At 67.3% G+C, this 54,895-nt stretch carries 57 protein-coding genes and 2 tRNA genes (2 of these 59 running past the window's edge); 27 read left to right on the top strand and 32 right to left on the bottom strand.

All coding sequences use genetic code 11. From position 1 onward, the window contains the following. Both recQ and CHB74_RS10350 read left to right on the top strand, forming a co-directional pair. Positions 1–1,640, top strand: the 3' portion of a protein-coding gene (gene recQ / locus CHB74_RS10355) for a DNA helicase RecQ (protein WP_089219556.1). It extends 127 nt beyond the left edge of the window; 1,640 of the gene's 1,767 nt are visible here — the last part of the coding sequence; its start codon lies beyond the left edge, outside the window; it ends in the stop codon at positions 1,638–1,640. Between the two features lie 31 nt (positions 1,641–1,671). After that, complete coding sequence (locus CHB74_RS10350) at positions 1,672–2,085, top strand: protein tyrosine phosphatase family protein (protein WP_089219555.1); 414 nt, start codon at positions 1,672–1,674, stop codon at positions 2,083–2,085. A 91-nt stretch (positions 2,086–2,176) separates the two neighbouring features. On the opposite strand, the gene CHB74_RS10345 is transcribed toward CHB74_RS10350, so the two are convergent. From CHB74_RS10345 to CHB74_RS10335, 3 genes are all read right to left on the bottom strand, one after another. Continuing rightward, a complete protein-coding gene (locus CHB74_RS10345; protein ID WP_089219554.1) occupies positions 2,177–3,550 on the bottom strand; it encodes an ammonium transporter in 1,374 nt (457 codons plus the stop codon). 17 nt (positions 3,551–3,567) lie between these two features. Beyond that, a complete protein-coding gene (locus tag CHB74_RS10340) occupies positions 3,568–3,906 on the bottom strand; it encodes a P-II family nitrogen regulator (RefSeq protein ID WP_089219553.1) in 339 nt (112 codons plus the stop codon). Between the two features lie 179 nt (positions 3,907–4,085). Next, positions 4,086–4,643 (bottom strand): TlpA family protein disulfide reductase, encoded by a 558-nt coding sequence (locus CHB74_RS10335; RefSeq protein WP_342746586.1) that lies wholly within the window; start codon positions 4,641–4,643, stop codon positions 4,086–4,088. 16 nt (positions 4,644–4,659) lie between these two features. On the opposite strand from CHB74_RS10335, the gene argH reads away from it, so the two are divergent. The 5 genes from argH to CHB74_RS10310 are packed head-to-tail and all read left to right on the top strand — an operon-like array spanning position 4,660 to position 9,226. Then, complete coding sequence (gene argH, locus CHB74_RS10330) at positions 4,660–6,036, top strand: argininosuccinate lyase (protein WP_089219551.1); 1,377 nt, start codon at positions 4,660–4,662, stop codon at positions 6,034–6,036. Next, complete coding sequence (locus tag CHB74_RS10325) at positions 6,033–6,281, top strand: hypothetical protein (RefSeq protein ID WP_089219550.1); 249 nt, start codon at positions 6,033–6,035, stop codon at positions 6,279–6,281. The genes argH and CHB74_RS10325 overlap by 4 nt, the downstream gene beginning before the upstream one ends. Positions 6,282–6,287: 6 nt before the next feature. Next, positions 6,288–7,562 carry a diaminopimelate decarboxylase gene (lysA, locus tag CHB74_RS10320; RefSeq protein ID WP_089219549.1) on the top strand — a complete coding sequence of 425 codons (1,275 nt, stop codon included), beginning with the start codon at positions 6,288–6,290 and terminating at the stop codon, positions 7,560–7,562. A 19-nt stretch (positions 7,563–7,581) separates the two neighbouring features. Beyond that, positions 7,582–8,448, top strand: a complete 867-nt coding sequence (galU, locus tag CHB74_RS10315; protein WP_089219548.1) for a UTP--glucose-1-phosphate uridylyltransferase GalU — start codon at positions 7,582–7,584, stop codon at positions 8,446–8,448. A gap of 58 nt (positions 8,449–8,506) precedes the next feature. After that, positions 8,507–9,226 carry a precorrin-2 dehydrogenase/sirohydrochlorin ferrochelatase family protein gene (locus tag CHB74_RS10310; RefSeq protein WP_245842813.1) on the top strand — a complete coding sequence of 240 codons (720 nt, stop codon included), beginning with the start codon at positions 8,507–8,509 and terminating at the stop codon, positions 9,224–9,226. A 3-nt stretch (positions 9,227–9,229) separates the two neighbouring features. Here CHB74_RS10310 and mnmA read toward each other — a convergent pair whose 3' ends face one another. After that, on the bottom strand, positions 9,230–10,351 hold the full coding sequence (gene mnmA / locus CHB74_RS10305) for a tRNA 2-thiouridine(34) synthase MnmA (protein ID WP_089219606.1): 1,122 nt from the start codon (positions 10,349–10,351) through the stop codon (positions 9,230–9,232). 158 nt (positions 10,352–10,509) lie between these two features. Here mnmA and CHB74_RS10300 point away from each other — a divergent pair, with 158 nt between their 5' ends. The 3 genes from CHB74_RS10300 to CHB74_RS10290 all read left to right on the top strand — a co-directional run bounded on the left by CHB74_RS10300 (position 10,510) and on the right by CHB74_RS10290 (position 11,605). Next, the gene (locus tag CHB74_RS10300; protein WP_089219546.1) at positions 10,510–10,764 is read left to right on the top strand and encodes a hypothetical protein; all 255 of its coding nucleotides are present in this window, start codon (positions 10,510–10,512) and stop codon (positions 10,762–10,764) included. 116 nt (positions 10,765–10,880) lie between these two features. Beyond that, positions 10,881–11,180 carry a CtrA inhibitor SciP gene (sciP, locus tag CHB74_RS10295; RefSeq protein ID WP_089219545.1) on the top strand — a complete coding sequence of 100 codons (300 nt, stop codon included), beginning with the start codon at positions 10,881–10,883 and terminating at the stop codon, positions 11,178–11,180. Positions 11,181–11,347: 167 nt separating this feature from the next. Continuing rightward, positions 11,348–11,605: a GlsB/YeaQ/YmgE family stress response membrane protein gene (locus CHB74_RS10290; protein ID WP_089219544.1), complete on the top strand. Its 258-nt coding sequence runs from the start codon at positions 11,348–11,350 to the stop codon at positions 11,603–11,605. 68 nt (positions 11,606–11,673) lie between these two features. Here the strand turns inward: CHB74_RS10290 and CHB74_RS10285 are convergent, their stop codons facing one another. Both CHB74_RS10285 and CHB74_RS10280 read right to left on the bottom strand, forming a co-directional pair. Beyond that, the gene (locus tag CHB74_RS10285) at positions 11,674–12,396 is read right to left on the bottom strand and encodes an SIMPL domain-containing protein (RefSeq protein WP_245842812.1); all 723 of its coding nucleotides are present in this window, start codon (positions 12,394–12,396) and stop codon (positions 11,674–11,676) included. Between the two features lie 127 nt (positions 12,397–12,523). After that, on the bottom strand, positions 12,524–12,784 hold the full coding sequence (locus CHB74_RS10280) for a GlsB/YeaQ/YmgE family stress response membrane protein (protein WP_089219542.1): 261 nt from the start codon (positions 12,782–12,784) through the stop codon (positions 12,524–12,526). Positions 12,785–13,004: 220 nt separating this feature from the next. Between CHB74_RS10280 and CHB74_RS10275 the strand changes: the two genes are divergently transcribed. The 3 genes from CHB74_RS10275 to CHB74_RS10265 all read left to right on the top strand — a co-directional run bounded on the left by CHB74_RS10275 (position 13,005) and on the right by CHB74_RS10265 (position 18,621). Next, positions 13,005–14,183 (top strand): efflux RND transporter periplasmic adaptor subunit, encoded by a 1,179-nt coding sequence (locus CHB74_RS10275; RefSeq protein ID WP_089219541.1) that lies wholly within the window; start codon positions 13,005–13,007, stop codon positions 14,181–14,183. Between the two features lie 26 nt (positions 14,184–14,209). Continuing rightward, positions 14,210–17,281, top strand: a complete 3,072-nt coding sequence (locus CHB74_RS10270) for an efflux RND transporter permease subunit (protein ID WP_089219540.1) — start codon at positions 14,210–14,212, stop codon at positions 17,279–17,281. Positions 17,282–17,349: 68 nt separating this feature from the next. Beyond that, positions 17,350–18,621 carry a DUF445 domain-containing protein gene (locus tag CHB74_RS10265; protein WP_089219539.1) on the top strand — a complete coding sequence of 424 codons (1,272 nt, stop codon included), beginning with the start codon at positions 17,350–17,352 and terminating at the stop codon, positions 18,619–18,621. Positions 18,622–18,642: 21 nt separating this feature from the next. Here CHB74_RS10265 and CHB74_RS10260 read toward each other — a convergent pair. After that, positions 18,643–18,728: transfer RNA gene (locus tag CHB74_RS10260), tRNA-Tyr, on the bottom strand. Between the two features lie 190 nt (positions 18,729–18,918). On the opposite strand from CHB74_RS10260, the gene cobU reads away from it, so the two are divergent. Beyond that, positions 18,919–19,431: a bifunctional adenosylcobinamide kinase/adenosylcobinamide-phosphate guanylyltransferase gene (gene cobU, locus CHB74_RS10255; protein ID WP_179220799.1), complete on the top strand. Its 513-nt coding sequence runs from the start codon at positions 18,919–18,921 to the stop codon at positions 19,429–19,431. 122 nt (positions 19,432–19,553) lie between these two features. Beyond that, positions 19,554–19,640: transfer RNA gene (locus tag CHB74_RS10250), tRNA-Leu, on the top strand. A 91-nt stretch (positions 19,641–19,731) separates the two neighbouring features. Here CHB74_RS10250 and CHB74_RS10245 read toward each other — a convergent pair. The 8 genes from CHB74_RS10245 to CHB74_RS10210 form a co-directional block, all read right to left on the bottom strand. Then, positions 19,732–20,829 (bottom strand): HPP family protein, encoded by a 1,098-nt coding sequence (locus tag CHB74_RS10245; RefSeq protein ID WP_089219537.1) that lies wholly within the window; start codon positions 20,827–20,829, stop codon positions 19,732–19,734. Between the two features lie 62 nt (positions 20,830–20,891). After that, the gene (locus tag CHB74_RS10240) at positions 20,892–22,874 is read right to left on the bottom strand and encodes an acetyl-CoA carboxylase biotin carboxylase subunit (protein WP_089219536.1); all 1,983 of its coding nucleotides are present in this window, start codon (positions 22,872–22,874) and stop codon (positions 20,892–20,894) included. A 23-nt stretch (positions 22,875–22,897) separates the two neighbouring features. Further along, entirely contained in the window at positions 22,898–23,467 is a 570-nt protein-coding gene (locus CHB74_RS10235; protein ID WP_089219535.1) for a hypothetical protein, read from the bottom strand. After that, positions 23,464–24,459, bottom strand: coding sequence for a biotin synthase BioB (gene bioB, locus CHB74_RS10230; protein ID WP_089219534.1), 996 nt, complete (start codon positions 24,457–24,459; stop codon positions 23,464–23,466). Before bioB ends, CHB74_RS10235 begins: the two co-directional genes overlap by 4 nt. Before the next feature lie 97 nt (positions 24,460–24,556). Next, entirely contained in the window at positions 24,557–26,701 is a 2,145-nt protein-coding gene (gene scpA / locus CHB74_RS10225) for a methylmalonyl-CoA mutase (RefSeq protein ID WP_089219533.1), read from the bottom strand. A 1-nt stretch (position 26,702) separates the two neighbouring features. Next, positions 26,703–27,479, bottom strand: coding sequence for an enoyl-CoA hydratase-related protein (locus tag CHB74_RS10220; protein WP_089219532.1), 777 nt, complete (start codon positions 27,477–27,479; stop codon positions 26,703–26,705). Between the two features lie 32 nt (positions 27,480–27,511). Then, a complete protein-coding gene (mce, locus tag CHB74_RS10215) occupies positions 27,512–27,949 on the bottom strand; it encodes a methylmalonyl-CoA epimerase (RefSeq protein WP_089219605.1) in 438 nt (145 codons plus the stop codon). Between the two features lie 121 nt (positions 27,950–28,070). Then, entirely contained in the window at positions 28,071–29,603 is a 1,533-nt protein-coding gene (locus CHB74_RS10210; protein WP_089219531.1) for an acyl-CoA carboxylase subunit beta, read from the bottom strand. Between the two features lie 100 nt (positions 29,604–29,703). Here CHB74_RS10210 and CHB74_RS10205 point away from each other — a divergent pair, with 100 nt between their 5' ends. Together CHB74_RS10205 and CHB74_RS10200 are read left to right on the top strand one after the other, a co-directional pair. Continuing rightward, complete coding sequence (locus tag CHB74_RS10205; RefSeq protein WP_245842811.1) at positions 29,704–31,128, top strand: helix-turn-helix domain-containing protein; 1,425 nt, start codon at positions 29,704–29,706, stop codon at positions 31,126–31,128. An 83-nt stretch (positions 31,129–31,211) separates the two neighbouring features. Beyond that, positions 31,212–31,934 carry a hypothetical protein gene (locus CHB74_RS10200; RefSeq protein WP_089219530.1) on the top strand — a complete coding sequence of 241 codons (723 nt, stop codon included), beginning with the start codon at positions 31,212–31,214 and terminating at the stop codon, positions 31,932–31,934. Between the two features lie 21 nt (positions 31,935–31,955). Here CHB74_RS10200 and CHB74_RS10195 read toward each other — a convergent pair whose 3' ends face one another. Further along, positions 31,956–32,360, bottom strand: a complete 405-nt coding sequence (locus tag CHB74_RS10195) for a DUF2147 domain-containing protein (RefSeq protein ID WP_089219529.1) — start codon at positions 32,358–32,360, stop codon at positions 31,956–31,958. A gap of 73 nt (positions 32,361–32,433) precedes the next feature. Between CHB74_RS10195 and CHB74_RS10190 the strand changes: the two genes are divergently transcribed. Then, positions 32,434–33,459 (top strand): AI-2E family transporter, encoded by a 1,026-nt coding sequence (locus CHB74_RS10190; protein WP_089219528.1) that lies wholly within the window; start codon positions 32,434–32,436, stop codon positions 33,457–33,459. 98 nt (positions 33,460–33,557) lie between these two features. On the opposite strand, the gene CHB74_RS10185 is transcribed toward CHB74_RS10190, so the two are convergent. The 12 genes from CHB74_RS10185 to CHB74_RS10130 all read right to left on the bottom strand — a co-directional run bounded on the left by CHB74_RS10185 (position 33,558) and on the right by CHB74_RS10130 (position 43,090). Next, positions 33,558–34,232, bottom strand: coding sequence for a GntR family transcriptional regulator (locus CHB74_RS10185; RefSeq protein ID WP_089219527.1), 675 nt, complete (start codon positions 34,230–34,232; stop codon positions 33,558–33,560). After that, positions 34,216–35,190 (bottom strand): glucokinase, encoded by a 975-nt coding sequence (locus CHB74_RS10180; RefSeq protein ID WP_089219526.1) that lies wholly within the window; start codon positions 35,188–35,190, stop codon positions 34,216–34,218. The genes CHB74_RS10185 and CHB74_RS10180 overlap by 17 nt, the downstream gene beginning before the upstream one ends. Positions 35,191–35,201: 11 nt before the next feature. Beyond that, positions 35,202–35,624, bottom strand: coding sequence for a 6,7-dimethyl-8-ribityllumazine synthase (ribH, locus tag CHB74_RS10175; RefSeq protein WP_089219525.1), 423 nt, complete (start codon positions 35,622–35,624; stop codon positions 35,202–35,204). Between the two features lie 5 nt (positions 35,625–35,629). Continuing rightward, positions 35,630–36,778 (bottom strand): 3,4-dihydroxy-2-butanone-4-phosphate synthase, encoded by a 1,149-nt coding sequence (ribB, locus tag CHB74_RS10170; protein WP_089219524.1) that lies wholly within the window; start codon positions 36,776–36,778, stop codon positions 35,630–35,632. After that, positions 36,768–37,376, bottom strand: a complete 609-nt coding sequence (locus CHB74_RS10165; protein WP_089219523.1) for a riboflavin synthase — start codon at positions 37,374–37,376, stop codon at positions 36,768–36,770. The genes ribB and CHB74_RS10165 overlap by 11 nt, the downstream gene beginning before the upstream one ends. Positions 37,377–37,385: 9 nt before the next feature. Further along, the gene (ribD, locus tag CHB74_RS10160; RefSeq protein WP_342746584.1) at positions 37,386–38,363 is read right to left on the bottom strand and encodes a bifunctional diaminohydroxyphosphoribosylaminopyrimidine deaminase/5-amino-6-(5-phosphoribosylamino)uracil reductase RibD; all 978 of its coding nucleotides are present in this window, start codon (positions 38,361–38,363) and stop codon (positions 37,386–37,388) included. Between the two features lie 4 nt (positions 38,364–38,367). After that, the gene (locus CHB74_RS10155; protein WP_089219522.1) at positions 38,368–38,691 is read right to left on the bottom strand and encodes a hypothetical protein; all 324 of its coding nucleotides are present in this window, start codon (positions 38,689–38,691) and stop codon (positions 38,368–38,370) included. A 152-nt stretch (positions 38,692–38,843) separates the two neighbouring features. After that, a complete protein-coding gene (locus CHB74_RS10150) occupies positions 38,844–39,485 on the bottom strand; it encodes an energy transducer TonB (protein ID WP_089219521.1) in 642 nt (213 codons plus the stop codon). Positions 39,486–39,594: 109 nt separating this feature from the next. Continuing rightward, positions 39,595–40,464: an alpha/beta fold hydrolase gene (locus CHB74_RS10145; RefSeq protein WP_089219520.1), complete on the bottom strand. Its 870-nt coding sequence runs from the start codon at positions 40,462–40,464 to the stop codon at positions 39,595–39,597. After that, complete coding sequence (gene pgmG / locus CHB74_RS10140) at positions 40,461–41,843, bottom strand: phosphoglucomutase/phosphomannomutase PgmG (RefSeq protein ID WP_089219519.1); 1,383 nt, start codon at positions 41,841–41,843, stop codon at positions 40,461–40,463. Before pgmG ends, CHB74_RS10145 begins: the two co-directional genes overlap by 4 nt. Positions 41,844–41,873: 30 nt before the next feature. After that, entirely contained in the window at positions 41,874–42,296 is a 423-nt protein-coding gene (locus tag CHB74_RS10135) for a J domain-containing protein (protein ID WP_089219518.1), read from the bottom strand. Then, complete coding sequence (locus CHB74_RS10130; protein WP_089219517.1) at positions 42,296–43,090, bottom strand: division plane positioning ATPase MipZ; 795 nt, start codon at positions 43,088–43,090, stop codon at positions 42,296–42,298. Before CHB74_RS10130 ends, CHB74_RS10135 begins: the two co-directional genes overlap by 1 nt. Positions 43,091–43,185: 95 nt before the next feature. Between CHB74_RS10130 and panC the strand changes: the two genes are divergently transcribed. The 3 genes from panC to CHB74_RS22000 all read left to right on the top strand — a co-directional run bounded on the left by panC (position 43,186) and on the right by CHB74_RS22000 (position 44,821). Further along, positions 43,186–44,037 (top strand): pantoate--beta-alanine ligase, encoded by an 852-nt coding sequence (gene panC, locus CHB74_RS10125; protein WP_089219516.1) that lies wholly within the window; start codon positions 43,186–43,188, stop codon positions 44,035–44,037. Between the two features lie 163 nt (positions 44,038–44,200). Beyond that, positions 44,201–44,497, top strand: a complete 297-nt coding sequence (locus CHB74_RS10120; protein ID WP_089219515.1) for an SEL1-like repeat protein — start codon at positions 44,201–44,203, stop codon at positions 44,495–44,497. 159 nt (positions 44,498–44,656) lie between these two features. Next, positions 44,657–44,821, top strand: coding sequence for a hypothetical protein (locus tag CHB74_RS22000; protein WP_179220798.1), 165 nt, complete (start codon positions 44,657–44,659; stop codon positions 44,819–44,821). 16 nt (positions 44,822–44,837) lie between these two features. On the opposite strand, the gene CHB74_RS10115 is transcribed toward CHB74_RS22000, so the two are convergent. The 3 genes from CHB74_RS10115 to mutS all read right to left on the bottom strand — a co-directional run bounded on the left by CHB74_RS10115 (position 44,838) and on the right by mutS (position 49,011). After that, complete coding sequence (locus tag CHB74_RS10115; RefSeq protein WP_089219514.1) at positions 44,838–45,521, bottom strand: Fe2+-dependent dioxygenase; 684 nt, start codon at positions 45,519–45,521, stop codon at positions 44,838–44,840. Between the two features lie 13 nt (positions 45,522–45,534). Next, the gene (locus CHB74_RS10110; protein ID WP_089219513.1) at positions 45,535–46,287 is read right to left on the bottom strand and encodes an energy transducer TonB; all 753 of its coding nucleotides are present in this window, start codon (positions 46,285–46,287) and stop codon (positions 45,535–45,537) included. Between the two features lie 108 nt (positions 46,288–46,395). Further along, positions 46,396–49,011: a DNA mismatch repair protein MutS gene (mutS, locus tag CHB74_RS10105; RefSeq protein WP_245842808.1), complete on the bottom strand. Its 2,616-nt coding sequence runs from the start codon at positions 49,009–49,011 to the stop codon at positions 46,396–46,398. 110 nt (positions 49,012–49,121) lie between these two features. On the opposite strand from mutS, the gene CHB74_RS10100 reads away from it, so the two are divergent. Next, positions 49,122–51,386 (top strand): NADP-dependent malic enzyme, encoded by a 2,265-nt coding sequence (locus tag CHB74_RS10100; protein ID WP_089219512.1) that lies wholly within the window; start codon positions 49,122–49,124, stop codon positions 51,384–51,386. 175 nt (positions 51,387–51,561) lie between these two features. Here the strand turns inward: CHB74_RS10100 and CHB74_RS10095 are convergent, their stop codons facing one another. Further along, positions 51,562–52,035, bottom strand: coding sequence for an outer membrane protein assembly factor BamE (locus CHB74_RS10095; protein WP_245842806.1), 474 nt, complete (start codon positions 52,033–52,035; stop codon positions 51,562–51,564). Positions 52,036–52,206: 171 nt separating this feature from the next. Here CHB74_RS10095 and CHB74_RS10090 point away from each other — a divergent pair, with 171 nt between their 5' ends. The 5 genes from CHB74_RS10090 to CHB74_RS10070 all read left to right on the top strand — a co-directional run. Next, the gene (locus CHB74_RS10090) at positions 52,207–52,731 is read left to right on the top strand and encodes a ubiquinol-cytochrome C chaperone family protein (protein WP_089219510.1); all 525 of its coding nucleotides are present in this window, start codon (positions 52,207–52,209) and stop codon (positions 52,729–52,731) included. Then, positions 52,728–53,264 carry a YceD family protein gene (locus tag CHB74_RS10085; RefSeq protein ID WP_089219509.1) on the top strand — a complete coding sequence of 179 codons (537 nt, stop codon included), beginning with the start codon at positions 52,728–52,730 and terminating at the stop codon, positions 53,262–53,264. The genes CHB74_RS10090 and CHB74_RS10085 overlap by 4 nt, the downstream gene beginning before the upstream one ends. A 151-nt stretch (positions 53,265–53,415) precedes the next feature. Further along, positions 53,416–53,955: a translation initiation factor IF-3 gene (gene infC / locus CHB74_RS10080; RefSeq protein WP_089219508.1), complete on the top strand. Its 540-nt coding sequence runs from the start codon at positions 53,416–53,418 to the stop codon at positions 53,953–53,955. Positions 53,956–54,006: 51 nt separating this feature from the next. Continuing rightward, positions 54,007–54,762 carry a 23S rRNA (guanosine(2251)-2'-O)-methyltransferase RlmB gene (rlmB, locus tag CHB74_RS10075; protein ID WP_089219507.1) on the top strand — a complete coding sequence of 252 codons (756 nt, stop codon included), beginning with the start codon at positions 54,007–54,009 and terminating at the stop codon, positions 54,760–54,762. A gap of 3 nt (positions 54,763–54,765) precedes the next feature. Then, positions 54,766–54,895: the 5' portion of a hypothetical protein gene (locus CHB74_RS10070; protein WP_089219506.1), read on the top strand. The gene runs 587 nt beyond the window's last position; the window shows 130 of its 717 coding nt (coding positions 1–130); it begins with the start codon at positions 54,766–54,768; its stop codon lies off the right edge, out of view.

The raw sequence follows: 54,895 nt of genomic DNA, 5'->3' as shown, positions 1-54,895 counted from the left end.
GCAAGTCGCTGACCTATCAAATCCCCGCTCTGTGCCGGCCGGGGACGGGGCTCGTCATCTCCCCATTGATCGCGCTGATGCACGATCAGGTGCGATCGGCCGAGGCCGCAGGCATCCGCGCGGCGGCGCTGACCTCGGCCGACGATAATCGCGACGAGACGATCGCGCGTTTCCGCGATGGCGCGCTCGACCTGCTTTATGTCGCGCCCGAACGCGCCTCGACCGAGGGCTTCCGCCGGATGCTCGATCGTGCGCCGCCGCTGGCGCTGATCGCGATCGACGAAGCCCATTGCGTGTCCGAATGGGGGCATGATTTCCGCCCCGATTACCGGCTGTTGCGCCCGCTGCTCGACGCCTATCCGGATACGCCCCGGCTGGCGCTGACGGCGACGGCGGACCGGCACACGCGCGCCGATATCCTGACTCAATTGGGCATTCCCGAGGACGGGCTGATCCTCGCGGGCTTCGACCGGCCCAATATCCGTTATGCGATTTCCCCGCGCGACGGGCTGCCCAAGCAGCTTGCCCAACTGGTCAAGGAGGTCGAGGGGCCGGGCATCGTTTACGCCACCAGCCGCGACGGCACTGAACGGCTGGCCGCCGCGCTGGCCCAGACCGGGCGGCCGACGCGGGCCTATCATGCCGGGCTGGACCCGGCGGTGCGCGCCGCCAACCAGCGCGCCTTCGTCGATTCCGAGGATATGGTGATGGTGGCGACTATCGCGTTCGGCATGGGCATCGACAAGCCCGACGTCCGTTTCGTCGCCCATGCTGGCCTGCCGAAATCGATCGAGGCTTATTATCAGGAAACCGGGCGCGCCGGGCGCGATGGCGATCCGGCGGTGGCGCATCTGTTCTGGGGGGCGGAGGATTTCGCCCGTGCGCGCCGGCGGATCGAAAGCGAGGTCGAGGAAGCGCGGCGGCCCGGCGAACGCCAGCGGCTCAACGCGCTGGCCGGGCTGGTCGAAACCGCAGGCTGCCGCCGCGCGGTGTTGCTCGCCCATTTCGGCGAGACGCCGCCGCCGGCCTGCGGCAATTGCGACAATTGCCTGAACCCGCCCGCTGCCGTGGACGCGACGGTGGTGGCGCAGAAGCTGCTTTCGGCCGCCTTCCGCACCGACATGCGCTATGGCCTTGGCCATCTTACCGACGTGCTGGCCGGCCGCGACAATGAGAAGGTGCGTTCGCTCGGTCATGATCGCCTGTCGGTGTTCGGGATCGCCGATGCCGAGGAGTTGCGGCTGGTGAAGGCCGTGGCCCGCGCGCTGATGGCGCGCGATGCGTTGCGCGCCGACGAATATGGCGGGCTGGGCTTCGGCCCGGCGGCGAAGGCGATCCTGAAGGGCGATGCCGAGCTTGCCATCGTCCTGCCGCCCAAGCGCGAGCGCCGTGCCCGGCGGGCATCGGCGGAGGAATGGCCGCACGATCCGCTGTTCGAGGCGTTGCGTGCGTGCCGGCGGGACATTGCCCGCGAACTGGGCGTGCCGCCTTATGTGATCTTCCACGACGCCACCTTGCGCGAGATGGCGGGGTTGAAGCCGACGACGCGGCACGGGCTGGGGCAGGTGACGGGGGTCGGCGCCCGCAAGCTCGACGACTATGGCGATGCCTTTCTGGACGTGATCCGGGCGCACGCCTAAAGGCCGGACCCGTGCAATCCGGGAGACGGCCATGTTCCGCAAGATCGACGACAGCATTTCGGTGGCAGGGCAGATCAGCCCGGCGGATGTGGCGCAGGCCGCCGCGCAGGGCTTTGCGATGATCATCAACAACCGCCCGGACGACGAGGAGCCGGGCCAGCCTTCCGGCGCGGAAATGCAGGCCGCGGCCGAGGCGGCGGGGCTCGCCTATCGCGCGATCCCGATCAGCCATGCCGGCTTCTCGCAGCCGCAGGTGGATGCGATGCGCGGCGCGCTGGCCGATGCCGCCGGCCCGGTGCTCGCTTTCTGCCGTTCCGGGACGCGTTCGACCTTCGTCTGGGCGCTGGCGCGCGGGGCCGAGGGCGATGATGCCGATCTGCTGGCGGCCAAGGCGGCTGGCGCCGGTTACGATATCAGCCCGATCCGCGCCTTCATCGGCCAATAAAAAAAAAAGGGCCGGCAAGGATGCCGGCCCAGTCGTTCGCAGGAGGAACCTCTGTGGGGGCGCGGGGGAAGCCCGCCGCGCCCCGATCCGATCAAAGATTGTAGGCGCGTTCGCCATGTTCCGAGATGTCGAGACCTTCGACCTCGGCTTCGGCGGTCGGCCGCAGGCCGGTGAGCGCCTTGGCGACGTAGATCGCGATGATCGTGCCGATGGTCGACCAGACGATCGTCGCGGCGACGGCGAGCACCTGGGTGACGATCTGGCCGCCCATGGCGAAGTCGTCACCGCCCGGGCCGCCCAGCGACGGGGCGAAGACGATGCCGGTGCCGATGGCGCCGACGATGCCGCCGATGCCGTGGATGCCGAACGCGTCCAGCGAGTCGTCATAGCCGAGCTTCGGCTTGAGGAAGGCGACCGCATAGTAGCAGATGAACGAAGCGACGGCGCCGAGCACGATCGCGCCGAACGGGCCCGAATTGCCGGCGGCCGGGGTGACCGCGACGAGGCCGGCGACGATGCCCGAGCAGAAGCCCAGGGCCGACGGCTTGTGGCCGGCAAGGCGTTCGGCGATCAGCCAGAACAGGCCCGCCGAGGCGGTGGCGACGAAGGTGTTGATCATGGCGAGCGCGGCCGAGCCATTGGCTTCGAGCGCCGAGCCCGCGTTGAAGCCGAACCAGCCCACCCACAGCAGGCCCGTGCCGACGAAGGTCAGGGTCATCGAGTGCGGGGGCATGGGTTCACGCGGATAGCCGATGCGCTTGCCGAGGATGATGCAGGCCACGAGCGCCGAGACACCGGCATTGATGTGGACCACCGTGCCGCCGGCGAAATCGAGCGCGCCCATTTCGAAGAACAGGCCGCCAGCCGCCCACACCATGTGCGCGATCGGCAGATAGGTGATCGTCAGCCAGACGACGCCGAACACCAGCACCGCCGAAAATTTGATGCGTTCGACGACCGAGCCGAGGACGAGCGCCAGCGTGATCGCGGCGAAGGTCATCTGGAAGGCGACGAAGACATATTCGGGAATGACCACGCCGTCGGTGAAGGTGGCGGCGGTCGAATCCGGGGTGATGCCGGAGAGGAAGGCCTTGCCGAGGCTGGCGATGAAGGGCTTCAGCCCGTCCGACGCGTCCGGCCCGAAGGCGAGCGAATAGCCATAGGTGACCCAGATCAGCATCGCGAGCGCGGAAGCCGCGCCGATCGCCGTCATCGTCGCCAGCATGTTCTTGGTGCGGGTGAGGCCGCCATAGAACAGCGCGAGGCCGGGGAGGATCATCAGGAGGACGAGGATCGTCGACGTCATCATCCAGGCGGTGTCACCCTTGTCGGGCGTGGGCACCGGCGCGGCCGCGGCGACATCGGCGACGGCGGCCGCCGCATCCTGTGCCCAGGCGGGCAGACCGGCGAGCAGGGCCGTGCCGACGACCCCCGCGCCTGCCGCTATCTTGGTAGAAAGCTTCATGTTTCCCCCTTTTCCGATCAGAGAGCGCTGTCGTCGGTCTCGCCGGTGCGGATGCGCACGGCCTGGCCGACATCGAGGACGAAGATCTTGCCGTCACCGATCGCGCCGGTGTTTGCGGCCTGCTGGATCGCCTCGACGACGCGGTTGGCGAGATCATCGCCCGCGACGACCTCGATCTTGATTTTCGGCACCATGTTCGTGCTGTATTCGGCCCCCCGATAGATTTCGGTCTGCCCCTTCTGCCGGCCGAAGCCTTTGACTTCGGTCACGGTCATGCCTTGCACGCCCAGGCCCGAGAGGGCTTCACGCACCTCGTCGAGCTTGAACGGCTTGATGATCGCTATGACGAGTTTCATTTCGCCTCCCTCGCATGCTGGCGAGGGATGGCTTCGCAAGGCGCGTGCCAGCTTTCGGATTCCGCAGAAATCCGCTGCATTGCAACGAATGACGTGCTGCGCTGCACATAAATGCAGCGGAAACGCGCGCTTAGCGATTAGGCAGGGCTGCCTGCCTGCCTAAAAAACGGGCAGCAGGATCAGCTTTTGGTGCCCGGCGGATTGAGCGCGCCTTCGATCAGCGTGCGGGCGCGTTCGCCCGACCAGTCCATCGAACCGAGCACGCGCCATTGTTCGCGGCCCTTGGCATCATAGAAGATGGTGGTGGGCAGCGTATCGGTCTTGAGCGCTTCCATCAGGACATTCTGCTTGTCGAGATAGGGTTCGAGCATCTTGAACTTCGCCTTGGCGAAATAGGGATCGACCTCGCGCCGGCCGGCCATGTCCATGCTGACGACGATCAGCTGGATGCGCCCCTTCTCACGTTCGGCCAGCGCATCGAGCGTCGGCATTTCCTTGACGCAGGGCGCGCACCATGTGGCCCAGAGGTTGACGATCAGCGGCTTGCCCCGGAAGGCGGCGAGCGTGGCGGGCCCGCCCTTCGGCCCTTCGAAGGGGATGGCGGGGGCTTCCTGGCCGGCGTAGGAAATATCGACGCGGCCGATCGGTTCCTTCACGTCGGCTTGCGGCGTCTGGCTCTTCTCCGTATCGCAGGCGCCAAGCGTAAGAGCGAGGATCAGGACCATTAGCAACCGCACGGACAGCTCCAATTCGATGTGGGGTGGGCGCTTCGCCGAAGGCCCCGCGGCGATCATGCGTGAAATCAACGCGTCGATCCCGTTCGATAAACGACTTTGGCAGCAGGATATAGCCGGATCGAAGGCCCACGTCTCGATGCTGGCGGCCAATGGCATCGTCAGCGCCGAGGATGGCGCGGCGATCGCGCGCGGGCTGGACCGCATCGCGGCGGAATATGCGGCGGACGGCGTGCCTGTCGACCTTGCGCTCGAAGATATTCACATGGCGACGGAAAGCCGGCTGGCCGAACTGATCGGCCCGGCCGCGGGCCGCCTGCACACCGCGCGCAGCCGCAACGATCAGGTGGCGACCGATTTCAAGCTGTGGGTGCGCGACGCGATCGACGCCGTCGATGCCGGGCTCGCGGCGCTGCAGGTCGCGCTCGTCACCCGCGCGGGCGAGCATGCCGGCACGGTGATGCCGGGCTTCACCCACCTCCAGGTCGCCCAGCCGGTCACGCTCGGCCATCATCTGATGGCTTATTATGAGATGATCGCGCGCGATCGTTCGCGCTTCGCCGATGCGCGCGCGCGGCTCAACGAATGCCCGCTCGGTGCGGCGGCGCTCGCCGGAACCGGATTCCCGATCGATCGCGAGGCGACGGCCAAGGCGCTCGGCTTTGCCGGCCCGACGCGCAATTCGCTCGATTCGGTGTCCGACCGCGATTTCGCGCTCGATTATCTGATGGCGGCGACCCAGGTGTCGCTGCATTTGTCGCGGCTTGCCGAGGAGTTCATCATCTGGGCGAGCCAGCCTTACGGCTTCGTCTCGCTGCCGGACGCTTATTCGACCGGATCGTCCATCATGCCGCAGAAGCGCAACCCCGACGCGGCCGAGCTGGTGCGTGGCCATTCGGGGCGGATCGCTGGCTGCATGACGTCGCTCGTGATGACGATGAAGGGGCTGCCGCTCGCTTATTCGAAGGACATGCAGGACGATAAGCCGCCCGTGTTCGAGGCGCACGACCTGCTGGCGCTGTCGATCGCGGCGATGACCGGCATGGTCGAGACGGTGACATTCGTTCCGGCGAAGATGCGCGCGGCCGCCGAGGCGGGATTCTCGACCGCGACCGACCTTGCCGACTGGCTGGTCCGTGTTGCCGATATCCCGTTCCGCGAGGCGCACCACATCACCGGCACCGCCGTGCGGCTGGCCGAACGGCTGGGCGTGGCGCTGGACAAGGTGCCGCTCGAAAAGCTCAACGAGATCGATCCGCGGATCGACGCGCGGGTGTTCAACGCCCTGTCGGTCGACGCCTCCGTCGCCAGCCGGGCCAGCCATGGCGGCACCGCGCCGGATCAGGTGCGGGCACGCGTGGCGGAAGCGCGCGCGGCGCTGGGGCTCGAAGGATGAAGCGCGGTGCCGCCATCGTGGCGCTGGCGCTGACCCTGGCGCTCGCCGGTTGCGGCAGCCGCGAGGCGCTGCGCCCGGCCGAAGGCAAGGCCCTGCCGCCCAAGCCCGCGATGGCGGCGACCCAGCCGACACCGACCGACCTGCTGACGCCCGGGCCACAGGAGCGGCCCGATCGCAGTGAAGAACTGCTCCGCCAATCCGAGGAGCAGCGCGACGACCGTTTCGACCTGCCCCCGCAGCACTGAGATACGATGGACCATTTCCAGATTCGCGACGGCGTGATGCACGCCGAGGATGTGCCGCTGACGCTGATCGCCGAAGCCGCCGGCACGCCCGTCTACGTCTATTCCACCGCCACGATTCGTCGCCATGTTCGCGTTTTCCGTGAGGCGCTGGCGAACGTGGAATCGGGCGCCGAGGGCCCGTGGATCGCTTATGCGGTGAAGGCCAACCCCAATGCCGCCGTGCTGGCGACGCTGGCGCGCGAGGGCCTTGGTGCCGACGTGGTTTCGGGGGGCGAGCTGCTCCGCGCGATCCATGCCGGGGTCGATCCGGCGAAGATCGTCTTTTCGGGCGTCGGCAAGACGGCGGACGAAATGGCGCTGGCGCTGCGCCACGGCATCGGCCAGTTCAACGTCGAATCCGAGCCCGAGGCGGAGATGCTGTCGGACGTGGCGGTCGCGCTGGGCACCACCGCGCCGATCGCCTTCCGCATCAACCCCGATGTCGATGCCGGCACCCATGCCAAGATTTCGACGGGCAAATCGGAAAACAAGTTCGGTATCGCCTACCACCGTGCGTCGGCTGCTTATGCGCGGGCGCGCGCGCTGCCCGGCCTCGCCGTGCGCGGCGTTGCCGTCCATATCGGCAGCCAGCTGACGAATCTCGCGCCGCTGGAAACCGCCTTCACCAAGATTGGCGGGCTGATCGAGACGCTGCGGGCCGAAGGCCATGCGATCGCCACTGCCGATTTGGGCGGCGGCCTTGGCGTGCCTTATGATCCGGCACTGCCGCTGCCGCCGAGCCCGGCGGCTTATGGCGAGATGGTCGCGCGCGTGACGGCGGGCTGGAACGTCCGCCTGATGTTCGAGCCGGGCCGGCTGATCGTGGCCAATGCCGGCGCGCTGGTCAGCCGGGTCATCCGCGTGAAGGAAGGCGCTGCCGATCCCTTCGTCATCGTCGATGCGGCGATGAACGATCTGATGCGGCCGGCGCTTTACGACGCCTGGCATGACATCCGCACGATCGTCCCGCGTTCGCAACGATTTACCGCGAACGTGGTGGGGCCGGTCTGTGAGAGTGGCGATACTTTCGCCATGAACCGGCCGATGGACGCCGTCGAGGCGGGCGATCTCGTGGGTTTCATGACCGCGGGTGCCTATGGCGCGACGATGGCCAGCACTTATAATAGCCGCCCGCTGACGGCCGAAGTGATGGTGGATGGTAACAATTGGGCTGTAGTGCGCGAACGGTTGCCGATCGAGGCGCTGATCGCGGCGGACAGCCTGCCGCCGTGGCTGAAGTGAGGCTTGATCAGGAGCCAGCATGAAACCTGTCCGCAAAGCCGTGTTCCCCGTCGCGGGGCTTGGTACGCGCTTCCTGCCCGCCACCAAGGCGGTGCCGAAGGAGATGTTGCCCGTCGTCGATAAGCCGCTGATCCAATATGCGGTGGACGAGGCGCGCGCCGCCGGTATCGAGCAGATCATTTTCGTCACCGGCCGCGGCAAGAACGCGATCGAGGACTATTTCGACATCGCCTATGAGCTGGAAGCGACGCTGAGCGCGCGCGACAAGCATGACGTGCTCGCCGCGCTGGACGGCAGCCGGCTGGCGCCGGGCAATGCCGCTTATATCCGGCAGCAGGAGCCGCTGGGGCTGGGCCATGCCGTGTGGTGCGCGCGCGACCTGATCGGCAACGAGCCGTTCGCCGTGCTCCTGGCCGATGAATTGCTGTGGAACCCCGCCGCGCCCTGCCTGAAGCAGATGCGCGACGTTTATGAGGCGAAGGGCGGCAATGTCATCGCGGTGCTCGAAGTGCCGCAGGACCACACCAACCGCTACGGCATCGTCAAGCCGGGTGCGGCCGAGGGCGTGGTGACCGAGGTGGCGGGGCTGGTGGAAAAGCCCAAGGCGGCCGAAGCGCCGTCGCGGCTCGCTGCCGTCGGCCGCTATATCCTGCAGCCCGAAGTGATGGATATCCTGTCCGCCGGCGATCGCGGCGCGGGCAACGAAATCCAGCTGACCGACGCGATGGCCAAGCTGATCGGCCGCCAGCCCTTCCACGCGCTCACCTTCACCGGCGATCGCCATGATTGCGGCGACAAGGCCGGATATATCCAGGCCAATATCGCGCTGGCGCTGGAGCGCGAGGATATCGGCCCGGCGGTCCACGCCTTCATCAAGACGCTCTGAGCCCGGGAACAGCGCCACGCACAGCCTGCCGATCTTCCTCCGCCTTGCCGGCCGGCCGGTGATCCTGACCGGAACGGGGCCTGCGGCCGATGCCAAGCGCCGGCTGCTCGAACGGGCCGGCGCGCGGATCGTGGGGGAGGGGGAGGCCGCGGCGCTCGCGATTGTCGCCGATGGCGATGAGGCGACGGTGGCGCGGCTGCGGGCACGCGGCGTGCTCGTCAACGCCACAGACCGCGCCGATCTGTGCGATTTCACCCTGCCGGCGATCATCGACCGCGATCCGGTGATGATCGCGATCGGCACCGGCGGCGCGTCCGCCGGGCTCGCCAAGGCGCTGCGCCAGCGGTTGGAGGCGCTGTTGCCGCAATCGCTGGGCGCGCTGGCGACCGCGCTGGCCGGCGCGCGCGATCGGCTGCGGGGGCGCTGGCCCGATGCGGCGGCGCGGCGCCGGGCGATTGATGCCGCGCTTGATCCGGGCGGGCCGCTGGATCCGTTCGGCGATCATCAGCCGGGCGCGGTCGATCGCTGGATCGACCGTGACGGCGGCACGGAATCCCCATCGGAGCTGGTATCGATTCGCCTGCGATCGGCGGAGCCGGATGACCTGACGCTCAGGGATGCGCGCCTGCTTGGCCAGTGCGACCGGATTTTCCACCGGCGGGACGTGCCGCCGGCTATCCTGAACCGCGCCCGCACCGATGCCGAGCGGATGGCCTGCGATGCGCCGATATCGGGCCTGCCGGGCCTGTCGGTCGATATCGACTGGGCCGGCCGATAGGGTTCAGGCGGCGATCGCCTCGACCGGCACGGTTTCCGCGATCCAGCCACCGCCGAGCACGCGATCGCCCACATAGAGCACCGCCGCCTGGCCGGGCGCGACGCCATATTCGGGGCTGTCGAACGTCACCATGCGGCCGTCGAACCGCGCCGGCGCAGGCTTGGCCATCGACCGCACCTTCACCGTCATCGGCCCGTCAAAGCCTTCGCCGAGCCAGTTGACGTCCTCGATCCGCGCCGCCGCGACGGCCAGCGCGCGGCGCGGGCCGGCGATGACCCGGCGATGTTCCGCATCGAGCCGGACGACATAGAGCGGTTCGGCCTGGCCGCCGATCTCCAGCCCGCGGCGCTGGCCGACGGTATAATGGATCAGGCCGCGATGCCGGCCGATCACGCGGCCGGCCAGATCGACGATATCGCCACCTTCGTCGGCCTCCGGGCGAATCTTGCGGACCACCGACGCATAATCGCCGTCGGGCACGAAGCAGATATCCTGGCTGTCGGGCTTGGCCGCGACGCCCAGGCCGAGTTCGGCCGCGATTTCGCGGACGCGGGGCTTGGGCAGATTGCCGAGCGGGAAGCGCAGATAATCGAGCTGCGCGCGCGTGGTGGCGAACAGGAAATAGCTCTGGTCGCGCGCGGGATCGGCCGGGCGGTGCAGTTCCGACCCGTGGGCGCCGACCACGCGGCGGACATAATGGCCGGTGGCGAGGCAATCGGCGCCGAGATCGCGCGCGATGCCGAACAGATCGGTGAACTTCACGCCCTGATTGCAGCGCACGCAGGGAATCGGCGTGCGGCCGGCCATATAATCGTCGGCGAAGCGATCGATCACGCCCTGGCGGAACGCGCTTTCATAATCGAACACATAATGGGCGATGCCCAGCCGGTCGGCGACGGCGCGGGCATCGCGGATATCCTGGCCCGCGCAGCAACTGCCGGTGCGGCCGGTGGCCGCGCCATGATCGTAGAGCTGGAGCGTCACGCCGATCACCTCGGCGCCGCTCTGCGCGGCCAGCGCGGCCACGACCGAGCTGTCGACCCCGCCGGACATGGCGACGACGATCCGCGCGCCCTTCAACGAGGCGTTCGAATCGAATCCGCTGAGCTGGAAATCGGCATCCATGGCGGCGCCCATAGTCCAAAGCCGCGCCAAACGGAACCGCGCGGCCTTTACCGACCCTTCAGACATATCCGGTAGCAAGGGGGCGTGGGGGGAGTTTTCGGACGGGGGCGGACGACCGCATGGATCTTAGCTTTTCCCTTCATGGCGCCGCGCGACGGATGGCCGGGACGGGGCGCACCAATGCCCGGGCGACGCATGCGCGGCTGATTGCCGGGCTGGCGGCGGCCCAGGCGGCGACGCCGACCGCGCGCGCTGCCGCGCGTCTGCCGGCGCCGCGGCGGATCGATTCCGATCCGGTGGACATGCTGGTGGCTTTGCTGGCGACCGATCGGGGCTGGATGAGCGCGCCCGAGGCGCTGGGGGGGAGCTTTCACCCCCGCGCGGCGCGGCTGCTGGGCCTGGAAGGCACGTAAATGTTTGTAAAGCTCGCCTTTACCGTCACGGGTTAGGCTTCGTTCAACGGGTTGGCGCTACCTAGGTGCTACGAAAATCAAATCAGGCCGGAAAACGGCCGTGTTCGAGGTAGAGTATGATCGAAAACCAGAAGATCCGCCCCGCGCAGGTGATCGGTCCGCTAGGCGAGCCGCTGACGCTGGAGACGCTGCCGCCGCCCACGACGACCCGCTGGGTGGTCCGGCGCAAGGCTGAAGTCGTGGCTGCGGTGAACGGCGGTTTGCTCAGCGTCGACGAGGTCTGCGAACGCTATAGCCTCAGCGTCGAGGAGTTTGCCGGCTGGCAACGCGCCGTCGATCGTTCGGGCATGCCGGGGCTGCGCGTGACCCGCATCCAGCATTACAAGTCGCTTTACGAGCGCCAGCAGAAATACTGATCCCGGCGCCATTGCGGTGTCAGCGACGGGCCCGTCGGCATTGCCGGCGGGCTTTTCCTATGCCGATTGTCGCATGTCAGCGGAACAAAGTTCGTTACCCGAACGTATCAGCAACAGGAGCCCAGCGACGGCTGTGCGCTCAGTCGCAGGACGGCATGGAGGTCACGATGGGACTTATTCTTTGGTTGATCATCGGCGGTGTGATCGGTTGGCTGGCGAGCATGGTCATGCGCACCGATGCGCAGCAGGGCGTCATCCTGAACATCGTCGTCGGCATCGTCGGCGCGTTTCTCGGCGGGCTCGTCTTCACCGGTGGTTCGATCAACAGCGCGCCGCTGACGATCTATTCGTTCCTGGTGTCGCTGCTCGGCGCGGTGATCCTGCTCGCCATCGTCAATCTGGTTCGTCGCGGCAGCGTCCGCTGATCGCCTGAACGAGGATGCCTGAAAGTGAAGGGGCCGTGTCGCCATCGTGCGGCACGGCCCCTTCTGATTCATTCGAGCTCGAAGCTCACCGAGACGCTGACGGCCAGCTTCTGCTCGCCCGCCTCGACCGCGGTATCGGCCGCCTTTTCGGCGCGGGCCATCATCATCGGCACGGGCATTGGCGGCTGATAACCCCCGCCCTGTTCGCTGATCGCCAGGATGCGCTTGACCCGCAGTCCCGCCGCTTCGGCATATAGCGTGGCGCGGGCCCGCGCGGTGCGGATCGCGGCGGCGCGCGCCTCGTCCAGCGCCGTTTCGGGCTTGTCGACCGACAGGCTGGGGCCGTTGATCTGGTTGGCGCCCTGCGCGACCAGGGTATCGAGGATCGCGCCCGACCGCTTCACGTCGCGGAAGCGGATGCTCACCTGATTCGACGCCTGATAGCCGGTGATCACCGGCGGCTTGTTGTCGCCATAGCGATATTGCGGGTTGAGGTTGAGCGTGCTCGTCTGGATGTCGCGATCGGCGACGCCGGCTTTCTTGAGCGCGGCGACCACGGCGGCCATCCGGTTGGCATTTTCGGTCATCGCGGCGCCGGCGGTGGGCGCCTGGGTGACGACGCCCGCCGAGATGGTGGCGATGTCGGGCACCCGCGTCACCTCGCCCTCGGCCACGATGTCGAGGCGCGTGCCCTGGATCACCGGCACGGGGGTGAGCGCGCCGCTCTGGGCATGGGCGGCGGACCCGGTGGCCGCCATGGCTGCGATCGCCATCATCGCCTTGCTCCTCATCAATTCAACTCCGTTGCTGCACGGGCCGTCGCGGCCGTTCCGATGCGCCTTGTTCCATCCCGCCCCTGCACGCCCGCTGAATGCGATCGACAGCCGCGCGAAAGCAAATGCTTGGCGGCAACGCGGGTCAGCTGCCGCGCGCGCGCATGATCAGGCGGTAGACGATCAGCAGCGCGATCGCGCCCAAGGTGGCGGCGCCATATTGGCGGACCCAGCCTTCCACGCCGATGTTGAGGATGGTGGCGACATAGCCGGCGAGCAGCGCGCCCGCGATGCCGAGCAATATGGTGACGATGAAGCCGCCCGGATCACGCCCCGGCATGATCAGCTTGCCGAGCACGCCGGCCACCAGCCCGATCAGCAGCCAGCCCAGAACGCCGTGATTCATGATCCCCTACCCCACTTTTTGTACGCAAACTTCATGGTGCGTCCGTGCTTTGGTATATTACAAGATGTAAAATCGGTCCGATCCGTACCTTTCGACATTGAAAAGACATAATATGTGATCAATGCTCCGCGCCCGCTTGAGGTGGGTGATATATTAAGATAATACAGTGCGCGGCGGAAGGGCGTGGGGCCGTGTACCGCAAGGTGGGAAGATGAAGGCGATGAACGTCGAACAGGGTTTCTGGCGCAAGCGGGTCGACGCGATCGAGCCTGCAGGAGACGACCATGACGTTCGCGCCAGCCGGCGCAAGCTGTGGCTGATCGTGGCCGCCATCGCGGCGGTCGGCGCGATCATCGCTTATGTCATGCTGTCGGGCGGCGAGAAGCCGGCCCCGCAGGCGCCCGTGCTGCCCCGCGTCACCATCGTCGTGCCCGGCCGCCAGCCGGTGACTGACCTGATCTCCGCGACCGGCAACCTTGCCGCGCGCCGCGAAATGCCCGTGGGCGTGGCCGGCGAGGGCGGTATCGTCACCCGCGTGCTGGTCGAACCCGGCGACTGGGTGGGCAAGGGCCAGGTGCTCGCCACCGTCGATCGCCAGGTGCAGGTGCAGCAATCCGCCCAGATGCATGCGCAGATCGCGGCGGCGCAGGCCGACGCCCGGCTGGCGCAGAATGAACTCGAACGCGCCCAGAAGCTGGTGTCGCGCGGCTTCGTCAGCCAGGCTGATGTCGAGCGGCGGACGGCGACCCGCGACGCGGCGCTTGCCCGCGTCCGGCTGAGCCAGGCGCAATATGGCGAAATGAACGCGCGGCTTGCGCGCCTCGACATCCGTTCGCCCGAAGCCGGGCTGGTGCTGGCCCGCGCCATCGAGCCCGGCCAGATCGTCAGTTCCGGCGGTGACCCGCTGTTCCGCCTGGCCAAGAATGGCGAGATGGAGATGCTGGCCCGTCTGGCCGAAAATGATCTCGCCCGCTTGGCCGTCGGCCAGTCGGCGACGGTGACGCCGGTCGGCACGCGGACGGGGTTCAAGGGCCAGATCTGGCAGCTGGCGCCGATCATCGACCCGCAGACCCGGCAGGGCACGGTGCGTATCGCGCTGGCTTATGACAAGGCGTTGCGCCCGGGCGGCTTTGCGGCCGCCGAAATCACCAGCGGCCGCGTCGATGCGCCGCTGCTGCCGGAATCGGCGGTGCAGAGCGACGAGAAAGGCAATTTCGTCTATATCATCGGCGCCGAGGACAAGGTGGTCCGGCGCGACGTGAAGACGGGTGCGGTGTCCAATGCCGGCATCGCCATCCTTTCGGGCCTGTCGGGCAATGAACGGGTCGTGCTGTCGGCCGGCGCGTTCCTCAACCCGGGCGACAAGGTGATTCCCGAGCGCGCGAAAGCGCGGCCGTAAGGCCGGGTCGGAAAAGGCAGGCGATCATGGATTTCCGTAACATCTCGGCCTGGGCGATCCGTAACCCGGTGCCCCCGATCGTGCTTTTCATCGCGCTGACGCTGGCGGGGATGATCGCGTTCACCCGGCTGGACATCAACCAGAACCCGGATATCAGCTTCCCGGCGGCGCAGGTCGTGATCTCGCAGCCTGGCGCCGCGCCGACCGAGCTGGAAACGCAGGTCACGCAGCGCGTCGAGGCCGCGATCCGTGGCATCAATGGCGTGGACGAAATGTCGTCCTATGTCAGCGAGGGCAATTCGCGCACCTTCGTCCAGTTCCACATCGGCACGCCGGTGGACCGCGCCGTCAACGATGTGCGCGATGCGCTGGCGCGGATCCGATCGGACCTGCCCGAAGGCATTCTCGAACCGCAGGTGGAACGCGTCGACGTCGATGGCGGCCCGATTGCCTATGTCTCGGCCGAAGCGGTCGACATGACGCTCGAGGAGTTGAGCTGGTTCGTCGACGATACCGTCGCCAAGCGGCTGCTGACGATTTCGGGCATGTCGGCGGTGCGCCGTGGCGGCGGCGTCAGCCGCGAGATCCGCGTGATCCTCGATCCGGTGAAATTGCAGGCGCAGGGCATCACGGCGGCGCAGGTCAACGCGCAGCTCCGCCAGACCAACGTCAATGCGGCGGGCGGCCGCGCCGAGATCGCCGGTGCCGAACAGTCGGTCCGCGTGCTCGGCAACGCCCGCAACGCCTTCGAGCTCGGCCAGACGCAGATTTCGGTGGGCGACGGCCGTTCGGTCAAGCTGGCCGATATTGCCGAGGTGCGCGATCTTTATGCCGAGCAGCGCTCGGTCGCCATGATGAACAACCGCCAGGTGCTCAGCTTCGCGCTCGAAAAGTCGAAGGGGTCGTCCGACGTCGCCGTCTATGACGAGGCGCAGGCGATGCTTGCGGCGATCGAGAAGGAAAATCCGAAGATCAAGTTCACCGAACTCTATACGAGCGTGGACTATACCCGTGAGCAATATACCTCGGCCATCCACGCGATGATCGAGGGCGCCGTGCTCGCGGTGATCGTGGTGTTCATTTTCCTGCGCGACTGGCGCGCGACGATCATCTCGGCGCTGGCCATCCCGCTTTCGGCGATCCCCACCTTCTGGTTCATGGACCTGATGGGCTTCACGCTCAACATGGTCAGCCTGCTCGCGCTCAGCCTGGTGGCGGGCGTGCTGGTGGACGACGCGATCGTGGAGATCGAGAATATCGTCCGCCATATGCGCATGGGCAAGACCGCCTATCAGGCGGCGATCGACGCGGCCGACGAGATCGGCCTCGCCGTGCTGGCGACCACCATGGCGATCGTCGCGGTGTTCCTGCCGGTTGGCGTGATGGGCGGGGTTTCGGGCCAGTTCTTCAAGCAATTCGGCCTGACCGTCGTCGTATCGGTGCTGCTCAGCCTTGCCGTGGCGCGATTGATAACGCCGATGATCGCGGCCTATTTCCTGAAGGCGCATGGCCAGGAAAGCCATGGCGAGGGCCGGTTGATGGACGTCTATATGGCGGCGCTCAACTGGTCGCTCAACCATCGCTGGAAGACGATGTTCCTCGGCCTCGGCTCGTTCCTGGCCATGATCGTCGTGTTCATGACGCTGCCGTTCACCAGCCAGCCGACGATGAACACCGATTACAGCCAGGTGCAGATCGAAATGGTGCCGGGTTCGACGCTGGAGCAGACCAAGGTGGTGGCGCAGCGCGTGACCGACATTCTGGATGCGGCGCCGGAGGTTGCGGCGGCCTTTGCCGACATCACCGTGGGCGACGAATCGAACGTCTACATCACGCTGAAGAAGGACCGCGCCGTTACCAGCGTCGAGTTCGAGCGCGCGCTGGCGCCCAAGCTGCGGGAAATCCCCGATGCGCGCGTCACCTTCCGTTCGCAATCCGGCGGGCTTGGCCGCGACATCACGGTGATGCTGGCGGGCAGCGATCCCGACAAGCTGAACGCGACCGCGAACCAGCTGGTGAGCGAGATGACGCACCTGCCGCAGCTACGCGCGCCGCGCGTCGACGGCGATCTGCAGCGGCCCGAGATCACGATCAAGCCACGGCTCGACCTTGCCGCCAATATGGGCGTGACCACGGCCGCGCTGAGCCAGACGATCCGCATCGCGACGCAGGGTGATATCGACCAGAATGTCGCCAAATTCTCGCTGAGCGACCGGCAGATCCCGATCCGCGTGGCGCTGAAGGAAGCGTCGCGGCGCGATCTTTCGACGATCGAGAACCTGCCGGTGCCGACGGCCAATGGCGGATCGGTGCCCCTGAAGGTCGTCGCCGATATCGGCTTCGGGGCCGGGCCGTCGGAACTGCGCCGGTTCAACCAGAATCGCCGCATCGTGATCAGCGCGGATCTGGCGCCGGGCGCGGTGACGGCGGAGAAGGAGATCAACGCGCTGCCGACGATGAAGAATCTGCCGCAGGGCGTGGAACGCGTGTCCTTCGGCGATACCAAGCTGATGGCCGAGATGGTGAACAACTTCATCGTCGCGGTGATCGCGGGCATCTTCCTCGTCTTCGCGGTGCTGGTGCTGCTCTACAAGCGGATCATGCCGCCGCTGGTGAACATGGGCTCGCTGCTGCTGGCGCCGCTCGGCGGGGGTATCGCGCTCCACCTGACCGGCAATCCGGTGTCGATGCCCGTGCTGATCGGTTTGCTGATGCTGCTCGGCATCGTCGCCAAGAACTCGATCCTGCTCGTCGACTTCGCCATCGAGGAAATGGACAAGGGCATTCCCAAGAAGCAGGCGATCCTCGACGCCGGGCACAAGCGCGCCCAGCCGATCGTGATGACGACGGTGGCGATGGTTGCCGGCATGCTGCCCGTGGCGCTGGCCGTTTCGGGCGATGGCAGCTGGCGCGCGCCGATGGGCATCGTCGTGATCGGCGGCCTCATCCTGTCGACGGTACTGACCTTGGTGATCGTGCCGGCCGCCTTCAGCCTCGCATCCGGCTTCGAACGGAAGATGGCGCCCAAGCTGAGCAAGTGGCTGACCAACAACGAACCGCGCGAGGAAGGCCGCAGTGCGCCGCAGCCGGCCGAATAAGGCCGGCCGGGCGGCCGGGGTTCGGGCGAAATGCTTGAACCTTTGGCCGCGTTTGTCATTGTGACCGAATGGGCCTTCTCGCACGCACCGGGCTAGATCGTTTCAATCCCGCCCAGGGCGGCGCGAGAGGCATGCGGATCGCCGCCACCGGCCTGCTGGTCGCGATGGCGGCGGTCTATCTGCTGGCCCGCTCGCAGGAGGCGGCCGGCCCCGCCTTCTGGGGTTATGTCCGCGCCTTTGCCGAAGCGGCGATGGTGGGCGGGCTGGCGGACTGGTTCGCGGTGACGGCGCTGTTCCGCCATCCTTTGGGCCTGCCGATCCCGCATACCGCGATCATCCCGCGCAACAAGGATCGCATCGGTGGCGCACTCGCCACCTTCCTGCGCGATAATTTCCTGATCCCCACGGTCGTCGCCCGGCGGATGCGCCGTGTCGACGTGGCCGCCGCCGCCGGCCGCTTCCTCGCCCAGCCGCCTTCGGGCGAGGGGCGGCTGCGCGAAGGGGCGTCGCGGCTGATCGCCACCATCCTCGAATCGCTCGACGACGACCGGCTGGGCGGCATGGTGAAGGGGGCGGTCGTCGCCCGGCTCAAGGCGCTGGATATCGCGCCCTTGCTGGGCCAGTCGCTGCGCGCCGCGATCGCGGAGGACCGCCATGTGCCGCTGCTCGACAGCATCATCACCTGGGCGGGGCGGACGCTGGCGGCCAATGAGGCGATGATCCGCGACATGGTGCACAACCGCGCCGGCGCGGTGATGCGCTGGACGGGGCTGGACGAGCGGCTCGCCAATGCCATCGTCGACGGCCTCTACAAGCTGCTGAGCGAGATGGCGGACGATCCCGCCCATCCGCTGCGCGCCAAGGCGGAGGAGGGGCTGGCGACGCTGGCGCTCGACCTGCAATATGATCCGGCCATGCGCGAGAAGGTGGCGCGGCTGAAGGCGGAGATCATCGCCAGCCCGGCCGTCGGGGCATGGATCGACGGGTTGTGGCAGCAGGCGCGCGACGGGCTGTTGCGCGCGACGCGCGATCCGCAGGCGGCGATGGCGGGCCGGTTCGGCGAAGCGCTGCGCCAGCTGGGCGAGACGCTGCAGCAGGATGCGCGGCTGCGCGCGACGATCAACCAGTTCGCGCGGCGCGCGGCGGTGGGGGCTGTCGCCGCTTATGGCGACGCGATCGTCCGCCTGGTGTCCGACACGATCCGCGGCTGGGACGCGCAGACCGTTACCGACCGTCTGGAATCGGCGGTGGGCCGCGACCTCCAATATATCCGCATCAACGGCACGGTCGTCGGCGGCCTCGTCGGCGTCACCATCCACGCGGCGAATGCGTGGCTTTGATACTTAAGATGTTTGGGAAGATGGTGGACAGGGCTGGATTCGAACCAGCGTACGCTCACGCGGGCAGATTTACAGTCTGCTGCCTTTAACCACTCGGCCACCTGTCCACATCACGGCTGTGATGCCTGTTTCCCGTCGGTTATGCGCGCATGGAGCGTGCCGGGAAATCCCGTGCCATTGCGCGGGAGGGCGCCTGATAGACGAGGCTTTCGGCTTCTGCAAGCCCGAGGTGACACGGTTGTGTCAGGCACTGCAAAAGACCATCAGAAGCGCCGGAAAAGGACGGAGAAGCGAAGGATGACGCGGGGTTGCACCCTGATTCTGGGCGGGGCGCGATCGGGCAAGAGCCGTTTCGCGCAAAGCCTGGCCGAGGCCGAGGCGGGCCCGCTGATCTATGTCGCGACCGCGCAGGCCTTCGACGACGAAATGGCCGAGCGTATCGCCCACCACCAGGCGGATCGCGGGCCGCGCTGGACGACCCGCGAGGTGCCGCAGGAATTGCCCCAGGCCCTGCGCGAGGCCGGGACGGACGCGACGCTGCTGGTCGACTGCCTGACCTTGTGGCTGAGCAACCGCATGCTCGCCGATGACGACATGGCGGAAGCGGTGGATGGACTGGTCGCGGCGATCCGGGCGTGCCCGGCCAGACTGATCCTGGTGTCGAACGAAGTGGGATCGGGCATCGTGCCGGAAACGCCGCTGGGAAGGGCCTTTCGCGACCATGCGGGGCGCGCGAATCAGGCGGTGGCCGCCGTGGCTGACCGGGTGGCGCTGATCGTCGCGGGGCTGCCGCTCTGGCTCAAGCCCTGAGCCCGCGTTCGGCCGCGCGCAGGCGCGTGCGAAAAAGTCGATTTGGGGCGTTGCCACCCCCGAAATGCTTTGCTAGAGGCACGCGCCTACCAGCGCCCCGCTCTCGGGGCCCTTCTCGATGTGCGGTCGTGGCGGAACTGGTAGACGCGCAACGTTGAGGTCGTTGTGGCCGAAAGGCCGTGGAAGTTCGAGTCTTCTCGACCGCACCATCATCTGAGGTAAGCAGCATTCACCGTCTCCCCCCAAGGGAGGGCGGGGAATGCGGCTCACCCGCCATCCCAACAGCGAAATGACGTCGGATCAGGCCGTCGACGCGGCGGTGGCGACGCGTTCGGCGACATGGCCGCGCCACAAAGCGGCCAGAAGATCGGTCTGCGTGATCAGGCCGAGCAGTCGGTTCTCACCATCGACGACGACGGCCTCGTGATAGAGGCCGCCGGAAAGCGCCGGCAGCAATTCGTCGATCGGGGTCTCGGGCGATACCAGGCAGGGCGCCGGCGCCATCGCTTCGCCCACCGTCTTGCCCATGCCGGCCAGCAGTTCGGCGTGGCCGACGAGGCCCAGCACATGGCCGACCGAATCGATGACGGGCATCGCGCCCAGGCCGCGCGCGAGCAGCCGGTCGCGCGCCTGGCCGACGCCTTCGTCGGGGCGGGCGGAAATCACGTCGCGCGACATGATCCGTTCGCAGCGGATCTCGCCATGCAGGCGGCGATGCGCCTGGGCCTCGACCTGGCGGAACAGCGCATCGAGATCGTCGCGGCTGACGTCGAGCAACTCGTCATAGCGGGCGAGGACGGTATCGATGTCGGCGCTGGTATAGCCGACGCGTTCCTGCGGGGGCGGATCCTTGGTGCCGTGCGTGTTGCGCGACACCTGCGCCACGCGGTGCGGATAGCTGTGGCGCGTGGCATTGTTGAACAGCCAGCCGATGGCCAGCAGCAAAGCGGTATTGAGCGCGACAGGAACGAAGGCGAAGGACCAGCCGGCGGCATGGACCACGGGGCCGCCGATCACCGCCGTAAGCGCCACGGCGCCGCCCGGCGGGTGCAGGCAGCGCGCGAGGCTCATCGCGCCGATCGCGGCGGCGACGCCAAGGCCGGCCGCATAGATCGGATCCTTCACCAGCATGGCGGCGGCGATGCCGGCGAAGGCGGAGATGGTATTGCCGCCGAGCACCGGCCAGGGCTGGGCGAGCGGGCTGGCGGGCACCGCGAACAGCAGCACGGCGGACGCGCCCATCGGCGCGACCAGAATCGGCAGGATGCTGTCGTCGCCCAGCCAGAGGCGGGTGATCAGCCCGGTGAGGATGATCCCGCACAACGCCCCGAGGCAGGAGCGTAGCCAGCCGAGCCGGCCGACGGCGGACAGGGGCGCGAAGAAGCGCTTGAGGGTCATGGCATTGGATCCTTCAGGCGGCCGGCCCGTCGCCCTCTCCCCGTACGGGCCGGCCTTGTGCCTTATTCGAATTCGAGGATGACGGCATCCACGGCCAGGCTGTCGCCCGCGGCGGCCGCCACCTTGGCGACGGTGCCGGCCTTTTCGGCGCGCAGGATGTTTTCCATCTTCATGGCTTCCACCACCGCGAGCGGCTGGCCGGCTTCAACCTTGTCGCCTTCCTTGACGTGGATGGCGGTGATCAGGCCCGGCATCGGGCACAGCAGGAACTTGGAAAGATCCGGCGGCACCTTTTCGATCATGTGGTGCGACAGGTCCGCGATGCGCGGCGGCAGCACGGTCAGATCATGGCTTGCGCCGCGCGTGGTGAAACGCCAGCCGCCGCGCCGGCGCTGGACGCGCACGGCCAGCGTGTCGCCATCGACGATCGCTTCCACCAGCCGCTGGCCGGGGGCGTAAGGTGCGTCGAGCACGACGGCCTTGCCATCGACCTCGACGGCATCGCCCTCGATCGTCACGCGATGTTCGGCGCCGTCGAGCTTGACCACCCAGTCGGTCGGCGGGACGGCCGGGCCGTTGAGCTGGCCGTCGATCAGGTTGGCGCGCGCCGCTTCCACCGTGGCGATGACGCCGGCGATGGCGGACAGGCGGGCGGTCAGCCCCTCGCCGGTGGCGGCACCCTGGAAGCCTTCGGGATATTCCTCGGCGATGAAGCCGGTGGTCAGCCGCCCTTCGCGGAAACGCGGATGCTGCATCAGCGCCGACAGGAAATCGACATTGTGGCCGATGCCGTCGATCTCGAAGCGATCGAGCGCGTCGATCTGGGCGTCAATCGCCTGTTCGCGGGTTTCGCCATAGGTGATCAGCTTGGCGATCATCGGATCGTAGAACATCGAGATTTCGGCACCTTCAGTGACGCCATCGTCGATGCGGACATTGTCCGACGCGGCCGGCGGGCGATAGCGGACGAGGCGACCCGTCGACGGCAGGAAGCCGCGATAGGGATCTTCCGCATAGACGCGGTTTTCGACCGCCCAGCCGGTGAGCTTCACGTCATCCTGCGTGAAGGCGAGCTTTTCGCCATAAGCGACGCGGATCATCTGTTCGACGAGATCGAGGCCGGTCACATATTCGGTGACGGGATGTTCCACCTGCAGGCGGGTGTTCATCTCGAGGAAGTAGAAGCCCTGGCCGGTGGCATCCGCGCCCGAGACGATCAGTTCGACGGTGCCGGCGGAATGGTAGCCCACCGCGCGGGCGAGGGCCACGGCCTGTTCGCCCATCGCCTTGCGCATGGCCGGCGTGACGAAGGGCGACGGCGCTTCTTCGACCACTTTCTGGTGGCGGCGCTGCACCGAGCATTCACGCTCGCCGAGATAGAGGATGTTGCCATGCTTGTCGCCGAGCACCTGGATTTCGATGTGGCGCGGGCTTTCGATGAACTTTTCGATGAAGACGCGATCGTCGCCGAAGCTGGAAAGCCCCTCGCGCTTCACGCTCTCGAAATTCTCGCGGACATCCTTTTCGGAGAAAGCGAGGCGCATGCCCTTGCCGCCACCGCCGGCGGATGCCTTCATCATCACCGGATAGCCGATGCCGTTGGCGATCTCGACGGCATGGTCGGTCGATTCAATTTCGCCGACGAAGCCGGGGACGACGTTGACGCCGGCCTGCATGGCGAGCTTCTTCGATTCGATCTTGTCGCCCATCGCCGCGATCGCGCCGACCGGCGGGCCGATGAAGGCGATGCCGGCCGCTTCCAGCGCCTCGGCAAAGCTGGTCCGTTCGGACAGGAAGCCATAGCCGGGGTGCACCGCTTCGGCGCCGGTGGCCTTGCAGGCGGCGATGATCTTGTCGGCCAGCAGATAGCTTTCCGATGCCGGCGGCGGGCCGAGATGGACGGCTTCGTCGGCCATCTCGACATGCTTGGCGCGGGCGTCGGCATCCGAATAGACGGCGACCGTCTTGATGCCCATCGCGCGGGCGGTGCGGATCACGCGGCAGGCGATTTCACCGCGATTGGCGATCAGGATCTTCTTGAACATCGGGACGTCGTCTCTCCGTCTCTCTACTTCTGGGCGAGGAGCAGCGCGGCAAGGCGCAGCTCCGTCGTGCCGCCGGGCGCGGCGCGGGTGGTGGCGAACAGGCGCGTCACGCGGGCATCGGCGCCGGCGACGTTCCATTCGGTCTGGGACTGGGCGGCGCTGGTGCGGGTGCGCCCGGCGGGCAGGGCCAAAGCCTGCTGGATGCGGGCGGCGAGCGCGAGCTGATCGGCGGCGCCGGCAAGGCGGACGATCAGCGTGCACTGGCGCGCGGGAATGTTGGCGGGCAGGTTGTCGCTGGCCGCATAGGTGAGGATCGCCTGATCCGACCGATAGGATTCGGCCGATTTTGACGGGCTGCCTGCCTTGCTCTGCGCGGCGAGGGGGATCGGCGCCATCATCACCGCCGCCTGGAGCGCGGTGGGATCGCGCAGCGCTTCCCAGCAGGTGAGCTTGAACGTGTCGAGCGCGAGCGCGCTGTCGATCACCTTGAGCTTCTCCACCGGCGCTATGGCCTTCGCGGCCGCCGGCTTCGCCGCCGAAGCGGACGAGGCCGGCGCCTGCAGCGCCAGAAAGAGAAGCCCGGGTAGGATCATTCGGCGGCGACCGCCACGCGCGGCGCTTCGGCGTCCATGGCGCGGATTCCGAGCCGGGCAAACATCGCCGCATCGCTGTCGTCGCCGGCATTGGGCGCGGTCAGCAGCTTGTCGCCGGTGAAGATCGAGTTCGCGCCGGCAAGGAAGCAGAGCGCCTGCGTGCTTTCCGACATGCTTTCGCGGCCGGCCGACAGGCGCACCATGCTGCCCGGCATGGCGATGCGGGCGACGGCGACGGTGCGGACGAATTCGATCTCGTCGATCTTGGCGAGCGGGGTATCGGCCAGCATGTCGCCCAGCACCGTGCCCTTGACCGGGACGAGCGCGTTGATCGGCACGCTTTCCGGATGCTCCATCGAGGCCAAAGCGTGGAGGAAGCCGACGCGATCCTCGCGCTTTTCGCCCATGCCGACGATGCCGCCGCAGCAGACATTGATGCCGGCCGAACGGACATGATCGAGCGTATCAAGCCGATCCTGGAAGCTGCGCGTCGTGATGACGTTCGCGTAATTCTCGGGGCTCGTGTCGATATTGTGGTTGTAATAATCGAGGCCGGCGTCGGCGAGCTGCTTGGCCTGGCCTTCGCTGAGCATGCCGAGCGTCATGCAGGTTTCCATGCCCATCGCGCGGACGCCCTTCACCATTTCGATGATGGCGGGCATGTCGCGATCCTTGGGCTCACGCCAGGCGGCGCCCATGCAGAAGCGCGACGAGCCATGGTCCTTGGCCTGCGCGGCCGCCTGCAGCACCGCGCGCGGATCCATCAGCTTGGTCGCCTTGAGGCCGGTTTCATGGCTGGCCGACTGGCTGCAATAGCCGCAATCCTCGACGCAGCCGCCGGTCTTGATCGACAGCAGCGTGGAAAGCTGGACGGCGCCGGCATCATGGTTGGCGCGATGCACCTCGGCTGCCCGGAACACGAGGTCCATGAAAGGCAGGTCGAAGAGCTCGGCGATCTCCTCGCGGGTCCAGTCGGTGCGGTACTCGGTCATGCAAATTCTCCGTCGTGCCGAACATGGGTCAGCAGCATCGGCCGCGCATGCCGCGCGGCGACGCCTGAAACAAGTTCGGGATGACGATGAGGGTGGATCACGCGGCGTCCTCGACGCCTTCGGGCGGCACGTTGTGGCCGAGCAGGCGCAGCACTTCGCCCGCCGCTTCGACCAGATTGGTGCCGGGGCCGAAAATGCCCTGGACGCCGGCATCGCGCAGATACTGATAGTCCTGCGCGGGGATGACGCCGCCCGCGACGACCTTGATGTCCGACCGGCCGGCATCCTTGAGCAGGCCGATCAGTTCGGGGATCAGCGTCTTGTGGCCGGCCGCGAGGCTGGAGGCGCCGACGATATCAACGTCGGACTTGATCGCGAGATCGGCGGCTTCCTTCGGCGTCTGGAACAGGGGGCCGGCGACGACTTCGAAGCCGAGATCGCCAAAGGCCGACGAGACGAGGTTGGCGCCGCGATCGTGCCCGTCCTGGCCCATCTTGGCGACGAGCATGCGCGGCTTGCGGCCCTTGCGGCGGCCGATGGCGGCGGTGCCGTCGACCAGCTGGGTCCAGCGCGCATCATCGCCATAAGCGCCGCCATAGACGCCCTTCACCGGGGTCGGGCTGGTGCCGTAGCGACCGAACACATCTTCCATCGCCGCCGAGATTTCGCCGAGCGTGGCGCGCTTGCGCGCGGCTTCGACCGCAAGGCCGAGCAGATTTTCGCTGCCCGCAGCGCCCTTGCGCAGCGCGTCCAGCGCGGCCTGGCAGGCGGCTTCGTCGCGACCGGCCTTGACCTTCTTGATCCGGGCGATCTGGGCTTCGCGCACGGCGTGGTTGTCGACCTCGAGAATGTCGATCGGCTCTTCATCGGCGAGGCGATATTTGTTGACGCCGACGATGATCTCTTCCTTGCGGTCGATCCGCGCGGCCTTGGCGGCGGCGGCTTCCTCGATCATCGCCTTGGGCCAGCCCGCGGCGACCGCCTTGGCCATGCCGCCTTCGGCCTCGACGCGCTCGATGATGTCCCACGCGCGGTCGACCAGTTCCTTGGTCAGGCTTTCGACATAATAGCTGCCGCCAAGCGGATCGACGACATTGCACATGCCGGTTTCTTCCTGGATCACGATCTGCGTGTTGCGCGCGATCCGGGCGGAGAAATCGGTGGGCAGCGCGATCGCTTCGTCGAGCGCGTTGGTGTGGAGCGACTGGGTGCCGCCCAGCATCGCCGCCATCGCCTCGATCGTGGTGCGCATGACGTTGTTATAGGGATCCTGCTCGGTGAGCGAGACTCCGCTCGTCTGGCAGTGGGTGCGCAGCATCTTGGAGCGTTCGTCCTGCGCGCCGAGCTTCGTCATCACGCGATGCCACAGCACGCGCGCGGCGCGCAGCTTGGCGATCTCCATGAAGAAGTTCATGCCGATCGCGAAGAAGAAGCTCAAACGGCCGGCGAACTTGTCGATGTCGAGGCCCGAAGCCACGCCATATTTCACATATTCCATGCCGTCGGCGATGGTGAAGGCGAGTTCCTGCACCTGCGTCGCCCCGGCTTCCTGCATGTGATAGCCGGAGATCGAGATCGAGTTGAACTTCGGCATGTTCTGCGAAGTGAAGGCGAAAATGTCCGAGATGATCCGCATCGACGGTTCGGGCGGGTAGATATAGGTGTTGCGGACCATGAACTCCTTGAGGATGTCGTTCTGGATGGTCCCGTCGAGCTGGGCCATCGGAACGCCCTGTTCCTCGCCCGCGACGATGAAGAAAGCGAGCACGGGGATGACCGCGCCGTTCATCGTCATCGACACCGACATCTGATCGAGCGGAATGCCGTCGAACAGGATCTTCATGTCGTCGATCGTGTCGATCGCGACGCCGGCCTTGCCGACATCGCCGGTCACGCGCGGATGATCGCTGTCATAACCGCGATGGGTGGCGAGATCGAAGGCGACCGACAGACCCTTCTGCCCCGCCTTGAGGTTGCGGTGGTAGAAGGCGTTGGAGGCTTCCGCCGTCGAGAAGCCGGCATATTGGCGGATCGTCCACGGCCGGCCCGCATACATGGAGGCGCGCACGCCGCGGGTGAAGGGCGCGAAACCCGGCAGGCCGGCATCCCAGCCCGCGACATCCTCGGCGGTGTAGAGCGGCTTGACCGCGATGCCTTCGGGCGTCGCCCAGGTGAGGTCCTTGCCCTTCACCTCCTTGGTCGCGGCGGCCTGCCAATCGGCGAGAGTCTTGTCGGTCGTCATCTTACTTGCCTTCGTAACGGGCCGGACGCTTTTCGAGGAAGGCGGCCACGCCTTCCTTGAAATCGGCCGACTGGCCGGCGGCCTTCTGGTCGATGCGCTCACGGCAGAGCGCGTCGGAGAGATCGGAGGAGAGGGCGAGGCGGACCGAATTGCGGATCAGCCCCATCGCCCGGGTCGGGCCATTGGCGAGACGGACGGCGAGCGCGCGGGCCTCGGCGGCCAGCGCCTCATCGTCGACCACCTTGTTGATCAGGCCCCATTCGAGCGCCTTTTCGGCAGGCACGCGTTCGCCTAGCAGCATCATTTCGAGCGCGCGCGCCCGGCCGACCGCGCGGGCGACCAGCCAGGTGGCGCCGGCATCGGGCACGAGGCCGATATTGACGAAGGCGAGCAGGAAATAGGCTGAGCGCGCGGCGATCACATAATCGCCCCACAAGGCGACCGAGCAGCCGGCGCCGGCGGCGAGGCCATTGACTGCGCTGACCACCGGGATCGGCAGGCGGCCGATCTTTTCGGCCAGCGGATTATAATGGCTGTCGAGCAGCTCGCCCGGATCCTCGGGCAGGCCGCCGGCATCCTGCAGATCGGCGCCGGAACAGAAAGCGCGGCCCTCGCCGGTGAGCAGCACCGCGCGGGCGCCTTCGTCCACCGCCTGGGTGAGCGCCGCCGACACGTCCTCGAACAGCGCGAGCGTGATCGCGTTCAGCCGTTCGGGCCGGTTGAGCGTAATCGTCGCGACATTATCGGCCAGTTCGTAGCGGATATTGGCGTAGGACATGCGGGCAGCCTTTTCGTTCGGATCCAGCGGGCTCAGTGGTCGCCCTTCGGCGTTTCCATGATCTCGGTCAGCACGCCGCCCATATCCTTGGGGTGGACGAAGAAGATGAGCGTGCCGTGCGCGCCGATGCGGGTTTCGCCCAGCACCTTCTTGCCCAGCCCTTCGAACCATGCGCGGGCTTCGTGAATGTCGGGAACCTCGTAGCACATATGGTGCTGGCCGCCCGCCGGGTTCTTGGCGAGGAAGCCGTGGATCGGGCTGTCGGCGCCCAGGGGCTCGATCAGTTCGATCTGGGTGCCGTGGGTGCCGTTTTCACCCGGCGTGTCGACGAAGCAGACCTTCACGCCGTTCGACGGCATGTCGAACGGTTCATGGATCTTCGTGGCCCCCATCACGTCGCGCCAATAGGCGATCGACGCTTCGATCGAGGGCGTGGCGACGCCGACATGGTTCAAACGGCCGAGTTTCATTTCCCACATTCCTTCATCGTCATGCCAGCGAGGGCTGGCATCTCCTGCGGCGAGGAGAATGACCGGTCATCAGGCCGCACGCGATCCCGACCTGCGTCGGGATGACGGCCTGATCGGGCCGTCACAGCGGAATATTGTCGTGCTTCTTCCAGGGATTTTCGAGGCTCTTGTTGCGCAGTTTGCGCAGGCCGAGCGCGATCCGCTTGCGGGTCGAGTGCGGCATGATCACCTCGTCGATGAAGCCCTTCGACGCCGCGACGAACGGGTTGGCGAAGCGCGCTTCATATTCCTTGGTGCGCTCGGCGATCTTCTCGGCATCGCCGATATCCTTGCGGAAGATGATCTCCACCGCGCCCTTGGCGCCCATCACCGCGATTTCGGCGGTCGGCCAGGCATAGTTGAAATCGCCGCGCAGATGCTTGGAGCTCATGACGTCATAAGCGCCGCCATAGGCCTTGCGGGTGATGACGGTGATCTTGGGCACGGTCGCTTCGGCATAAGCGAAGAGCAGCTTGGCGCCATGCTTGATGATGCCGTTATGTTCCTGCGCGGTGCCGGGCAGGAAGCCGGGCACGTCGACGAAGGTGACGATCGGAATATCGAACGCGTCGCAGAAGCGGACGAAGCGGCCGGCCTTCTTGGACGAATTGATGTCGAGGCAGCCCGCCAGCACCATCGGCTGGTTGGCGACGATGCCGACGGTGCGGCCTTCGATCCGGCCGAAGCCGCAGATGATGTTGCCGGCATGGGTGGGCTGGACTTCGAAGAAATCGCCCTCGTCGACGACCTTCGCGATCAGCTCCTTCATGTCATAGGGCTTGTTCGCGCTGTCCGGGATCAGCGTGTCGAGGCTTTCGTCGATCCGGTCCCACGGATCGTTGGTCGGCCGCGCGGGCACCGCTTCGCGGTTCGACAGCGGCAGATAATCGAAGAAGTCGCGGGTTGCGAGCAGCGCTTCGATGTCGTTTTCGAAGGCGACGTCGGCCACGCCCGACTTGGCGGTGTGGGTGACGGCGCCGCCCAGCTCCTCCTGCGTCACGACCTCGTTGGTGACGGTCTTCACCACGTCCGGGCCGGTGACGAACATGTAGGACGAATCCTTCACCATGAAGATGAAGTCGGTCATCGCCGGCGAATAGACCGCGCCGCCCGCGCACGGGCCCATGATCACGCTGATCTGCGGCACGACGCCGGACGCCAGCACGTTGCGCTGGAACACTTCGGCATAGCCGCCAAGCGAGGCCACGCCTTCCTGGATGCGGGCGCCGCCCGAATCGTTGAGGCCGATGACGGGCGCGCCGACCTTCAGCGCCATATCCATGATCTTGCAGATCTTCTGCGCATGGCGTTCGGACAGCGAGCCGCCGAAGACGGTGAAGTCCTGGCTGAACACGAAGACGAGGCGGCCGTTGATCGTGCCCGATCCGGTGACGACGCCGTCGCCCGGAATGTGCTGCTGATCCATGCCGAAATCGACGCAATTATGCTCGACATAGGTGTCGACTTCCTCGAACGAGCCTTCGTCGAGCAGCACGTCGATACGCTCACGCGCGGTGAGGCGGCCCTTCTTGTGCTGGGCGTCGATGCGCGCCTGGCCACCGCCCATCCGGGCCGCCGCGCGCTTTTCCTCGAGCTTCTGCAAAATCGCCAGCATCGTTCCTCGCTAAGTTCGAATCGTCTTGACGCTCCCCCTTCCAAGGTTCAGGCGACAAGGCAAATGTGAATTTGCAAAATTGCGAAGGAGGATTTTGCAAATGACGGAGGCCGCGACGGGCATGGGTCGGCATCGCCTGTTCGCCGGTGCCGAGCTGCGGGCGCTGCGGCGGCGCTCCGGGCTGGGGCAGGGCGCGATGGCCGCGCGGATCGGCATTTCGGTCAGCTATTTGTCGCAGCTGGAAAATGACGACCGGCCGGTGACGCGCACGGTGGCCGATGCGCTCGCCCGCGCCTTCCCGCTCGATTGGGCGGGGCCGAGCGGTGATGCCGACGCGAAGCTCGCCCAGATGCGCGCGGCGATGGACGATCCCCTGTTCGCCGATCTCGACGAGCCGCCGGCGCTGCATCGCGCGGTGGAGCAGCAACCCGATCTCGCCAGCCGCTTCATCCGTCTCCACGCCGCCTATCGCCGCGCCGAGGAACGGCGCCAGATGGAGGATGATGCGATCGCCACCGGGGTTGGCGGCGGTGCGCGCCAGCCATGGGAGGAGGTGCGCGACTGGTTTCACCTCGCCGGCAATTATGTCGATCCGATCGACCGCGCGGCCGAATTGCTGGCGGGGGAGCTGGACGCACAGCCGCTGGGGGACGGGCTGATCGCCCATGTGCTGAAGCGTCGGCATGGCGTGGATGTGATCTCGTCCGACGACGAGGCCGCGGCGATGCGCCGTTTCGACGGGCCGCGCGGGCTGCTGACGCTGGGCCGGGCGCTGCCGCCCGAAACGCGCCGCTTCGCGTTGGCGCACCAGCTGGCGCTGCTGGAATTCAAGGGGCAGATCGGCGCCGTCGCGCAGGCCGCCGATCTGAAATCGACCGAAGCGCAGACCTTGTTGTCCGTGGGCCTCGCCAATTATGCGGCCGGCGCGCTGCTGATGCCTTATGCCCGGTTTCGCGAGACGGCACGCGCGCTGCGCCACGATATCGACAGGCTATGCCAGCGTTTCGGGGTGAGCTTCGAACAGGCCTGCCATCGCCTGTCCACGCTGCAGCGGCCGGCCGCGCGCGGCATCCCCTTCTTCTTCTGCCGGGTCGACATGGCGGGCAATATCACCAAGCGCCATTCGGCGACGCGGCTGCAATTCGCCCGCTTCGGCGGCGCCTGCCCGTTGTGGATCGTGCATGAGGCGGTGGCGATCCCGGATCGCATCCTCGTCCAGCTGGCCGAGACGCCCGATGGCGTGCGTTATGTGCAGATGGCCAAGGGGCTGGTGAAGGCGTCGGGCAGCTATGCCCGTTCGCCGCGCCGCTATGCGGTGGCGCTGGGGTGCGAGGTCGATCACGCGGCCGAGTTCATCTATGCCGATGGCCATGACGTCGCCAACCGCGCCGCCGCGACGCCGATCGGCATTTCCTGCCGCCTCTGCCCGCGCACCGATTGCGACCAGCGGGCCTTTCCGCCTTCGGACCGCGCGATCGAAGTCGATCCCGATATCCGCGACGTGGTGCCCTATCGGGTGGTGTGACCCTGCGTCGACCGTGGCTTGCGCGGCATCGGCCGCTGGCGGAGCGGCTCGACTTCATCGCTTAAGCCCGGCATGGATGGCGGATGATGCTTCGTCCGCTGCTCGCGCTTGTCGCCCTCGTCAGCTTCGCGCTGCCCGCCCATGCCGGGCTGCGCGCCGTCTATGGATCGGCCGAGGAGAATAAGACGCTGGTCGTCGAGGTCGCGGATAGCGGCGATGTGCGGATCGCGGAATCGGGGGATACGAGCTTCGGCCTGATGCTGGGCGACGCTTTCTATGTCGTGTCGCGCCAGCCCGATGGCAGCGCGATGGCGGCACGGATCGAGGATATCGCGGCGGCGATCGATCAGGTGATGCCGCCGGTGTTCGGCGACGCGCTGACGCATGATGGCCCCGCCCGGCCGGCGGCGCGGCTGGCGATGAAGCGTCGTGGCGAACGCACCGTGGGCGGGCGCAAGGGCGATGTCTGGCGGGTCGAGGGCATTGGCGGCGTCGCCGGTGGCACGCCGGTGGAATATGTGATGAGCCTGGACGACGATCTGAAACCGATCGGTCGCGCGCTCGAACAGTTCATGCACGCCGCGATCATCCCCGGCGCGCCGCTGATGGGCAGCGCGGCGGCCGAGTTTATCGAGGAAACCCGGGCCATTTTCGCGCTCGGAACGCCGCTCGACGTTGGCGGCCGCTTCCAGCTTCGCTCGATCGAGCGCGCGGATCTGGCGCACGAACGGTTCGAGCTGCCGGTGCCGCCGGCGACGCGCGATGCGCTCGTCGCGGCCATGCAGGCGCAATTGCCGAAGAAGTGACGGTAGCGGTGCGCCCCTGCCTTATTTGATGCGCGCCCAGGTCTGCGATTTGCAGCCGATCTTGCCGATCAGGCAGCCGCTGCCCTTGATCGTATTGACGTCGATCACTTCGATCGTGCCCGAAAAGGTCTTGTCGATATCGGGCACATAGACGCGGCCGCGCCAGTTGCCGCCCTCGTCCTGCGTGAAATCCTTGAACAGCTGCAGGCCGACCAGTTCTTCGGTCCCGCCGCGTCGCGCGTCAGCCTTGGCCTTGTCGTTCGCCCAGACCACGGTGCCGCACATGCTGGCGCCGCAGCGGTGCGAGCGGACGTGGACGCTGTTCTTGGGGTTGCGCCACAGCCCTTCGGTGCGATCCTGATTCGCCCCGCCGAGGAGAAGCGCGAGCGGCAGCGCGGCGAGGGTGAGCGTGAAGCGGCGAATCATCCTTGCCCCCTGTTGCAAATGCGCGAACTTCTTTAGCATTTCCAAGCGTTCGAAACAGCGTCGGGGTGCCGGGATGGCAGGGCAGGACAGCGGCACGGGCCGGTTTGCGGGGCGGGTGCTGATCGCGCTCGGGCTGGCGGCGATGCTGCTGCTGCTGTGGCGGCTGCGCGATGTGCTGCTGCTCGCTTTTGCCAGCATCCTGTTCGCGATCGTGCTGGTGGCGGCGGCACGCCTGATCAGCCGGCGCGGCCGGCTGGGGCCGCGCACCTCGCTCGCCATCGCATCGGTGCTCATCCTGGGCCTTGTCGGCGGAGCGGTGTGGGTTTTTGGCAACGAGATCGGCCGCCAGCTCGGCGATCTGGCGGCCCGGCTTCCCGATGCGTGGGCGAGCCTGCAGGCGCGGATCGGCGCTGCCGGGCTGGAGCGTGAGTTTCACGAGCAACTCGGCCGGGCGGTGCCGAGCGGCAGCGCGGTGCTCGGCGCGATCGGCGCCGTCATCGGCACGCTGGGCGGCGCCTTGTCCGGCGTGGCGCTGGCGCTGATGGCGGGGCTCTATCTGGCGGCCCAGCCCGATCTCTATCGATCCGGCCTGTTGCGGCTGGTGCCCGACGCTTATGTCGCGCGCGTGGCGGATGCGCTTGATGCCACCGCCGCGTCGCTGCGTGCCTGGCTGCTCGGCCAGCTCGCCTCGATGACGATCACCGGCGTGGCGATCGCGGCGGGGCTGATCGCGATCGGCGTGCCATCGCCGCTGGCGCTGGGGCTGATCGCGGGGCTGATGGGGTTCGTGCCGATGATCGGGCCGTTGCTGGGCGCCTTGCCGGGCGTGCTGGTGGCGCTGACGATCGGTGGCGACACCTTGCTGTTCACGATCCTGCTCTACTTCGTCGTCCAGCAACTCGCCGGCGCCGTGATCGAGCCGCTGATCATGCAGCGCACGGTGAAACTGCCGCCGGCCGTGACGCTGTTCGCGCTGTTCGCGGTTGGCGCCTTGTTCGGGTCGGTCGGTGTGCTGATGGGCGGGCCGATCGCGGTGACGGCCTATGTGCTGGTTCGCACGCTCTATGTGCGCGACACGCTGGGGCGGCCGATCGGCTAGAACATGTTCTGGCCCGGTTGCGTCGGCTCGAATGCTCTAAGCTTTTGGTTTGCCGCGTTTTCCGAGTCTGCAGGTGATTCCACCTGCCTGAAAACGTTCTAGGCGGCCTTGTCCAGCCCGCCGATCAGCGCCATGCCGTCCGCGATGTCGGCGGCGATGGCGGCGCGGAGCGCGGGTTCGCTGCGGCGGGCGATGGCGTCGATGGCGCGGTGATGCTGGTCGGTCAGGTGGGCAGTGCCGACGCGGCCGTAAACCGTGCGCATCAGCGGGCCGAACTGCATCCACAGCGTTTCGATGATGTTGGCGAGCAGGCTCTGCGGGCGGCCGCGATAGATGAGGAAATGGAAGCGCCAGTTGCTTTCCATATAGCCGTGCAGATCATCGCGGGCGAGGGCTGCATCGAGCGCGGCATCGGCAGCGCGCAACGCTTCGATCGTGCTGCCGTCGAGATAAGGAAGCGCCTGCGCCGCCGCTTCGGGCTCCAGCAGCAGCCGCGCACGCATGATTTCTTCCAGTCGCGCCGGTGTCGGCGGCGGCACGGTGATCCGGCGTTTCGAGCGGATGGCGACGGCGCCTTCGGCGGCAAGCCGGCTCAGGGCATCGCGCACCGGCATCTGGCTGACGCCAAGCTGCTGGGCGAGGCCGCGCGTGGAAATTGGCACGTCGGGCGCGATTCGGCCGGTGATCAGGCGATGGCGCAGCTCGCTATAGACGGCGGCGCGCAGCGTGGCGCCGGATTCGCCGTCGCCGTCGGGTTCAGGCCGCGTGGCCATGCTGTTCCACGAAGGCCATGGCCGCGCCGAGCAGGCCCGGCTGCGCGTGGGTGATCAGCTTGATCGGCATCGCCGCCATCATCGCTTCATAACGGCCCTTGGCGACGAAGCGGCTGGCGAAGCCGGAACGTGGCAGATGATCGCGCAGCCGGGCGCCGAGCCCGCCGGCGATGACCAGCGCACTGGCGCCCTGGGCCAGCGCGATATCGCCGGCGACGCTGCCCAGCGACAGGCAGAAACGGTCGAGCGCGGCAGCGGCGAGCGGATCGCTGCCGTCAAGCGCGGCCGTCCACAACGCCTTGTCGTCGCGTGGACGCACGGCGCTGCCTTCCATATCGGCGATGGTGGCGTGGATCTGGGCGAGACCCGGGCCCGCGCAGATCCGCTCGGTCGAAACGCGGCGATGCTGCTTGCGCAGCCGGGCGAGGATCGCTTCTTCCAGCGGATCGAGCGGCGCGAAATCGACGTGTCCGCCTTCGGTTTCGACGATCCATTGGCGGCTTGCGCGCCGCACGACATAAGCGACGCCAAGCCCCGTGCCCGGGCCGACGATCGAGATCACGCCGTCGGCGGGCAAGGGGCGGTCGGGCCCGGCGATGTGGAGCAGATGGTCCGGCCCGGCATGGGCGACGGCATGGCCGACGGCGCCGAAATCGTTGATCAGCGTTAGCGCATCGACGCCAAGTTCGCCGGCCAGCGTGGCCGGGCGCATCACCCAATTATTATTGGTGAGCTTGAGCGTGTCGCCGCGCACCGGCGCCGCGATGGCGATGCCGGCGCGGGGTGGCAGCGGCCGGCCGATCGCCGCGCCAAAGGCCGCCCAGGCAAGCGGCAGGCTGGCATGGCCGGCGGTGGGCAGCGTGACGGGCGCCCCCAGCGTGACGCGGCCGTCGTCGTCGATCGTCGCGATGGCGAAGCGGGCGTTGGTGCCGCCAATATCCGCCGCGACGATTTCCACCGGCCGCCCGATCAGCTGCCGAAGCGTTCGCGCAGGGCCAGCATGGTGAGCGCGGCTTTCGCGGCCTCGCCACCCTTGTCCTTTTCGTCGCGCTTCGCGCGGGTCAGCGCCTGCGCTTCATTTTCGACCGTAAGGATGCCGTTGCCGATGGCGATGCCATCCATGCTGAGCGCCATCAGCCCGCGCGCGCTTTCGTTCGAGACGACTTCGAAATGATAGGTTTCGCCCCGGATCACCACGCCCAGCGCAACGAAGGCATCGTAGCGGCCGGTTTCGGCGGCGAGGGCGATCGCGCCCGGCACTTCGAGCGCGCCGGGGACGGTGACGGTTTCATGCTTGTGTCCGCCTTCCTCGATCGCGGCGCGCGCGCCTTCGAGCAGCAGATCGTTGAGATGGTCGTAGAAGCGGGCTTCGACGATGAGCAGCTTTGCCATGGAAATCAGAGCCCTTCGGTCGAGATCGGCTGCTCGCCGACGATGTTGAGGCCATAGCCCGAAAGCGCGACCAGCGTGTGGTGCGAATTGGTCAGCAGCACCATGTCGTGGATGCCGAGTTCGGCGAGGATCTGCGCGCCGATGCCATAATCGCGCAGCTCGTTCATATCCTCCGAATCCGGCCCCTTGCCTTCGGCGCGGGCGCGGACGACGGTCGACATGGCGTTGACCAGCGCGCGATTGATGATGACGACGACGCCCGATCCGGCTTCGCCGATGGCGCGCATCGCGCCCTGCAGCATGCCCGAGCGATCATTCTTCTCGCCCAGCGAATCGCTGAAGATGTTGAGCGTGTGCATGCGGACCAGGGTGGGCTTGTCCGGCGCGATATGGCCCTTCACCAGCGCCAGCGTCTCGGTGCCGACGGCCTTGTTGCGATAGGTGATCGCGCGCCAGTCGCCGCCATAGATGCTGTCGAACTTGGTTTCGGCGACCTTTTCGACATTATGGTCGTTGCGGCGGCGATAGGCGATCAGATCGCGGATCGTGCCGATCTTAAGATTGTGGAGCTGGGCGAAGCTGACGAGATCGTCGAGCCGCGCCATCGTGCCATCGTCCTTCATGATCTCGCAGATCACGCCCGACGGGTTGAGCCCGGCGAGCCGCGCGACATCGACCGCGGCTTCGGTGTGGCCGGCGCGGACGAGGACGCCGCCGGGACGCGCCACCAGCGGGAAGACATGGCCCGGCGTGACGATGTGATCGGCGCCCTTGGAGGCGTCGATCGCGACCGCGATGGTGCGCGCCCGGTCACCGGCCGAAATGCCGGTCGACACGCCGTCGCGCGCCTCGATCGAGACGGTGAAGGCGGTTTCGTGGCGGGTGCCGTTGTGGCGGCTCATCAGGTTGAGGCCGAGCTGGTCGACCCGTTCCTTGGCCATGGCGAGGCAGATCAGGCCACGGCCATGCTTGGCCATGAAATTGATCGCGTCCGGCGTGGCCATCTGCGCGGGGATGACGAGATCGCCCTCATTCTCGCGGTCCTCGTCGTCGACGAGGATGAACATGCGGCCGTTCTTCGCCTCGTCGATAATCTCTTCCGGCGTGGAGAGGAACGCGTGGCGCAGGCGGGAAAGTTCGGGATTACTGGACATGACGAAGCTGCTCCATCCGCCCGAGATAGCGGGCGAGAATGTCGATCTCGATATGCACCGGCCGGCCGACGACGAGATCCGCGAAGGTCGTCATCTGGGCGGTGTGCGGGATGATGTTGATGCCGACGAGAACGGCGTCGGCGGTATCTTCGACGCTGTTCACGGTCAGCGAGATGCCGTCGAGCGCGATCGAGCCCTTGGCGGCGAGATAGGGGCCGAGCGCCTTGGGCGCGGCGATGGTGAGGCGCGTCGAATCGCCTTCGGATTCGAGCCGGGCGATGGTGCCCACGCCGTCGACATGGCCGGTGACGATGTGGCCGCCCAGTTCGTCGCCCACCTTGAGCGCACGTTCGAGGTTGAGCTTTTCGCCGGCCACCCAGCGGCCGGGCGCGGTGCGCGCCACGGTTTCGGCCGAAATGTCGACCGCGAACCAGCCGGGGCCCTTGTCGACCACGGTGAGGCAGGCGCCCGAACAGGCGATCGAGGCGCCCATGTCGACCGTCGCGGTATCGTAGATGGTGGCGATGCGGGCGCGCAGATCGCCGCGCTGCTCGGTCGCTTCGATGGTGCCGACGTCGGTGATGATTCCGGTGAACATGAATGGACCCTATTCTCGGACGCGCTCGTAGACCTCAAGGCGGTCGATGCCAAGCATCCGTGCATCATGCCGCCGCCAGCGGTTGTGCGCGTCCTCCAGATGGACGAGGCCGATATCGGCGAGACCGGGCTTGCCGCCGCCGATCAGGATCGGCGCGCGATAGATGAGCAGCCGATCGACAAGATCGGCCGACAGGAAGGCCGCGGCGGCACCGGCGCCGCCCTCGACCATGACGTCGAGCGCGTCCGTTCCGGCGATCGCGGCCGGGGAATCGAGGCCGATCCAGCCATCGGGCGCGCCGCCATGGCCGAGCACGGCGCGCACGGGCGAGCGAGCTTCGAGGCCGGGGAGGCGGACATCGAGGCGTGGCCGATCCGCGTCCAGCGTGCCGCGTCCGACGATGATGAGATCGGCGCGGGCGCGTTCGAGATGCGCGTGGGCGCGCGCCGCCGGCCCGGTGATCCAACGGCTTTCGCCCGAGGCGAGTGCGATGCAGCCATCGAGCGAGAGGCCGAGCTTGAGCGTGACGAACGGCCGGCCGAGCCGCTGGCGGGCGAGGAAGCCGGCGAGAGTGCGTGCGGCCTCGTCGCGGCGAACCCCGCTGGCGACGGCGATGCCGGCCGCTTCGAGCCGGGCGATGCCGGCGCCGTTGGTGCGTGGATCGAGATCGCCATGCGCGATGACGACACGGGCAATGCCGGCGGCGATCAGCCCGTCGGCACAGGCCGGGCCGCGCGACGAGACATGGGCGCAGGGTTCCAGCGTCACATAAGCGGTGGCGCCCCGGGCCGCGCCGCCGGCTTCGGCCAGCGCCATAGCCTCGGCATGGGGGCGGCCGCCGGGCTGGGTCCAGCCCCGGCCGACGATCTTGTCGTCGCGGATGATGATGCAGCCGACGGCCGGGTTGGGGGCGGTGCGCCCGCGCCCGCGTTCGGCCAGCGCAAGGGCCGCGCCCATCCAGCGCGCGTCGGTCGCCGTGTCGGCCAAGCCGTCAGTCCACCTTGATGCCGAGCTGATCCGCCAGCCGGCGATATTCCTGGCGCTTGGCCTCGCGCTTCGCGTCGAGCGCCTTCTGGTCGATTTTCTGCTGGGCGACGATCTCGGCATCGCTGCGATCGGCCGGCCAGCTGGCGATGAAATACATTTGCGGCTTGGGCGTATCCCGCTTCGAATCGACGTAGAAGCCCGCGACAAGCAAAGCCGGCATCAACACGGAAACCATGGCGATCAGCAGCTTGTGACGCTGTTCGCCACCCAGAAAGGCGCGAAAGTCGCGCCAGACGACTGACGGCTTGGAAGGGCGGGGAATGGCCATGACCGCCTAAATAGGCGCTGGGGGCGGATCGCGCCAGCCCTGCGGATCGCCCCGCCATGGCGAACAGAAAGGCACCCATTGCCGGGCCTCGGGCGGTGGCGCGAGATCGGGCAATGGGTGCAGTGCGTCAGGCCAAGGAGAGTCGGCTGGCGTCATGCCTTCATTTCGAACCGCACCGTCAGGGTTCGCCAGCTTTCCACCGGCACGCCATCGCGGGTCGCGGGCTTGAAGCGCCAGAAGCGGAGCGCCTGCTTGCGCGTCGCTTCGAAAAATTCGGGATCGGTGGCGGACAGCATTTCCACCGCCTTCACCCGCCCGTCGCTGCCGATCAGCACGCGGACGACGGTATTGCCGGCGATCTCCTGCCGCGCGAGGCGGGGCGGGTAGCTCGGCTGGAAGGGCGCCCGCTGGTCGATCACCGCTTCCCGCTCCACCGGGGGCAAAGGCAGGGGCGGTATGGGGTCGGTGCCGGCGGTTGGGCCGGGGATGGGTGGAAGCGGGTTGGGTGGAAAGGTCGGTCCGGTCGGTGTTTTCGGAAGCGTCGGGACGACCACGACGGGTTTGGTAACGGCCTCTCTCTGTTTCGGGGCGGGCGGTGGCGGATCGTCCGGGATCTGCGGCGGTGGCGGTGGGTCTTCGATATTGATCAGCGGGAAGCTGGGAATCCGATCGGGGACAAGGAAGGTGGGCGGGAACAGGATCAGCGCGCCGATCGCCGCGACATGGAGCGCGCCGACAAAAGCGAGGCTGGTGGGGCTTTGCGTGCGTTGGTCGAGGAAACCACCATGGGTCATGACATCCTCCGCTCTCAGTGATGTTACACTGTAACGGCGATGATATACTATTATGTTCGGTTGGGAAGGGGTTTTTGTAGTGCGCACCGATCGACCGCGCGGCGCCTGTTCAGCCGATAAAATCCTGCATCATGGCGATGAAGGCGTCGCGCCGATCATGGTGCAGCCAGTGGCCGGCATCATCGAACAGGGCGGTGCTGGCGTCGCGGAAATGGCGGTCGCGGCCATCCTCGGCCGGGTTCGACGCCCAGCTATCCTTGCCATAAGCGAGGATCACCGGACAGGTGACCGCGGCCCACAAGGCATGTTTCTCCGCCTGGGAGATGTCGGCGGGCGACATATTGCCGACGGCCGGGTCGAACTTGAAGCGCACCCGCCCATCGTCGCCCGTTCGCGAGCCATGGACGGTCAGGTGGCGCGCCAGATCGGGGGACAGGCGCGGATTAGCGGCCATCATCCGGGCGGTGGCGGCGTCGATCGAATCATAGCTGCGCTGTTCGGCCGCGCTCATCCGATGCTGCTTGCCGATCCAGTCCCGCATCCGATCGGCAATCGGCCGGGCGGCGATTTCGGCGGCGACCTTGGGCGAGGGGCCAAGCCCTTCGATCACGATCAGGCGCGAGACGCGATCGGGATAGGTGCCGGCATGGCGCAGCGCCACATTGCCGCCCAGCGAATGGCCGACGACGGAGGCGCGGGCGATGCCGAGCCCATCGAACAGTGCGGCCATGTCGGCGACGAGATCGGCCATCTCATAGCTGCCGTCCGACACCCAGTCGCTGTCGCCATGACCGCGCAGATCGGGCGCGATGACGCGGAAGCGATCGGCGAAGGCGCTGGCGATCGCATCCCAGCTACGCGCGTGATCGCGCCCGCCATGGACGAGGATCAGGGGTGGCGCGGCGGGATCGCCCCATTCGACATGGTGGAGGCGAAGCCGCTGCGTGGTGATCCAGCCGTCGCGCGGGGCCTGATTCAATGTCCGGCCGCCAGCACCGGCTCCACGCCCGAAGCGGCCAGCTGCGCGTTGATCTGCGCGACCAGCCTGTCCAGCCCGGCCTGATCCTTCGCCTCGGCGCGGGCGACCAGCACGTCCTGCGTGTTCGACGCGCGCAGCAGCCACCAGCCATCGGCCGTGTTGACCCGTGCGCCATCGGTGCGGTTGACGTCGGCGCCGGCGGTTTCGAGCCGGTCGAGCACCTCCTGCACGACCTGGAACTTGCGGTCTTCCGACGATTGGAAGCGCAGTTCGGGCGTGTTGACCATGGCGGGCATGGCATCGCGCAGCGCGGTCAGCGATCCGCCCAATAGCCGGACCGCGCGGATCAGCCGGACGGCGGCATATTGGGCGTCGTCGAAACCGTAATAATCGTGCGCGAAGAAGATGTGGCCGCTCATCTCGCCGGCGAGCGGCGCGTTGGTTTCCTTCATCTTGGTCTTGATCAGGCTGTGCCCGGTTTTCCACATCAGCGGCTTGCCGCCGAGTTCGGCGATGCGATCGTACAGCGCCTGGCTGGCCTTGACGTCGGCGATGATCGTCGCGCCGGGTTCCTCGCGGAGCACGGGTTCGGCAAGGATCGCGAGCAGCTGATCGCCCCAGACCACCCGGCCCTGGCCGTCGATCGCGCCGATGCGATCGCCGTCGCCGTCGAACGCCAGCCCGAAATCGAGCTGCTTGTCGGCCACCAGCGCCTTGAGATCCGCGAGGTTCTTTTCCTCGGTGGGATCGGGGTGGTGGTTGGGGAAATTGCCGTCGACTTCGGTAAACAGCAGATGATGTTCGCCGGGCAGCAGCTTCACCAGCTTTTCGATCACCGGCCCGGCCGCGCCGTTGCCGCAATCCCAGCCGATGCGGAAGGCGCCGCCCGCATAGCCGGCGAGCAGCCTGCCGACATAATCGTCGATGATATCGACATTGCTGACCGCGCCCGTGCCGCTTTCCCAATCCTCCTCGGCCGCCATGCGCCCGATGTCCTGGATATCGGCGCCGAAGAACGGGCGGTGCTGCAGCACCATCTTGAACCCGTTATAATCGCCGGGATTGTGGCTGCCGGTGATCTGGATGCCGCCATCCACCTCCAGCGTCGCTTCGGCATAATAGAGCATCGGCGTGGGGCCGAGCCCGGTGCGGACGACGTCGACCCCGCCTGCCGTCAACCCTTCGATGAGCGCGGTTTCGAGCACGGGCGAGGAGATGCGGCCGTCATAGCCGACGGCGACGCGGGTGCCGCCGGCCCGGCGTACGCGGGTCGCGAAGCCGCGGCCGATGGCATAGGCATCGGCGGGGCCCAGCGTTTTGCCGACGATTCCGCGGATATCATATTCGCGCAGGCTCGTCGGATCGAAACGGTGGGACATCGGTTGGCTCCCTAAGCTGGACATGCGGGATCAAGACGCGCGGGGGCGCTTGCGGTTCAATTCGGCGATCAGCGTATCGCGCGCGCGGTTGACCCGGCGGGCCAGTTCGTCCGAGCCGCCGGCATCGGGGTGGACGCGGGCGATCAGGCGGCGGTGCGCGGCGCGGATCGCATCGGCATCGGCATCGGCGGACAGATCGAGCAGGCTCAGCGCTTCGGCGACCGGCATGGCGGGTGCGGCGGGCGGTGCGGCCGCCCGGCGGGCACGATTGAGGACGACGGCGGCACCGGCGATCAGTGGCAGGCCGAACAGCGGCTTGCCCTTGGCGGCCAGAACCGCGCCCGCGAGGCCGAGCAGGATCGCCAGCCATTCGCCCCGCGTCGGCGCCCGCAGCCGGCCCTTGCGCCATTCCCAGGCGACGAGCGCCAGGACGGCAATGGCCAGCCAGGTCATCAGCCGTTGGCCGCGCGCATCGCCGGCCAGTCGGGCAGGGTGAGGCCGGACACCATTTCGCGCAGTTCCTGGCGGGCGGCGATGTGCGCGATGCCCGGTTCGCCGATGGCGGCGAGATCGAGCAGCGTGACCCCCTTCGGAAACAGCTCGCGATAGATCACGCGTTCGGACAGGCCCGGAATCACCCGGAAACCGACGCGCTTGGCCAGTTCGCCCAGCGCATTGGCGACGCGGCGCATGTTGCGCGCCTCGACATGCTGGAGGCGGTTGCGGAGCACCACCCAGTCGACCGTGCCGCCATCGGTCTTGGCGCGCACCTTGCGGGCATCCCAGACGAGTTCGGCATAGAAGCTCGGCCGACGGATCTTGTAGGTTTCGGCATCGACCTGCCCGATCAGATCGAGATCGATGAAGCTGTCGTTGATCGGCGTGACCAGCGTGTCGGCGCGCTGCATGGCGGCGAGCGCGTGCAGATCGTCACGGCCGGGCGTGTCGATCACCACCACGTCGGCCTCGGCGGCCAGCGCGTCGATGCGATCGTTGATATGCACGCCTTTCGACGGATCGAAGGTCTCGGTCATCGGGGTCGGCAGGTCGATCAGCTGGCGGCGCGATGTCGCCTCGCGATTTTCCATATAGCGGCCGAAGGTGCGCTGGCGCGTATCGAGGTCGATCGCGGCGACGCGGCGGCCGGCGGCGGCGAGCGCCACGGCGACATGGACGGCAGTGGTGGATTTCCCCGATCCGCCCTTTTCGTTGGCGAAGACTATCAGATGGGCTGCGCCTGCGGCCATAATGATTGCCGATCCCTGTTCACTTGATTCCGCCGGCGACGGCCCCCAAAGACGCCCCGGACCATGTGCCAGCGCTTATCGGAGGTTCCCTGCCCGTGCAAATCGTTCGTACCGTCGCCGAGCTCCGCGAGGCCGTAGCCGCCTTCCGCGCCGATGGCGGCACCGTCGCGCTGGTGCCGACGATGGGGGCGCTTCACGCCGGCCATATCGCGCTGGTGACGGAGGCGAAGGCGCGGGCCACGCATGTCGTGGTGTCGATCTTCGTCAATCCCACCCAGTTCGGGCCGAACGAGGATTTCGATGCCTATCCGCGCCGCGAGGCGGCCGATGCGCGCCTGCTGGAAGAAGCGGGCGTCGCCATCCTGTGGGCGCCCACGGTGGATGCCATGTATCCCGATGGCTTTGCCACGACGATCTCGGTCGCGGGGATCACCGCCGGCCTCGACGGCGCGGCGCGGCCGGGCCATTTCGACGGGGTGGCCACCGTCGTCGCCAAGTTGTTCGCGCAGGTCCGCCCGGATGTCGCGCTGTTCGGCGAGAAGGACTATCAGCAGCTGGCCGTGATCCGGCGGATGGCGATCGACCTCGATACCGGGGTCGAGGTGGTCGGCGTGCCGACCCAGCGCGACGATGACGGCCTCGCTCTGTCGTCGCGCAATGCCTATCTCGCGCCCGAGGAACGTCAGGCGGCACGGGCGCTGCCCCGCGCGCTCGGCGAAGCGGCCGGGGCGATCGAGGGCGGTGCCGATGTCGCCGAGGCGTTGGTGGTGGCGCGGCGACGGCTCGTCGATGCCGGCTTCGATCCGATCGACTATGTCGCGCTTTGCGATGCCGCGACGCTTGAGCCGATCGAACGGCTGGACCGCCCGGCGCGGTTGTTGGCGGCGGCCCGGCTTGGCCGAACGCGGCTGATCGACAATCTGCAGGTCACGCCGCCCGAGGCATAATAAAGCGGGCAATTATGCCGCGGCGGCCATGTCCCGGTGGTCGTCGCCGCAGTCGTGGCCGGGCGAAAATCGCCCCGGTATTTGGGCGCAATTTGCCGTTAACCATTTATTTCGGGTTTGTCGTGACAGTAGCGTTCCGAGCTAAACCGGCAGGGGCCGTAGCATGGGACACAGTCTTGCAACCGCACAATATCTGACCGACAGCCGCTTTCTCGACGCGCTTCGGGGGGACGTCGATGCCTATTATGAACTGGGCATGCGATATTCCACCGGCGGCGGCGGCTTTGAGATGGATCTCGTCGAGGCGCATAAATGGTTCAATCTCGCCGCGCTTGGCGGGATCGAGCAGGCGCAATTGTGCCGCGCCGAAATCTCCGAGGATATGTCCGCCCGCGAAATCGCCGAGGCGCAGCGCCAGGCCCGCGCCTGGTTGCAGCAAACCGGCCGCCGTGCGGCGTAAGGCATCCACGCTTCGTCGCGCGCCCGCTTGATCGCTGGCGCCATGCGGAGGATCATTGCTGCCTCGCTTCGCCTGTTCCGGCGAGAGCGATGATTTGCCTGTCGACCAAGTTTCAGTAATGGGCGGTCTCGCGAACAGCGAAGCAGCAGAGGATAGACAGTGGCGCGTGAGATGATCGCCTACGGGTTGATTGGTGTGATGGTCGTGGGCGGAGCCATCTGGTCGACGATCGCGTGGCGCCGGCACCAGCGCGTCAAGCTGCGGCGGCGGGGCATCAGTCCAACGGGCATTGATGCCGACGCGATGATTCACCCGATCGGTTGATCGGCGGCCGCAATTGTCAGGCGTCGGCCCAGCGGCGCAGCAGATTATGATAGACGCCGGTCAGCCGGATGATCGCGGCATCGTCCTGCCCGCGGTCGACTGCGATCGTCTGGATCGCGCTGTCGAGATCGAACAGCGTCCGGCGCGCGCCATCATCACGCACCATGCTCTGGATCCAGAAGAAGCTCGCCACCCGTTCGCCGCGCGTGATCGGCTCGACCCGGTGGAGGCTGGACGCGGGATAGAGGATCATGTGGCCGGCCGGCAGCTTGACCGACTGGACCCCGAACTGATCCTCGATCACCAGTTCGCCCCCATCATAGCTGTCGGGATCGGCCAGGAAGAGCGTGGCGGAAAGATCGCTGCGGATGCGGAAATCGCTGCCGCGCTGGATGCGGACGGCATTGTCGACATGCGTGCCGAACGTATCCCCGGGCCCGTAGCGATTGAACAAGGGCGGGAACACCTTGAGCGGCAGGGCCGCGGCGACGAACAAGGGCGTGCGGCCGAGCGCATCGAGGATGATGCCGCCCGCTTCGCGCGCCGCCGGCGAATCCTCGGGCAGTTGCGCATTGCGCTTGGCCAGCGCCGATTGCCGGCCGGACGTGACATTGCCGTCAACCCAGGGGGCGGCATCGATCAGGGTGCGGACGCGGGCAAGCGCGGCTGTGTCCAGCAGATCGGGAATGGCGATCATCATCGCGGGCGACCGTTCAATTCTTGATGATGAAGGGGATTTCGACGACGCCGCGCACCATCATCGGCTGGCCGCCGCGCATCAGGGGCGACCAGCGCCAGCGCCGCACGGCCTTCAGCGCCGCTTCGTCGAGCCGCGCGAAGCCGCTCGACTTCTGCACCGCGATCTCGCTGACCCGGCCGTCGAGCCCGAGCAGCAGGTTGAGCAGCACGATGCCCTGTTCCTTCTTGCGGCGCGATTCGACCGGATAGGCCGGCGCCTTGAATTCGATCATCGTCGACGAAAGATCACCGGCGCTGACCGGGCCGGCCGGTGGTGCTGGCGTTGCATTGGCCGCGACGACCGCCGATTGCGGCGGCGGCGGGGTTGCCGTGGCGACGACCGGCGGTGGTGGCGGCGCGATCGTGCGGACGATCGGTGTCGGCGCAACCACCACGGGTTCGATCGGCTTCACCGGCTCCACCTTGGTTTCGGGCGGGGCGGGCGGCGGTGCCGGCGGTTCGACGATCAGTTCGACGACCAGCGGTTCGCGCTTCACCGCCTTGATCGGGATGACGTTCATCTGGATCAGCGCGGCGAACAGGCCGGCATGGACGAGCGCGACCGCGCCGATCGCCCCGATATTGGGGCGCCGCCGGGTATCGAAGCGCGAATCCGGGTCGATCGGCGTCGCGGTGTCGGGCGCGGCTTCGGGCGCCGGCGGGAAAGTCGCATGGAAGGTCGCGTCGCGACGGCGCTCGCCAGCATCTCGCAGGGAAACCGCGTGCATACACCTCACCTCGTCGCCCCCGAAGCGGGTGTTCCACGACTCCGGTGAGATGGCCGTTACCGCGAATACTATTGCGGATCAATCGCAGATGAAGCTTTGCTCCGGCGGTCAGCCCTCCGCCAGCGTCTTGAGCCGATAGAGTGCATCGAGCGCATCGCGGGGCGAAAGGGCGTCGGGGAGGATCGCATCGAGCGCCTCACGCAGCGGATCGACGGGCGGCGGCGGCGCTGCGGCCGCTGCCGCGAAGAGGGGCAGATCATCGAGACCGGCGGCGATGCCGCCCGTGGCCGCCCGGCCGCTTTCCAGCTTGGCGAGCACCGATTGCGCGCGACCGAGCACGGCGGGCGGCAGCCCGGCCAGCTTCGCGACGGCGATGCCATAGCTGCGATCGGCCGGACCATCGGCAAGCTCGTGGAGGAGGACGAGATCGCCCTTCCACTCGCGCGCGCGGACATGGTGGAGCGAGAGCGCGTCGAGCCGTTCGGCGAGCCGGGTCAGTTCATGATAATGCGTGGCGAACAGGCAGCGGCAGCGGTTGATGTCATGCACGGCTTCGACCACCGCCCAGGCGATCGCCAGGCCGTCATAGGTGGAGGTGCCGCGGCCCACTTCGTCGAGGATGACGAGCGAGCGTTCGGTGGCCTGCGCGAGTATCGCGGCGGTTTCCACCATTTCGACCATGAAGGTCGATCGTCCGCGCGCCAGATTGTCCGACGCGCCGACGCGGCTGAACAGCCGATCGACAAGGCCCAGCCGGGCAGACGCGGCAGGCACATAGCCGCCCGCCTGCGCCAGCACCGCGATCAGCGCATTCTGGCGCAGGAAGGTCGATTTACCGCCCATATTGGGGCCGGTGACGAGCCATAGCCGCCGATCGGGCAGCAACTGGCAGTCATTGGCGACGAAGCGTTCGCCGGTGGCGGTGACGGCGGCTTCGACCACGGGATGGCGGCCGCCTTCGACTTCGAAGCAGGGTTCTTCGGCGAAAGCGGGGCGGCACCAATGGCCTTCGATCGCCCGTTCGGCGAGCCCGGCGGCCACGTCGAGCCGGGCGAGCGCATCGGCCGTGGCGGCGATCGCCGTCTTGCAGGCGAGCGCGGCGGCGACCAGTTCTTCCAGATGGGCGGCCTCGGCCGCGAGCGCATGGGCGCCGGCCTGACCGACGCGCAGCGCCTGTTCGTGCAGGTCGGGCGCGTTGAAGCGGACGACGCCGGCCAGCGTCTGCCGATGGGTGAAGCCCGATTCGGGCCGCATCAGCGGATCGGCATGCTTGGCCTGCACCTCGATATGGTAGCCGAGCACGCCATTGTGGCGGATCTTGAGGCTCGTGATGCCGGTTGCTTCGCGATAGCGCGCTTCGAGCGCGGCGATGGCCCGCCGCCCTTCGCCTCCCTGGCCGCGCAGATCGTCAAGCGCGGGATCATAGCCTTCGGCGATATAGCCGCCTTGCGCGGTATCGATCGGCGGCTGCGGCACCAGCGCGCGGGTGAGCAGGTCGATCAGCGCGCCATGGCCGCGCATCTGGGGCAGTAGCTGATCGAGCAGCGCCGGCCGGTCGCCCAGCCGCAGCAGCCGTTCGTGCAGGCCATGCGCCTCATCGAGCCCATCGCGCAGCAGGCCGAGATCGCGCGGGCTGCCCCGCCCCGCGACGAGCCGGCCGATCGCGCGGCCGATATCGGGCGCCGCCTTGAGATTGGTGCGGATCGATTCGCGCAATCCGCCATCGTCGACAAAGCGGGTGACGAGATCGAGCCGTGCCTCGATCACCAGCCGTTCGGCCAGGGGGGCGCCGATATCGGCCGCGAGCATCCGGGCGCCGGCGCCCGTGACGGTGCGATCGACCGCATCGAGCAGGCTGCCCTTGCGGCCGCCGCCCTGGGCCTGCGTCAGTTCCAGGCTGTCGCGGGTAGCGGCGTCGATCAGCATATGATCGGCCGGGTGGCGGCGCGCCGGCGGCTGGAGGAAGGGGAGCTTCCCCTGGCCGGCGCGATCGAGATAGGCGAGGAGGCCGGCGGCGGCGGCAAGCTCCGCCCGGCCGAAACCGCCGAAGCTGTCGAGCGTGGCGACGCCGAACAGCGCCTTCAACCGGGCTTCGCCGGCGGTGCTGTCGAAGGCGCGGGGATCCTGGGAAATGGCGTCGGCGGGCGCGAAGGCGAAGCCGTCGGCCGCGATCGTTTCGGCCGCGCCGAGCCGCGCGAGTTCAGCGTCGAGGCTGCCGGCGGGAATCGCCGCGAGTTCGAACCGGCCGGTCGAAATGTCCGCGGCGGCCAGCCCGATCTGGCCGCCCGCTTCGGCCAGCGCGACCAGCCAGTTGGCCGCGCGCGCATCGAGCAGCGCTTCCTCGGTCAGTGTGCCGGCGGTGACGACGCGGACGATCGCCCGGCCGACCAGCGCCTTCGATCCGCCGCGCTTCTTGGCTTCGGCGGGGGTTTCGGTCTGGTCGGCGATGGCGACGCGGTGGCCGGCCTTGATCAGCCGGGCGAGATAGCCCTCGGCCGAATGCGCCGGCACGCCGCACATCGGCACGCCATCGCCGCGCGAGGTGAGCGCGATGTCGAGGCAGGCCGAGGCGATTTTCGCATCGTCGAAGAACAGCTCGAAAAAGTCGCCCATGCGATAGAAGAGCAGGCAATCCTGCGCTTCCGCCTTGAGTGCATGATATTGCGCCATCATCGGCGTCACGTTCGCGCCGCCGCCGCCATTTTCGTTGGTCGTTCGAGCCATGGCTGCGCTGATAGCGACTTGTCCGCCGTCCAGCCATGCCCCAAAAGGCCCTTCCACGAAGGCAGCGCTTTGCAGCGCGCCGAACATAGCGCCCCCGAAGGAGTATCTCGATGAGTGAAGGTAGCAACGTCCAGTTTTCCGAACGCGAGGCGCTGCTGTTCCACTCCCATGGTCGACCGGGCAAGATCGAGATCGTCGCATCCAAGCCGATGGCGACGCAGCGCGACCTGAGCCTCGCTTATTCGCCCGGCGTGGCCGTGCCGGTGCGCGCGATCGCCGAAGATCCGGCGACCGCTTATGACTACACCGCCAAGGGCAATCTGGTGGCTGTGATTTCCAACGGCACCGCGATCCTTGGGCTCGGCAATCTCGGTGCGCTTGCCTCCAAGCCGGTGATGGAAGGCAAGGCAGTGCTGTTCAAGCGCTTCGCCGACGTGGATTCGATCGACCTCGAAGTGGCGACCGAGGATGTCGACAAGTTCATTTCGGCCGTGGAACTGCTGGAGCCGAGCTTCGGCGGCATCAATCTGGAAGATATCGCCGCCCCGGCCTGCTTCATCATCGAGCAGACGCTGCGCGAGCGCATGAACATTCCGGTGATGCATGACGACCAGCACGGCACCGCGATCATCGCCGCCGCCGGCCTGATCAACGCCTGCCACCTCACCGGGCGCGATATCCGCGACGTCGACGTGGTGGTGAACGGCGCGGGCGCCGCCGCGATCGCCTGCGCGGCTTTGATCAAGTCGATGGGCGTGCCGCACGATCGTGTGCTGATGTGCGATCGCAAGGGCGTGATCTATCAGGGCCGCGAAGAGGGCATGGACCAGTGGAAGTCCGCCCATGCGGTGAAGACCGACCGGCGCACGCTGACCGAGGCGATGGTGGGCGCCGACGTGTTCCTCGGCCTTTCGGCCGGCGGTGCGCTGAGCGCGGACATGGTGAAGACGATGGCCGACAAGCCGATCATCTTCGCGATGGCCAATCCCGATCCCGAAATCACGCCCCCGGAAGCGCGCAGCGCGCGCCCCGACGCGATCATCGCCACCGGCCGTTCGGACTATCCGAACCAGGTGAACAATGTGCTGGGCTTCCCCTTCATCTTCCGTGGCGCGCTGGACGTGCGGGCGACGACGATCAACGAGGAAATGAAGATCGCCGCCGCGCAGGCACTGGCTGAACTGGCGCGCGAACAGGTGCCCGAGGAAGTGGCCGCTGCCTATGGCGGCGCGGCGCCGCGTTTCGGCAACGATTATATCATCCCCGCGCCGTTCGATCCGCGCCTGATGGAAATCGTGCCGGTGGCGGTTGCCAAGGCGGCGATGGATTCGGGTGTGGCGCGCAAGCCGATCCTCGATCTCGGCGCCTATCGCCAGGAGCTGAAGGCGCGGCTCAACCCGACCACATCGGTGCTGACGCTCGCTTATGAAGGTGCCAAGGCGCATCCCAAGCGCGTCGTCTTCGCCGAGGCCGAGGAAGAGGTGGTGCTGCGCGCCGCCATCCAGTTCCGCGACGGCGGCTATGGCATTCCGGTGCTGGTGGGCCGCGACGACGTGCCGGAACGGCTGCGCGCGCTGGGCGTCGACAAGCCCGAGGAGTTCGAGCTGCACAACAGCCGGATTTCGCCGCTGGTGCCCAAGATGGTGGACTATCTCTACCAGCGGCTCCAGCGCCGGGGCTATCTGCGCCGCGATGTGGAACTGATGGTCAATCAGGATCGCAACATCTTCGGTTCGCTGCTGCTGGCGCTGGGCGAGGCGGATGCGATGATCACCGGCGTCACCCGCACTTATTCGCAGACCATGCGGCAGGTGCGGCGCGTGCTGGACCCGGCGGAGGGGCGCAAGCCGTTCGGCATCCACGTGCTCGTCGGCCAGAGCCACACGGTGTTCATGGCGGACACGACGATCACCGAACGCCCGACCGCCGAGGAACTGGCGGACATCGCCGAGCACACCGCCGCCGTCGCCCGGTCGATGGGCCATGAACCGCGTGTCGCCTTCCTGTCCTATTCGACCTTCGGCAACCCTTCGGGAAATTGGCTCGATCCGATCCGGGGCGCGGTGGCGCTGCTCGACGAACGCGGCGTCAGCTTCGAATATGAAGGCGAAATGGCGCCGGACGTCGCGCTCAACCCCAAGTTGCAGAAGAACTATCCGTTCATGCGGCTTTCCGGGCCGGCCAATGTGCTGGTCATGCCGGGCCTGCAATCGGCCAACCTGTCGGCCAAGCTGCTGCGCGAACTGGGTGGCGATTCGGTGATCGGGCCGATGCTGGTCGGCATGGAAAAGCCGGTGCAGATCGCGACCATGGGGTCGACCGCATCGGAACTGGTGACGCTGGCGGTGCTGGCGGCGGGCGGCATCGCCCGCTGAGCGATGCCACGGGGTCCTGGCGAGAGTCGGGATCCCGTGAGCCTGTGGCCGGACCCGGCAAACGGGCGCCGGCAAACGGGCGCCGACAAACGGGCGGGTGAGGCGGCAAGCCGCCGAATCGGCTTTAGCGTGAAGAGGCCAATGGGGCGCCGATCTCGGGCGCCCCGGTGAAGCCTTATTGCGGGTTGTCGGCCGTGCCGCCGCCGGTCATCGGGCCCATGCCGCCGACGCGGCCGATATTGCCGAACAGTTCGGCGAAGAAGCCGCGATCGCGACCGAGCGTCGGCGTCTTGTCGCCATTCGGGCGGACCGCGACGACCTTTTCGAGCCCCGTGCGATCGACCTGGACGACATTGCCGGCGGCATCGAAGCGCACTGCCAGCGTCGTCTGCGCGACCGGGCGGGGGCTGGAGAAAGCGAGCTGGCGGGTATCGCGGCCGATATAATACCAGCTTTCCGCGCCCTTATCGAACTGGCCCGAAAAGCTCGGCCGGCCCAGCGTCTTTGCCACCGAATCCTTGTTGTCGATCCCCGGCTGCACCGTATCGACCAGCGTCGAATCGACGATATAGCCCTTGTGATCGCGGATGCGCGAGCAGCCTGCAGTCGCCAGCAGCGTCAGCGCCAGCGCGGCCGTACCAAGGCGCATGGGCAGGGAGGGCATAAGGGAACTTCTCCTCGTCGACGCATTCCACCGGGCGGCCCATGCGTTCTGGGCTGCCGCCGATTGTCATTGCATCGGCGCCCGTGCGCCTCAATATGCGCGGAGACCGCGCCGACGCAAGCGCGCGCCATCAGAAGCCGGAAAGTCCTGACGATCGTGTCCATCCTGAGCCGCCTTTTTCCCGACCGCGACCAGCGCGCGCCCTATCGCCCGCTTTACGATGCGGTGGTTGCCGAGGCGCGCACGCCGATCTGGTATCTCGACGGCGGGGTGCCCGATACGGTCGACGGCCGGTTCGACATGGTGGCGCTGGTCCTCGCGCTCGTGCTGATCCGGCTGGAGGGCGAGGATGAGGCCGGCCGGCTGCCGTCCACCCTGCTCACCGAATTGTTCGTCGACGACATGGATGGCCAGCTGCGCCAGATTGGCGTGGGCGATGTCGTCGTCGGCAAGCATGTCGGCCGGATGATGAGCGCGCTGGGCGGGCGGATCACCGCTTATCGGGCCGCGCTGGCGGGCGATGCGCCGCTGGCCGACGCGCTGGGCCGCAATCTCTGGCGGGGTGAAGCCCCCGCTGGCGCTGCGATCACCTTTGTCGAAAATCGTGTACGCGCCCTTCATGCGGCGCTGGCCGCCACGCCGGCGGCCGCGCTCTATGCCGGAAAGCTGCCCACGCCATGACTGCACCCGCCAATGAACTGTCCCGCCCGATCCGCCTCGACACATTGGGCGAGGGCGAACGGGCTATCGAGATCGAAACGACCGTCGAGGAGCGTGGGGCGCTCGCCCGCCGCTTTGGCCTGATCGCGATCGGCGCACTTGCCGCCGACGTGCGCCTGCACCGCGAAGGGCTGTCGGTGATGGCCGAGGGCCGCATCCGGGGCGAGGTCGAGCAGCCGTGCATCGCGACCGGCGAACCGGTGCCGGCACGCATCGACGAATCATTTCGTTTGCGTTTCGTGCACGAGGATCAGGCCGGCGCGGCCGAGGAAATCGAGCTGTCCGAGGAAGATTGCGACACGGTACCGTTCGAGGGCGGGTTGATCGATATCGGCGAAGCGGTGGCCGAAACGCTGGCGCTGGCGCTTGATCCGTTCCCGCGCAGCGCCAATGCCGATCAGGTGCTGAAAGCGGCGGGAGTCCTTCAGGAAAACGAGGTTGAAACCGGCCCGTTCGCCGCGCTCAAGGGATTGCGCGACAAGCTGGCGCGCTGATCGGCTGCCCTGAAAGGCGCGTCCCGCCTGCAACAGATCACGCCGATTCTGCACGGGATTCGCGCGCTGCATCTTCCAAAACGGCCGCGCGCGCATTACATCGCGCGCAATCAGGAAGCCGCGAACAGGAGATGCAGCTATACGTCCGCCCATGATGCGCCGCCCGCTGGGGCAGCCGCCGATGCCGCTCAACGGCCCGCGATATAATGAGTTCATCCAGTCGCCCAAGGTACGGGTGATTGATGAAAACGGCGAGAATCTGGGCGTGATGTACACGCGCGAGGCGATGGAGCAGGCCCAGGAGGCCGGGCTCGATCTGGTCGAGGTTTCGCCCAACGCCGATCCGCCCGTCGCCAAGTTCCTGGACGTCGGCAAGTTCAAATATGAGGCCCAGAAAAAGGCCAACCTTGCCCGCAAGACCCAGAAGACGCAGGAGATCAAAGAGATCAAGATGCGTCCCAACATCGATGATCACGACTATGACACCAAGATGAAGAAGGTGTTCGAGTTCATCGAGGAAGGCGACAAGGTGAAGGTGACCTTGCGTTTCCGCGGGCGCGAGCTGGCGCACGGCCAGCTGGGCATGCAGGTGCTGCAGCGCGTTCAGGCCGACACGATCGAAGTGGCGAAGGTCGAACAATTCCCGCGCATGGAAGGCCGCCAGATGCTGATGGTGCTGGCGCCGAAATAAGCTTTGCGGCGCGGCCTTGCGCCGCGCCCCTTGCGGGGCCAAGACGGGGCTATGCGTAGAGGCCATCGTCCATCCACGCCGGCTTCGGGCCGGCCCCGTTTCTGGGGGCGCCATGCGGTTATCGCGGCGCTCGCCAATCCCAACCGCACCGTCCGCAAGATGTGGGGCACGCGCGAGGCGCTTTCCGCGCTCGATCTGCCCCCGGTTATCCCCGTCACCTACGCCGATGTCGCCGATCTCGGTCGACTGGTGCCTTCCGATGCGCCGCATCAGGGGCTGGTGATCGAGGTCGACCCGCTACCCGATATCTGGCTGGGCGATCTGCTCGATCAGGGGCGCGATGATCGCCGGCCGCTGATCGTGCTCGATCAGGTGACCGATCCGCACAATGTCGGCGCGGTGCTGCGGTCCGCCGCCGCTTTCGATGCGCTCGGCATCGTCACGCAGGATCGCCACGCCCCGCCCGAATCGGGTGCGCTTGCCCGGTCCGCCTCGGGCGCGCTCGAACTGGTGCCCTGGGTGCGCGTGGTGAACCTTGCCCGCGCGCTCGACGAGATTGCCGAAGCCGGTTTCTGGCGGGTCGGCCTGACCGGCCATGCCACCCAGACGCTGGGCGAAACGATCGGCTCCGCCCGCGTCGCGCTGGTGCTGGGCGCCGAAGGCGAAGGCATGCGTGCCAATACCGAGGCGCATTGCGACGAGCTTGCCAAGCTGCCGATCAGCCCGCGCGTCGAAAGCCTCAACATCTCGAACGCCGCCGCAATCGCGCTTTATGCGGTGGCGACGCGCGATCAAGGGGGGGAATGACGCATGCAATGGATGCGGATCGCGGCGGCGCTTGCCGCGCCCATGCTGCTGGCGGGCTGCCTGCTCCAGCCGGGCAAGTTCAGTTCGGGCCTGACGGTCAAGGCCGATCGCAGCTACAGCTTTGCCTATAAGG

Origin of the sequence: Edaphosphingomonas laterariae, from assembly GCF_900188165.1 — a bacterium.
GTDB classification, from domain to species: Bacteria; Pseudomonadota; Alphaproteobacteria; order Sphingomonadales; family Sphingomonadaceae; genus Sphingomonas_E; species Sphingomonas_E laterariae.
The sequence above is the reverse complement of the archived record's forward strand: the minus strand, read 5'-3'. Positions and strand labels throughout refer to the sequence as shown.

Bases quoted from the DNA above. Each gene is read 5' to 3' on its own strand.
- CHB74_RS10165 (WP_089219523.1), bottom strand. From the start codon at position 37,376: ATGTTCACCGGAATCATCACCGACGTCGGCACCATCGAAGCGACCGAG.
- CHB74_RS10195 (WP_089219529.1), bottom strand. From the start codon at position 32,360: ATGATTCGCCGCTTCACGCTCACCCTCGCCGCGCTGCCGCTCGCGCTT.
- ribH (WP_089219525.1), bottom strand. From the start codon at position 35,624: ATGGCAAAGCTGCTCATCGTCGAAGCCCGCTTCTACGACCATCTCAAC.
- CHB74_RS10340 (WP_089219553.1), bottom strand. From the start codon at position 3,906: ATGAAACTCGTCATAGCGATCATCAAGCCGTTCAAGCTCGACGAGGTG.
- CHB74_RS10085 (WP_089219509.1), top strand. From the start codon at position 52,728: ATGACTGCACCCGCCAATGAACTGTCCCGCCCGATCCGCCTCGACACA.
- bioB (WP_089219534.1), bottom strand. From the start codon at position 24,459: ATGACCGAGTACCGCACCGACTGGACCCGCGAGGAGATCGCCGAGCTC.
- CHB74_RS10135 (WP_089219518.1), bottom strand. From the start codon at position 42,296: ATGACCTGGCTGGCCATTGCCGTCCTGGCGCTCGTCGCCTGGGAATGG.
- CHB74_RS10155 (WP_089219522.1), bottom strand. From the start codon at position 38,691: ATGGCCATTCCCCGCCCTTCCAAGCCGTCAGTCGTCTGGCGCGACTTT.
- CHB74_RS10190 (WP_089219528.1), top strand. From the start codon at position 32,434: ATGGCAGGGCAGGACAGCGGCACGGGCCGGTTTGCGGGGCGGGTGCTG.
- CHB74_RS10345 (WP_089219554.1), bottom strand. From the start codon at position 3,550: ATGAAGCTTTCTACCAAGATAGCGGCAGGCGCGGGGGTCGTCGGCACG.
- CHB74_RS10325 (WP_089219550.1), top strand. From the start codon at position 6,033: ATGAAGCGCGGTGCCGCCATCGTGGCGCTGGCGCTGACCCTGGCGCTC.
- CHB74_RS10130 (WP_089219517.1), bottom strand. From the start codon at position 43,090: ATGGCCGCAGGCGCAGCCCATCTGATAGTCTTCGCCAACGAAAAGGGC.
- CHB74_RS10100 (WP_089219512.1), top strand. From the start codon at position 49,122: ATGAGTGAAGGTAGCAACGTCCAGTTTTCCGAACGCGAGGCGCTGCTG.
- CHB74_RS10300 (WP_089219546.1), top strand. From the start codon at position 10,510: ATGGCCGGGACGGGGCGCACCAATGCCCGGGCGACGCATGCGCGGCTG.
- CHB74_RS10185 (WP_089219527.1), bottom strand. From the start codon at position 34,232: ATGGCCACGCGGCCTGAACCCGACGGCGACGGCGAATCCGGCGCCACG.
- sciP (WP_089219545.1), top strand. From the start codon at position 10,881: ATGATCGAAAACCAGAAGATCCGCCCCGCGCAGGTGATCGGTCCGCTA.
- lysA (WP_089219549.1), top strand. From the start codon at position 6,288: ATGGACCATTTCCAGATTCGCGACGGCGTGATGCACGCCGAGGATGTG.
- CHB74_RS10220 (WP_089219532.1), bottom strand. From the start codon at position 27,479: ATGTCCTACGCCAATATCCGCTACGAACTGGCCGATAATGTCGCGACG.
- mce (WP_089219605.1), bottom strand. From the start codon at position 27,949: ATGAAACTCGGCCGTTTGAACCATGTCGGCGTCGCCACGCCCTCGATC.
- cobU (WP_179220799.1), top strand. From the start codon at position 18,919: ATGACGCGGGGTTGCACCCTGATTCTGGGCGGGGCGCGATCGGGCAAG.
- CHB74_RS10095 (WP_245842806.1), bottom strand. From the start codon at position 52,035: ATGCGCCTTGGTACGGCCGCGCTGGCGCTGACGCTGCTGGCGACTGCA.
- CHB74_RS10285 (WP_245842812.1), bottom strand. From the start codon at position 12,396: ATGAGGAGCAAGGCGATGATGGCGATCGCAGCCATGGCGGCCACCGGG.
- CHB74_RS10110 (WP_089219513.1), bottom strand. From the start codon at position 46,287: ATGCACGCGGTTTCCCTGCGAGATGCTGGCGAGCGCCGTCGCGACGCG.
- CHB74_RS10275 (WP_089219541.1), top strand. From the start codon at position 13,005: ATGAACGTCGAACAGGGTTTCTGGCGCAAGCGGGTCGACGCGATCGAG.
- CHB74_RS10115 (WP_089219514.1), bottom strand. From the start codon at position 45,521: ATGATGATCGCCATTCCCGATCTGCTGGACACAGCCGCGCTTGCCCGC.
- rlmB (WP_089219507.1), top strand. From the start codon at position 54,007: ATGCGTAGAGGCCATCGTCCATCCACGCCGGCTTCGGGCCGGCCCCGT.
- CHB74_RS10270 (WP_089219540.1), top strand. From the start codon at position 14,210: ATGGATTTCCGTAACATCTCGGCCTGGGCGATCCGTAACCCGGTGCCC.
- CHB74_RS10210 (WP_089219531.1), bottom strand. From the start codon at position 29,603: ATGCTGGCGATTTTGCAGAAGCTCGAGGAAAAGCGCGCGGCGGCCCGG.
- argH (WP_089219551.1), top strand. From the start codon at position 4,660: ATGTGGGGTGGGCGCTTCGCCGAAGGCCCCGCGGCGATCATGCGTGAA.
- pgmG (WP_089219519.1), bottom strand. From the start codon at position 41,843: ATGTCCCACCGTTTCGATCCGACGAGCCTGCGCGAATATGATATCCGC.
- scpA (WP_089219533.1), bottom strand. From the start codon at position 26,701: ATGACGACCGACAAGACTCTCGCCGATTGGCAGGCCGCCGCGACCAAG.
- galU (WP_089219548.1), top strand. From the start codon at position 7,582: ATGAAACCTGTCCGCAAAGCCGTGTTCCCCGTCGCGGGGCTTGGTACG.
- CHB74_RS10120 (WP_089219515.1), top strand. From the start codon at position 44,201: ATGGGACACAGTCTTGCAACCGCACAATATCTGACCGACAGCCGCTTT.
- CHB74_RS10350 (WP_089219555.1), top strand. From the start codon at position 1,672: ATGTTCCGCAAGATCGACGACAGCATTTCGGTGGCAGGGCAGATCAGC.
- infC (WP_089219508.1), top strand. From the start codon at position 53,416: ATGATGCGCCGCCCGCTGGGGCAGCCGCCGATGCCGCTCAACGGCCCG.
- CHB74_RS10280 (WP_089219542.1), bottom strand. From the start codon at position 12,784: ATGAATCACGGCGTTCTGGGCTGGCTGCTGATCGGGCTGGTGGCCGGC.
- CHB74_RS10205 (WP_245842811.1), top strand. From the start codon at position 29,704: ATGACGGAGGCCGCGACGGGCATGGGTCGGCATCGCCTGTTCGCCGGT.
- CHB74_RS10290 (WP_089219544.1), top strand. From the start codon at position 11,348: ATGGGACTTATTCTTTGGTTGATCATCGGCGGTGTGATCGGTTGGCTG.
- CHB74_RS10150 (WP_089219521.1), bottom strand. From the start codon at position 39,485: ATGACCCATGGTGGTTTCCTCGACCAACGCACGCAAAGCCCCACCAGC.
- CHB74_RS10265 (WP_089219539.1), top strand. From the start codon at position 17,350: ATGGGCCTTCTCGCACGCACCGGGCTAGATCGTTTCAATCCCGCCCAG.
- ribB (WP_089219524.1), bottom strand. From the start codon at position 36,778: ATGTCCAGTAATCCCGAACTTTCCCGCCTGCGCCACGCGTTCCTCTCC.
- mnmA (WP_089219606.1), bottom strand. From the start codon at position 10,351: ATGGATGCCGATTTCCAGCTCAGCGGATTCGATTCGAACGCCTCGTTG.
- CHB74_RS10235 (WP_089219535.1), bottom strand. From the start codon at position 23,467: ATGATCCTACCCGGGCTTCTCTTTCTGGCGCTGCAGGCGCCGGCCTCG.
- CHB74_RS10240 (WP_089219536.1), bottom strand. From the start codon at position 22,874: ATGTTCAAGAAGATCCTGATCGCCAATCGCGGTGAAATCGCCTGCCGC.
- CHB74_RS10200 (WP_089219530.1), top strand. From the start codon at position 31,212: ATGATGCTTCGTCCGCTGCTCGCGCTTGTCGCCCTCGTCAGCTTCGCG.
- mutS (WP_245842808.1), bottom strand. From the start codon at position 49,011: ATGGCTCGAACGACCAACGAAAATGGCGGCGGCGGCGCGAACGTGACG.
- CHB74_RS10245 (WP_089219537.1), bottom strand. From the start codon at position 20,829: ATGACCCTCAAGCGCTTCTTCGCGCCCCTGTCCGCCGTCGGCCGGCTC.